58 protein-coding genes, 1 riboswitch and 2 other annotated features (1 of these 61 running past the window's edge) are annotated in these 57671 nt (G+C 45.9%); of the genes, 38 read left to right on the top strand and 20 right to left on the bottom strand.

Annotated features, from left to right (window positions below):
* A protein-coding gene (locus HMPREF0083_RS09500) for an NUDIX domain-containing protein (protein ID WP_051354600.1) crosses the window boundary here: on the top strand, positions 1-253 show its 3' portion. Its footprint begins 230 nt before the window's first position; the window shows 253 of its 483 coding nt (coding positions 231-483); the start codon falls outside the window, past its left edge; its stop codon occupies positions 251-253.
* Between the two features lie 70 nt (positions 254-323).
* On the opposite strand, the gene HMPREF0083_RS09495 is transcribed toward HMPREF0083_RS09500, so the two are convergent.
* On the bottom strand, positions 324-1568 hold the full coding sequence (locus HMPREF0083_RS09495; RefSeq protein WP_021621045.1) for an MFS transporter: 1245 nt from the start codon (positions 1566-1568) through the stop codon (positions 324-326).
* Between the two features lie 110 nt (positions 1569-1678).
* Here HMPREF0083_RS09495 and HMPREF0083_RS09490 point away from each other — a divergent pair, with 110 nt between their 5' ends.
* Entirely contained in the window at positions 1679-2554 is an 876-nt protein-coding gene (locus tag HMPREF0083_RS09490) for a LysR family transcriptional regulator (protein WP_021621044.1), read from the top strand.
* Positions 2555-2605: 51 nt separating this feature from the next.
* On the opposite strand, the gene HMPREF0083_RS09485 is transcribed toward HMPREF0083_RS09490, so the two are convergent.
* A complete protein-coding gene (locus HMPREF0083_RS09485) occupies positions 2606-2854 on the bottom strand; it encodes a NifU family protein (RefSeq protein ID WP_021621043.1) in 249 nt (82 codons plus the stop codon).
* A gap of 195 nt (positions 2855-3049) precedes the next feature.
* On the opposite strand from HMPREF0083_RS09485, the gene cysK reads away from it, so the two are divergent.
* The 4 genes from cysK to HMPREF0083_RS09465 are packed head-to-tail and all read left to right on the top strand — an operon-like array spanning position 3050 to position 5692.
* A complete protein-coding gene (gene cysK / locus HMPREF0083_RS09480; protein ID WP_040302245.1) occupies positions 3050-3973 on the top strand; it encodes a cysteine synthase A in 924 nt (307 codons plus the stop codon).
* Positions 3974-3976: 3 nt separating this feature from the next.
* Entirely contained in the window at positions 3977-5110 is a 1134-nt protein-coding gene (locus HMPREF0083_RS09475) for a bifunctional cystathionine gamma-lyase/homocysteine desulfhydrase (protein WP_021621041.1), read from the top strand.
* A gap of 12 nt (positions 5111-5122) precedes the next feature.
* Positions 5123-5422, top strand: a complete 300-nt coding sequence (locus HMPREF0083_RS09470) for a YuzD family protein (RefSeq protein ID WP_021621040.1) — start codon at positions 5123-5125, stop codon at positions 5420-5422.
* Between the two features lie 6 nt (positions 5423-5428).
* The gene (locus tag HMPREF0083_RS09465) at positions 5429-5692 is read left to right on the top strand and encodes a YuzB family protein (protein ID WP_040302243.1); all 264 of its coding nucleotides are present in this window, start codon (positions 5429-5431) and stop codon (positions 5690-5692) included.
* Between the two features lie 227 nt (positions 5693-5919).
* On the opposite strand, the gene mqnE is transcribed toward HMPREF0083_RS09465, so the two are convergent.
* Positions 5920-7026, bottom strand: coding sequence for an aminofutalosine synthase MqnE (gene mqnE, locus HMPREF0083_RS09460; RefSeq protein WP_021621038.1), 1107 nt, complete (start codon positions 7024-7026; stop codon positions 5920-5922).
* Positions 7027-7383: 357 nt separating this feature from the next.
* On the opposite strand from mqnE, the gene erpA reads away from it, so the two are divergent.
* The 3 genes from erpA (at position 7384) to HMPREF0083_RS09450 (ending at position 9051) form a co-directional block, all read left to right on the top strand.
* Positions 7384-7737: an iron-sulfur cluster insertion protein ErpA gene (gene erpA, locus HMPREF0083_RS09455; protein ID WP_021621037.1), complete on the top strand. Its 354-nt coding sequence runs from the start codon at positions 7384-7386 to the stop codon at positions 7735-7737.
* Positions 7738-7932: 195 nt separating this feature from the next.
* On the top strand, positions 7933-8082 hold the full coding sequence (locus HMPREF0083_RS27965) for a hypothetical protein (RefSeq protein ID WP_021621035.1): 150 nt from the start codon (positions 7933-7935) through the stop codon (positions 8080-8082).
* Between the two features lie 222 nt (positions 8083-8304).
* Positions 8305-9051: a superoxide dismutase gene (locus HMPREF0083_RS09450; RefSeq protein ID WP_370950780.1), complete on the top strand. Its 747-nt coding sequence runs from the start codon at positions 8305-8307 to the stop codon at positions 9049-9051.
* A gap of 187 nt (positions 9052-9238) precedes the next feature.
* On the opposite strand, the gene HMPREF0083_RS09445 is transcribed toward HMPREF0083_RS09450, so the two are convergent.
* The 3 genes from HMPREF0083_RS09445 to HMPREF0083_RS09435 form a co-directional block, all read right to left on the bottom strand.
* Positions 9239-9490: a hypothetical protein gene (locus HMPREF0083_RS09445; protein WP_040302242.1), complete on the bottom strand. Its 252-nt coding sequence runs from the start codon at positions 9488-9490 to the stop codon at positions 9239-9241.
* Positions 9491-9508: 18 nt separating this feature from the next.
* Positions 9509-9691 carry a hypothetical protein gene (locus tag HMPREF0083_RS09440; RefSeq protein WP_021621031.1) on the bottom strand — a complete coding sequence of 61 codons (183 nt, stop codon included), beginning with the start codon at positions 9689-9691 and terminating at the stop codon, positions 9509-9511.
* Positions 9692-9791: 100 nt separating this feature from the next.
* A complete protein-coding gene (locus HMPREF0083_RS09435; RefSeq protein WP_021621030.1) occupies positions 9792-10787 on the bottom strand; it encodes an NAD(P)/FAD-dependent oxidoreductase in 996 nt (331 codons plus the stop codon).
* A 347-nt stretch (positions 10788-11134) separates the two neighbouring features.
* Here HMPREF0083_RS09435 and HMPREF0083_RS09430 point away from each other — a divergent pair, with 347 nt between their 5' ends.
* The 5 genes from HMPREF0083_RS09430 to HMPREF0083_RS09415 all read left to right on the top strand — a co-directional run bounded on the left by HMPREF0083_RS09430 (position 11135) and on the right by HMPREF0083_RS09415 (position 14129).
* Positions 11135-12325 (top strand): NAD(P)/FAD-dependent oxidoreductase, encoded by a 1191-nt coding sequence (locus HMPREF0083_RS09430; RefSeq protein ID WP_040302239.1) that lies wholly within the window; start codon positions 11135-11137, stop codon positions 12323-12325.
* Positions 12326-12337: 12 nt separating this feature from the next.
* Positions 12338-12592, top strand: coding sequence for a hypothetical protein (locus HMPREF0083_RS09425; RefSeq protein WP_021621028.1), 255 nt, complete (start codon positions 12338-12340; stop codon positions 12590-12592).
* A 198-nt stretch (positions 12593-12790) separates the two neighbouring features.
* Entirely contained in the window at positions 12791-12943 is a 153-nt protein-coding gene (locus HMPREF0083_RS29730) for a YuiA family protein (RefSeq protein ID WP_167331557.1), read from the top strand.
* Positions 12944-13033: 90 nt separating this feature from the next.
* The gene (locus tag HMPREF0083_RS09420) at positions 13034-13303 is read left to right on the top strand and encodes a YuiB family protein (RefSeq protein WP_021621027.1); all 270 of its coding nucleotides are present in this window, start codon (positions 13034-13036) and stop codon (positions 13301-13303) included.
* 157 nt (positions 13304-13460) lie between these two features.
* Positions 13461-14129, top strand: a complete 669-nt coding sequence (locus HMPREF0083_RS09415; RefSeq protein ID WP_021621026.1) for a 3D domain-containing protein — start codon at positions 13461-13463, stop codon at positions 14127-14129.
* A gap of 94 nt (positions 14130-14223) precedes the next feature.
* Here the strand turns inward: HMPREF0083_RS09415 and HMPREF0083_RS09410 are convergent, their stop codons facing one another.
* Positions 14224-14706, bottom strand: a complete 483-nt coding sequence (locus HMPREF0083_RS09410; RefSeq protein ID WP_021621025.1) for a divergent PAP2 family protein — start codon at positions 14704-14706, stop codon at positions 14224-14226.
* 155 nt (positions 14707-14861) lie between these two features.
* Between HMPREF0083_RS09410 and HMPREF0083_RS09405 the strand changes: the two genes are divergently transcribed.
* The 8 genes from HMPREF0083_RS09405 (at position 14862) to leuB (ending at position 25224) form a co-directional block, all read left to right on the top strand.
* Positions 14862-16370: a leucyl aminopeptidase gene (locus HMPREF0083_RS09405; RefSeq protein WP_051354599.1), complete on the top strand. Its 1509-nt coding sequence runs from the start codon at positions 14862-14864 to the stop codon at positions 16368-16370.
* A 126-nt stretch (positions 16371-16496) separates the two neighbouring features.
* Positions 16497-16598: riboswitch (purine riboswitch) on the top strand.
* Positions 16599-16714: 116 nt separating this feature from the next.
* Entirely contained in the window at positions 16715-17302 is a 588-nt protein-coding gene (locus tag HMPREF0083_RS09400; protein ID WP_021621023.1) for a xanthine phosphoribosyltransferase, read from the top strand.
* A gap of 38 nt (positions 17303-17340) precedes the next feature.
* Positions 17341-18672, top strand: coding sequence for a nucleobase:cation symporter-2 family protein (locus tag HMPREF0083_RS09395; protein ID WP_021621022.1), 1332 nt, complete (start codon positions 17341-17343; stop codon positions 18670-18672).
* Between the two features lie 150 nt (positions 18673-18822).
* Positions 18823-19076, top strand: a binding site (T-box leader).
* Between the two features lie 154 nt (positions 19077-19230).
* On the top strand, positions 19231-20976 hold the full coding sequence (ilvB, locus tag HMPREF0083_RS09390) for a biosynthetic-type acetolactate synthase large subunit (protein WP_021621021.1): 1746 nt from the start codon (positions 19231-19233) through the stop codon (positions 20974-20976).
* A gap of 1 nt (position 20977) precedes the next feature.
* A complete protein-coding gene (gene ilvN / locus HMPREF0083_RS09385) occupies positions 20978-21478 on the top strand; it encodes an acetolactate synthase small subunit (RefSeq protein WP_040302237.1) in 501 nt (166 codons plus the stop codon).
* A gap of 68 nt (positions 21479-21546) precedes the next feature.
* Positions 21547-22536: a ketol-acid reductoisomerase gene (ilvC, locus tag HMPREF0083_RS09380; RefSeq protein WP_021621019.1), complete on the top strand. Its 990-nt coding sequence runs from the start codon at positions 21547-21549 to the stop codon at positions 22534-22536.
* 33 nt (positions 22537-22569) lie between these two features.
* The gene (locus HMPREF0083_RS09375; protein WP_021621018.1) at positions 22570-24111 is read left to right on the top strand and encodes a 2-isopropylmalate synthase; all 1542 of its coding nucleotides are present in this window, start codon (positions 22570-22572) and stop codon (positions 24109-24111) included.
* 18 nt (positions 24112-24129) lie between these two features.
* Positions 24130-25224 (top strand): 3-isopropylmalate dehydrogenase, encoded by a 1095-nt coding sequence (gene leuB / locus HMPREF0083_RS09370; RefSeq protein ID WP_021621017.1) that lies wholly within the window; start codon positions 24130-24132, stop codon positions 25222-25224.
* A 148-nt stretch (positions 25225-25372) separates the two neighbouring features.
* Here leuB and HMPREF0083_RS09365 read toward each other — a convergent pair whose 3' ends face one another.
* Positions 25373-25747 (bottom strand): sigma-w pathway protein ysdB, encoded by a 375-nt coding sequence (locus HMPREF0083_RS09365; RefSeq protein ID WP_240961416.1) that lies wholly within the window; start codon positions 25745-25747, stop codon positions 25373-25375.
* Positions 25748-25873: 126 nt separating this feature from the next.
* On the opposite strand from HMPREF0083_RS09365, the gene HMPREF0083_RS09360 reads away from it, so the two are divergent.
* On the top strand, positions 25874-27640 hold the full coding sequence (locus HMPREF0083_RS09360; protein WP_021621014.1) for a B12-binding domain-containing radical SAM protein: 1767 nt from the start codon (positions 25874-25876) through the stop codon (positions 27638-27640).
* 206 nt (positions 27641-27846) lie between these two features.
* Here the strand turns inward: HMPREF0083_RS09360 and HMPREF0083_RS28705 are convergent, their stop codons facing one another.
* The gene (locus HMPREF0083_RS28705; RefSeq protein ID WP_040302235.1) at positions 27847-28224 is read right to left on the bottom strand and encodes a DUF2512 family protein; all 378 of its coding nucleotides are present in this window, start codon (positions 28222-28224) and stop codon (positions 27847-27849) included.
* Between the two features lie 133 nt (positions 28225-28357).
* Between HMPREF0083_RS28705 and HMPREF0083_RS09350 the strand changes: the two genes are divergently transcribed.
* Positions 28358-29416 (top strand): M42 family metallopeptidase, encoded by a 1059-nt coding sequence (locus HMPREF0083_RS09350; RefSeq protein ID WP_370950875.1) that lies wholly within the window; start codon positions 28358-28360, stop codon positions 29414-29416.
* Between the two features lie 80 nt (positions 29417-29496).
* On the opposite strand, the gene sspI is transcribed toward HMPREF0083_RS09350, so the two are convergent.
* On the bottom strand, positions 29497-29712 hold the full coding sequence (gene sspI, locus HMPREF0083_RS09345) for a small acid-soluble spore protein SspI (RefSeq protein WP_040302233.1): 216 nt from the start codon (positions 29710-29712) through the stop codon (positions 29497-29499).
* 122 nt (positions 29713-29834) lie between these two features.
* On the opposite strand from sspI, the gene HMPREF0083_RS09340 reads away from it, so the two are divergent.
* Positions 29835-30491 (top strand): potassium channel family protein, encoded by a 657-nt coding sequence (locus tag HMPREF0083_RS09340; protein WP_021621010.1) that lies wholly within the window; start codon positions 29835-29837, stop codon positions 30489-30491.
* A 31-nt stretch (positions 30492-30522) separates the two neighbouring features.
* Positions 30523-31314, top strand: a complete 792-nt coding sequence (locus tag HMPREF0083_RS09335; protein ID WP_021621009.1) for a TrmH family RNA methyltransferase — start codon at positions 30523-30525, stop codon at positions 31312-31314.
* A 10-nt stretch (positions 31315-31324) separates the two neighbouring features.
* Here the strand turns inward: HMPREF0083_RS09335 and HMPREF0083_RS09330 are convergent, their stop codons facing one another.
* Entirely contained in the window at positions 31325-32053 is a 729-nt protein-coding gene (locus HMPREF0083_RS09330; RefSeq protein ID WP_021621008.1) for a DUF2225 domain-containing protein, read from the bottom strand.
* 191 nt (positions 32054-32244) lie between these two features.
* Positions 32245-32470 (top strand) — a binding site (T-box leader).
* Between the two features lie 50 nt (positions 32471-32520).
* Between HMPREF0083_RS09330 and pheS the strand changes: the two genes are divergently transcribed.
* From pheS to HMPREF0083_RS09310, 4 genes are all read left to right on the top strand, one after another.
* The gene (gene pheS / locus HMPREF0083_RS09325; RefSeq protein WP_040302231.1) at positions 32521-33555 is read left to right on the top strand and encodes a phenylalanine--tRNA ligase subunit alpha; all 1035 of its coding nucleotides are present in this window, start codon (positions 32521-32523) and stop codon (positions 33553-33555) included.
* Positions 33556-33571: 16 nt separating this feature from the next.
* Positions 33572-35998 (top strand): phenylalanine--tRNA ligase subunit beta, encoded by a 2427-nt coding sequence (gene pheT / locus HMPREF0083_RS09320; RefSeq protein ID WP_021621005.1) that lies wholly within the window; start codon positions 33572-33574, stop codon positions 35996-35998.
* A gap of 169 nt (positions 35999-36167) precedes the next feature.
* Positions 36168-36506 (top strand): cell division protein ZapA, encoded by a 339-nt coding sequence (gene zapA / locus HMPREF0083_RS09315; protein WP_021621004.1) that lies wholly within the window; start codon positions 36168-36170, stop codon positions 36504-36506.
* Between the two features lie 8 nt (positions 36507-36514).
* Positions 36515-37087 (top strand): CvpA family protein, encoded by a 573-nt coding sequence (locus HMPREF0083_RS09310; RefSeq protein ID WP_021621003.1) that lies wholly within the window; start codon positions 36515-36517, stop codon positions 37085-37087.
* Positions 37088-37175: 88 nt separating this feature from the next.
* Here HMPREF0083_RS09310 and HMPREF0083_RS09305 read toward each other — a convergent pair whose 3' ends face one another.
* The gene (locus tag HMPREF0083_RS09305) at positions 37176-38087 is read right to left on the bottom strand and encodes a LysR family transcriptional regulator (RefSeq protein ID WP_040302229.1); all 912 of its coding nucleotides are present in this window, start codon (positions 38085-38087) and stop codon (positions 37176-37178) included.
* 125 nt (positions 38088-38212) lie between these two features.
* Here HMPREF0083_RS09305 and HMPREF0083_RS09300 point away from each other — a divergent pair, with 125 nt between their 5' ends.
* The 5 genes from HMPREF0083_RS09300 (at position 38213) to HMPREF0083_RS09280 (ending at position 45619) form a co-directional block, all read left to right on the top strand.
* On the top strand, positions 38213-39496 hold the full coding sequence (locus HMPREF0083_RS09300) for an amino acid permease (protein ID WP_040302227.1): 1284 nt from the start codon (positions 38213-38215) through the stop codon (positions 39494-39496).
* Between the two features lie 145 nt (positions 39497-39641).
* Positions 39642-42002, top strand: a complete 2361-nt coding sequence (locus tag HMPREF0083_RS09295) for an endonuclease MutS2 (protein WP_021621000.1) — start codon at positions 39642-39644, stop codon at positions 42000-42002.
* A 95-nt stretch (positions 42003-42097) separates the two neighbouring features.
* Positions 42098-42502: a DUF350 domain-containing protein gene (locus HMPREF0083_RS09290; protein ID WP_040302226.1), complete on the top strand. Its 405-nt coding sequence runs from the start codon at positions 42098-42100 to the stop codon at positions 42500-42502.
* Positions 42503-42785: 283 nt separating this feature from the next.
* Entirely contained in the window at positions 42786-44081 is a 1296-nt protein-coding gene (locus HMPREF0083_RS09285) for a nucleotide sugar dehydrogenase (protein ID WP_021620998.1), read from the top strand.
* A 152-nt stretch (positions 44082-44233) separates the two neighbouring features.
* Complete coding sequence (locus HMPREF0083_RS09280) at positions 44234-45619, top strand: glycosyltransferase family 4 protein (protein WP_040302224.1); 1386 nt, start codon at positions 44234-44236, stop codon at positions 45617-45619.
* On the opposite strand, the gene HMPREF0083_RS09275 is transcribed toward HMPREF0083_RS09280, so the two are convergent.
* The gene (locus HMPREF0083_RS09275; RefSeq protein ID WP_021620996.1) at positions 45603-46223 is read right to left on the bottom strand and encodes a LysE/ArgO family amino acid transporter; all 621 of its coding nucleotides are present in this window, start codon (positions 46221-46223) and stop codon (positions 45603-45605) included. The genes HMPREF0083_RS09280 and HMPREF0083_RS09275 overlap by 17 nt on opposite strands.
* Before the next feature lie 123 nt (positions 46224-46346).
* On the opposite strand from HMPREF0083_RS09275, the gene HMPREF0083_RS09270 reads away from it, so the two are divergent.
* Entirely contained in the window at positions 46347-47798 is a 1452-nt protein-coding gene (locus tag HMPREF0083_RS09270; protein ID WP_021620995.1) for an aminotransferase-like domain-containing protein, read from the top strand.
* Between the two features lie 193 nt (positions 47799-47991).
* Here HMPREF0083_RS09270 and HMPREF0083_RS09265 read toward each other — a convergent pair whose 3' ends face one another.
* The 6 genes from HMPREF0083_RS09265 to HMPREF0083_RS09240 form a co-directional block, all read right to left on the bottom strand.
* Positions 47992-49050 (bottom strand): glycosyltransferase family 4 protein, encoded by a 1059-nt coding sequence (locus tag HMPREF0083_RS09265; protein ID WP_021620994.1) that lies wholly within the window; start codon positions 49048-49050, stop codon positions 47992-47994.
* A complete protein-coding gene (locus HMPREF0083_RS09260) occupies positions 49047-50387 on the bottom strand; it encodes an O-antigen ligase family protein (RefSeq protein ID WP_021620993.1) in 1341 nt (446 codons plus the stop codon). The genes HMPREF0083_RS09265 and HMPREF0083_RS09260 overlap by 4 nt, the downstream gene beginning before the upstream one ends.
* 18 nt (positions 50388-50405) lie before the next feature.
* Positions 50406-50750 carry a hypothetical protein gene (locus HMPREF0083_RS09255; protein WP_040302222.1) on the bottom strand — a complete coding sequence of 115 codons (345 nt, stop codon included), beginning with the start codon at positions 50748-50750 and terminating at the stop codon, positions 50406-50408.
* Between the two features lie 13 nt (positions 50751-50763).
* A complete protein-coding gene (locus HMPREF0083_RS09250; RefSeq protein WP_021620991.1) occupies positions 50764-51240 on the bottom strand; it encodes a DUF4330 family protein in 477 nt (158 codons plus the stop codon).
* Positions 51240-51743, bottom strand: a complete 504-nt coding sequence (locus HMPREF0083_RS09245; RefSeq protein WP_021620990.1) for a DUF4330 domain-containing protein — start codon at positions 51741-51743, stop codon at positions 51240-51242. Before HMPREF0083_RS09245 ends, HMPREF0083_RS09250 begins: the two co-directional genes overlap by 1 nt.
* 130 nt (positions 51744-51873) lie before the next feature.
* Complete coding sequence (locus HMPREF0083_RS09240) at positions 51874-52998, bottom strand: glycosyltransferase (protein ID WP_167331556.1); 1125 nt, start codon at positions 52996-52998, stop codon at positions 51874-51876.
* A 217-nt stretch (positions 52999-53215) separates the two neighbouring features.
* Between HMPREF0083_RS09240 and murJ the strand changes: the two genes are divergently transcribed.
* Positions 53216-54802, top strand: coding sequence for a murein biosynthesis integral membrane protein MurJ (gene murJ, locus HMPREF0083_RS09235; protein WP_021620988.1), 1587 nt, complete (start codon positions 53216-53218; stop codon positions 54800-54802).
* A gap of 6 nt (positions 54803-54808) precedes the next feature.
* Positions 54809-55726: an SDR family oxidoreductase gene (locus HMPREF0083_RS09230; RefSeq protein ID WP_021620987.1), complete on the top strand. Its 918-nt coding sequence runs from the start codon at positions 54809-54811 to the stop codon at positions 55724-55726.
* A 364-nt stretch (positions 55727-56090) separates the two neighbouring features.
* Here HMPREF0083_RS09230 and csaB read toward each other — a convergent pair whose 3' ends face one another.
* The gene (csaB, locus tag HMPREF0083_RS09225; RefSeq protein ID WP_021620986.1) at positions 56091-57206 is read right to left on the bottom strand and encodes a polysaccharide pyruvyl transferase CsaB; all 1116 of its coding nucleotides are present in this window, start codon (positions 57204-57206) and stop codon (positions 56091-56093) included.
* Positions 57207-57671 lie beyond the last annotated feature (465 nt).

Genomic DNA, 57671 nt, shown 5'->3' with positions numbered 1-57671 from the left:
GGGTGTGAGGGCAGGAGAGCTCGAATGGATCGGGCAATATATAATTGACAGCGGATCAGGAGAGGAACAAGCAGTGAAAAATATTTATGTCGGAAAAGCAGTGCAGTGGGAAAGTATTCCTGCTGGTTTCGAAACGCTGGAACGAGGAGTATTTCCTGTGTCGCTTTCACGCTTTGCCCCTGGAATGAGCCCATTTATTCAGGATAATGTTTTTCCGCTTTGTCAAGCCTACTTGGCAACGAGAAGAAAGTAAATATGTATTCTATTGAGAAAGCGGACGCCTAAATATGGACGTCCGCTTTTTATAGATTTGTTTGTAATGGCTAGACATGTAATACGTGTTGGCCTTTTCGCCGTGCGACTACCTGCTCGCGCAATTGTTCGCGATGTTCGATACAGTGCATTTTCCAGGCGTACCAGCCTGTTAGTGCAAGCACGAGCAGCGAGCCAAGAATGACGCCATTCCACCCTGCCCACTTATAGAAGAAGCCGAGAAAGAAGCTTCCCAGACTGCCGCCCATATAATATGACAACAGATATAAACTGGATGCGCTCGCTTTGGCGAATGTAGCATGGCGACTTACCCATGAGCTGGCTGCAGAGTGTGCAAAGAAAAAACCGAAGCTGGTCAGCAGCAAACCTGCACCAATCATCCATAAGCTATGCATTAGCGTGGCGAGCGAGCCGAGAACCATAAGCACAATCCCAATGCCGACGCACCATGCTTGTGGAATGAGACGTGCCGCGCGACCGGATAAGGTAGAACTTATTGTCCCGGCCAGGTATGTGAGAAACAGCATACTAACGATTGAGGTAGGAAGGTTATAGGGCTTTCCCTGAAGCAAATACGTAATGTAATTGTATTCCCCTATGAATACGAAGAACAGTAGTCCGCCGATTGCATATGCATAAAGTAGCGTGCGGTTTTTCAAATGGCGGTAAAAGTTGTTGGTGGCAGCTTTCCAGTCAAGCTGCTTCGGCTCAAAATGTTCCGAGCGTGGCAGCAACCAAGTAAAGGCAATAAGGCATATGAGACTGATGCCACCCATGATAATGAATGCACCGTGCCAACCGATCCAATCGGTAGCGAATCCGCCGATGAGACGTCCGGATAGGCCGCCTATCGTATTGCCACTAATATAGATACCGATCGCAACAGTGAGCGCTTTAGAGCTGAACTCTTCGCCGATGTAGGCTACGGCAATCGCTGGGAGTCCTGCCAGAAAGAAACCTTGCAATATACGCAGGACAAGAAGTGTCTTGAATCCGGGAACCCAGGCGATAAGTGCTGTCAAAATCGTTACGCATAGCATGGTGATAAACATAATATTTTTTCGACCGATTGCGTCAGATAACGGACCGTATAATAAAAGGGAGATCGCTAATGTGAAAATTGTTAAAGATACCGAAAGACTCGATATAATCGGAGAAAGATGAAACTCCTCTGTAAATACCGGCAGCAATGGTTGCGGAAAATAAATGTTGGCAAATACAAGAAATGATGCAATGCTGAGTGCTAATGACGCCCTCCAAAACGGTTTTGTGCCCGCTTCAATCACCTGAATCATCTTCTTTCTTCATAATAAAGTTTTCTTGCTTTTACTGTAGCATGCAGTTATAAATAAATAAAATATATTATTTTCATCATTATAATAACTATTAGTTATGGAGATGCGGTATGGATATTCGACAATTGGAGTTTTTTGCGGAGGTAGCCAGGCAAAAAAGTTTTACGAAGGCTGCAGAACAACTGCTGGTAGCACAACCGGCGATTAGCAAAAGCATTAAAAAGCTTGAGGAGGAAGTAGGACTTCTGTTGTTCAACCGCTCAGAGCGCAAAGTTTCGTTAACGGCGGAAGGAGAGGCCCTATTGAAGCATGCAGAATCAATCCTCGATCAACTGGCTCATGCAAAGGCAGAGATGGAGGAATTGAGCGGTTTGAAAAAAGGGGAGGTCCGCATCGGTTTGCCTTCCATGGTTGGCTCCTATTATTTTCCGGGCCTAATTATTGATTTTAAAAAGAAATACCCTGATTTGCAGATTACCGTATATGAACAAGGCACGGTGAAAATTCGGCAGATGCTTATAGATGGAGAAATCGATATGGGCGTCGTGTTGGAGGATGATGTGGAGGGTGAGATAGAGGTCTTACCGTTTCTTAAAGAGGAAATGATCGTGTGTGTGTCTGATTCTCATCGGTTTGCCACACGTGATACCGTATCGTATGAGGAGTTGACGCAAGAATCGCTTGTGTTGTTTAAGGAAGGCTACTTTCAGCGGGAGATTACCGCCCGAGCAAGCAGGATGTCCGGACTGCCATTGAACGTTACATTCGAGACGAACCAAATTTCGTTAATCAAGTCACTCGTTGCCAAGCAGCTTGGAATTACACTTTTTCTGCGTATGGTTATCGCAGATGACACACACCTTGTACCTGTTTCCCTTGATCCTCCGGTATATCTGAAGCTTGGTGTAGCATGGAATAAAAACGCTTATCTGTCTAAGGCAAATCAGGCATTTTTGTCTTTTATGATGGAGAGAATGGGATCATGAAAAGATGCATACAAAAACCGGAAGCTCTTGGGCTTCCGGTTTTATGATGAATTAAAATACTTGTTGTACTTCAGTAATACCTTCAACTTCTTCGATAAGGGCGCGCTCAATACCCGCTTTTAGCGTAATTGTTGAGCTTGGGCAGCTGCCGCATGCACCGTGCAGGCGAAGCTGAACCACGCCTTCATCTGTTACATCAACCAGTTCGCAATCTCCGCCGTCGCGTTGCAGGAACGGACGCAGTTTATCTAAAACCTCTTGGACTTCTTCCAGCTTTTTTGTGTCTTGCATAAGGTTCATTCACTCCTTTCGAACATACTAATATTATATTACCCTTTTGTTGAGAAATCTATGGTTTTTGCCAGTTTATATGCTTTGAAGTGTTTTATAACCTTTAAAAATAAGTGGTTTACTTGGTTATAATACTCGTATAAAATGTGTTATAATATGATGGCTCATAAGACATATTTATTCTGCGTCGAAAGGAAGAACATTATGCAGGTTTATAACAATATAAAAGAACTCATTGGTAATACACCTATTGTAGAAATTACCTCTTTTGATTTGCCAGAGGGCGTGCATTTATTTGCCAAGTTGGAATACTTAAATCCCGGAGGTAGTGTTAAAGACCGTCTGGGAATTGAACTTATCCGCGACGCGGAAGAGCGCGGCGTATTAAAGCCAGGCGGCACGATTATCGAACCGACAGCCGGCAATACGGGGATTGGCCTGGCGTTAGCCGCAGTAGGTACGGGGTACCGGGTTATTTTTGTCGTGCCCGAAAAATTCTCGCTCGAGAAGCAGGAGCTTATGCGGGCACTTGGCGCTGAAGTCGTAAATACACCGACCGAGATGGGAATTAAAGGCGCCATTGAAAAAGCAAAACAGCTTGAGCAGGAAATTGAAGGCTCTTTCTGCCCGCAGCAGTTTGGCAATCCCGCTAATCCGGCTGCGCATTACAAGACGACAGGTCCAGAAATCTGGAGCCAGATGGATGGCAAGGTAGATGTATTCGTGGCAGGTGCCGGTTCCGGTGGTACGTTTATGGGTGCGGCTCGTTATTTGAAAGAGCAGAACCCGAATATCAAGACCGTTATTGTTGAACCTGAAGGCTCGATTTTGAATGGAGGCGAACCGGGCCCGCATAAAACGGAAGGCATCGGTATGGAATTCCTGCCGGAGTTTATGGATAGGAGCTACTTCAATGCGATTCATACAGTAGATGATGTGGACTCGTTCCACTGGGTAAAAGAGCTGGCTGCAAAAGAAGGCATGCTGGTGGGCAGCTCCGCTGGTGCTGCGATGCATGCTGCAATGAAAGAGGCACAGCAGGCAAAACCGGGAACCAACATTGTTACGCTTTTTGCTGACGGTAGCGAACGTTATCTTAGCAAGAAAATTTATCAGGGAGGGATATAAGCAATGAGAATGAAAACAAAGCTAATCCATGGTGGAGTAGACGGCGATCCGCTAACAGGTGCCGTAAACGTTCCGATTTATCAGGTCAGCACGTATAAACAGGAGGGCGTAGGCAAACACAAAGGATACGAATATTCCCGGACAGGCAATCCGACCCGCCATGCAGTGGAGCAGTATATTGCTGACATTGAGGGCGGTGTGCGTGGTTTTGCATTCGCATCCGGAATGGCTGCGTTGTCCACTATCGTTATGATGTTCGACACAGGCGATCATTTCATAGTAGGCGATGATGTGTATGGCGGTACGTATCGAGTACTGAGCAAGGTGTTTAACCGTTTTGGCGTAGAAGTAACATTCGTGAACACTGGAGATGTTGAAGCGATTGCTGCCGCCATCCGACCAAATACGAAAGCAGTCATGCTGGAGTCGCCGAGTAATCCTTTGTTGAAAGTGACGGATATTGCTGCTGTAGCAAAAATAACGAAAGAAAAAGGGCTTCTGCTCGTTGTCGATAATACATTTATGACACCATACTGGCAAAATCCACTTGAGTTGGGCGCGGATATCGTGTTCCATAGCGCGACAAAATATTTGGGCGGGCACAGCGACGTAGTGGCAGGTCTTGTGGTTGTTAAAGATGAAGAACTAGGCGAGCGTATGCATTTTGTGCAGAATTCTGTAGGGGCAGTACTCGGACCGCAGGATTCTTACTATCTTCTGCGTGGAATGAAGACGTTGGGAGTCCGGATGGAGGAGCATGAAGCCAATACGCGGCGTATTGCAGAGTGGCTTTCCCGTCGTGAAGATATTGTAAAAGTATATTATCCGGGACTTGAAAATCATCCTGGACATGATATTGCAGTTAAGCAGGCCCGTGGTTTCGGTGGTATGATTTCATTTGATGTGGGAAGCCGGGAACGAGCCGAGCAGGTATTGTCAAGGGCGAAAATTTTTACGCTTGCTGAAAGCCTGGGTGCGGTAGAAAGCTTGATATCCGTTCCGGCACAGATGACACATGCGTCCATTCCTGCCGAGCGTCGGGCGGAACTTGGCATTACGGACGGTCTTATTCGCATCTCTGTAGGTATCGAAGACGTTGAGGACTTGATCGAAGAGTTAGAGCAGGCTCTCGCATAAGGAGATGTAAGCATGGAGATTTTGGTTTTCGGAGCGGAGCAGCTGTGCGCAAGCTGCGTAAATCTTCCGTCCGCCAAGGATACGGCGGAATGGCTTGAAGCAGCCCTCACAAGAAAATACGGAACTCATATCATTGTCCGCTATGTTGATATTAACCATCCGCTTAAAGGAATGGAGGCAGATTTTGCGGCCCGTATCCATGCCGAAGAATTCTGGTATCCGCTCGTTGTGCTAAACGGTGAAGTAATCGGAGAAGGAAACCCTAAGCTTAAGGACATTCAACAGGCGATTGAAAACATAAAGTTAGGATGATTCATCATGCGACCTATGGTTGAGTTTTGCGTCAGCAATCTGTCGCTCGGCTCTGAAACGGTGAAGAAAGTTCTTGAAGAAGAAAATGAAGTTGATGTACTGGAATACGGCTGTCTTGGCAACTGTGGACAATGCTTTGTTCAGCCGTATGCGTTGGTCAATGGCAAGCTAATCGCCGGAGAAGATGCACAGGATTTGCTTGCGGCGATCAGAACATATATCGAAAAAGTCAGAGCTGAAGACGAAGCTTGGCGTGAGCTTGGTTTTTAGGCACAATTGACCGGAATGGGTAAAAAGAGTGAATAGTAATACTTTTGTCACCTTCCGGTCATTTTTTCATGTCTTATGGTCTGGATGCTTATGTACTGCCCCTGTTGGATAAATGGTTCCATCGTGAACATCAAATAGCCGTTTATAACGGCAAGAATAAAGCTTTATAGACACAAAACGCATCCTCTCCTTGAAAATGAAGGAGGGATGCGTTTTGCTGTTGTGAATTAATACTCTTTTACAATATTATAGAACGTATCGCGTTCAATCGGCTGCTTGCCAGCACCTTTGACAAGCCAAATCAACTCATCGCGCGTCAGTGCGGATTGGGTCAGCGCGCCAGCTGCATGGCTAATGCGTTCTTCAACCAGTGTACCATGTACATCGGATGAACCAAATGATAGTGCCATCTGGGTTAATTGTGTACCGATATTGATGAAGTAGGCTTTAATATGCGGGAAGTTGTCCAGCATCAGGCGGCTAATCGCCATTGTTTTCATATCGTCGAATGCGGATGTGCGGCGTTTAATTGAAGCAGTCGCTTTCTTTGGCTGCACTGCAAGCGGGATAAATACCATAAATCCGTTCGTTTCGTCCTGGAGGTCGCGCAGACGAATCATATGGATAAGACGCTCTTCCAGTTTTTCGATTGAGCCATACAGCATCGTCGCATGTGTTTTCAAGCCGAGTTTATGCGCGGTGCGATGCACGTTCAGCCATTCGTCCGTGCTGGCTTTTTCTGGACTCATCTTCAGACGGTAATCTTCTGTTAGAATTTCCGCGCCACCGCCGGGAAGTGTACCAAGGCCAGCCTTGATTAATTCTTTTAGTACTTCTTCTTCAGTCATGCCTGTCATCTGAGCAAAAAATACGATTTCCGCACCTGTATACGCTTTGATTGTAACATCTGGATAGTGCTTTTTCAGTGTACGTACGGTGTCAAGGTAATAATCGAATGATACGGTATGATTATGACCGCCAACGATATGAAACTCGCGCATGGAAGGAGTATAGCCCTTTGCGACGTAGGCAAGCAGTTCCTCTTCATTCATTGTATAGGAGCCTTCTTCGCCTGGATCACGGCGGAAACCACAGAACTTGCAGTGGGCTTCACACACGTTGGTTGGATTAATGTACATGTTTTCAATAAAATATACATTGTTTCCGTTTTTGCGCAGATTGACCTGATTTGCCATTTGGCCAATGGTCATCAAATCATTGGAATTGTACAGCGTTAAGCCGTCTTCAAGTGTCAGGCGTTCGCCGGCTTCCACTTTTTCGATAATTGGCAGCAGTGCTTCATCCTGAACGAATGGTTTAGTAAATACACTCATGTTTTTTCCCCCTCAGGTAAGACTAATACAACACGCGCAATACGTTATACAAAGTGTCACGTTTGACTGGTGCACGGCCGGTATCGTTAAATCGCTAGAGTTGTGAATACTTGCACATAGATGCCCAGATTTACTCTGAATGTGCCTAACTTCTGGAGTTTCTGATTACAAAATCATTCTTTCATTATAGAATTAATTTATGAATCCAACAAGATGTGGATGCTGCCAACTCTTACTTTATATAAGTAAACATTTTTGTATAGTAATATGAGTAACCTTGAGTCAAACAAAAATTTCTAGTATACTTTAATAGTAGAGCGGATTGCACATTGCAATCCGATAAGGAGGGAACTCACAGTGATTAACCTTACGGAGAACGCAAGCAAGAAAATTAAAGAAATGATTGCAAGTGAGGATAACGATAAACTATTCCTGCGTCTTGGTGTAAGGCCGGGTGGCTGCAGTGGTTTTTCATACGGTATGGGTTTTGATGATGAAGAACAGGAAGGCGACGTATTGTTTGAAGCTCATGGTGTAAAACTCGTCGTTAACAAAGACGATATCCGTTTTCTCGATGGTGTGAATATTGATTTTAAAGAATCAATGATGGGTGGCGGGTTTACAATTGATAATCCGAATGCGATAGCATCCTGCGGCTGTGGCTCTTCATTCCGTACGAAGGAAGAAGCCGGGACACCGAGCGATTGCTAATTTGTACAAAGCGCCTTCTGACGTATTTTCGGATACGTTGGAAGGTGCTTTTTTTGTGCTACAGCAGGTTAATCTTGTTACGGTGCTGAATAAGAGTGTATTTGCCTTTTCACAAACATTTCAAGAAATATTATCAAAATGATCCTCTAATTGGGAATATTTCATTTATACTAAAAGATAAGGGGGGCGGTAGATATGAAGAATGTTATACATATTCATGCATTGAAAGTTGATGAAGCGGGACACATCATACTGCCCGCTGATGTAGAAGCGGAGCTGGAAGCTTACACGCTGGAAGTGGAAATAGAACAAGGGGAACTGGCCGTACGGCTCGTTCCACGTTGAAGCATTTTGTGGCGTCCTCCCGAACTTAGTATCGGGAGGACGTTTTTTCGATGGATAGGAAAACGATATATCTTTTCTGGTGAGTGTGTAGCAGGAGGCAATATTGTGCAGTGGAGTAGCTGAAAGGAGCAGCGTGGATAAATGGAATAGGGAAGGGACATGTTAGAAAATGGAGCTTATATACTTTACAGGCAAAACTTAGCCAGCACAGGAGGAAGAAAAATGAAGAAATTAGTATACGGTATCATATCCGGCATTATTCTTGCTGCCGGTATTGCATACGGAGCTTTCGAACGTATACCCGCTACCGCATCCCCCGTCTCTGAACCCATACAAATGCAGAAGCAAACGAAAGTTGATCCCGTACCGATTGGCGAGCATGTATTGCCCCCGCTTCCATACGCATATAATGCGCTGGAGCCGTACATTGATGAGAAGACGATGCGCTTGCACCACGATATTCATCATAAGTCATATGTAGACGGGCTGAATAAGGCAGAGAAGGAAATGAAGAAAGCTCGTGAAACAGGCAATTACGAGCTTATTAAGCATTGGGAAAGGGAAGCCGCGTTTAATGGTTCCGGTGATTACCTGCACACGATTTTCTGGAATAATATGAAACCAAAAGGAGGCGGTCAGGCGACAGGGGCCATTGCAGAAGAGATTACCAAATCGTTTGGTAGCTTTGGTGCATTCAAGGCGCATTTTTCTGCGGCTGCCGAAAAGGTGGAAGGCTCCGGATGGGCTATGCTTGTATGGAGTCCTCAGGCAGGACACCTAGAGATTCTTCAGGCAGAGAAGCATCAAAATCTAACCCAGCAGGGCGTAATTCCTCTCCTTGTACTGGATGTATGGGAACATGCTTATTATTTGAAATACAATAACAAACGAGGGGAATACGTGAAGGCATGGTGGAACGTCGTGAATTGGGATGATGTTAATAAACGATATGCAGAGGCCAGAAAATAACAAAGGAAAAACAGCACCCGAACAAACTTACTCGGGTGCTTTCATTTGTATATAAAATAACACGCCTGTTGATTATCTATAAGGTGGAAGAAAGAAGGTGCACGTGTCGACGTGCTCCCCCGTCTTTTTCTCATAAAGAAGAGACACGGCCACTTTGTGGCGCCAAGGGCGGACCGGGATGAGCAATTTAGGGTGAGCCGACTTCTTCTACACCTTGTACTGTTTGAAGGCCGCAATGCTGACAACTAAAAATATGCATGCATTCTCCAGCGGCCTGATCCATATACCCGTTTGTCATTTCTGTGTCTCCCCATTCTTCATAAGGGCTGTATGGACCGTAAAATGTCTCCAGTTTGCCCGCATCCTCCATTTGATGGTGACAGGAAGGGCAGGAATAATGCATATGCTCAAGTCCGTTACAAATTGGACAAATAGACATCGCTAATCCTCCCCTTGGCTAGTTTCTCCGATTCAGCAGGTTGGCATAGAAGGCGTAGCTGGCCAGAATGCCGAAGGAGAGGATGGCTCCTAGAAAACCGGCTGTTCGATCATTGCTTCCATAGTAGAGCGTAAGCGGAACCCCGATGGTTAGAACGATGATCACGAGCATATAAAGCGTATAAATTGTGCTTCGCGCCATAAATATCACACCCCTTTTGTTTAGGATCCGCACTGCTGATAGGAGGTATACATGGAAACACAAGAAAAAACCCGCAAATGCGGGCTTTTTCAGGAGTCGACTACATTTTCATACTAGAGCTGTGTGCAGGTTGGACTCTTGCATCAGGATCCATGTAAGACTTGGCATTGTTGACGGCGGTTGGCGCTTCGCCGAAGCCGACAGCAATGAGTTTAATTTTACCTGGATAGGTTGTTACATCGCCTGCAGCATAAATGCCTGGAATGTTTGTTTCCATTTTGGAATTTACAGCAATGGAGCCTTTTTCGAATTCTAATCCCCAATCTTTGATTGGGCCGAGAGATGATACGAATCCAAAGTTGACAATAACAGCATCTACTTCTTCTGTAACGAGTTCTTCTGTTTTGCTGTTGCGGAGAACCACTTTTTCGATCGTGCCTTCTCCTTCCAACGCATGAGGCTCAAACGGTGTCAGAACATTGACTTTTGATTTCATCAAATTCTCTACACTGTGTTCATGTGCGCGAAACTTATCACGACGATGAACAATCGTGACCTTTTTTGCAATTGGTTCTAACATAAGCGCCCAATCAACTGCGGAATCACCGCCGCCAAATACGACTACATTTTGGCCTGCAAATTTATTTAAATCATCGACAAAGTAATGAAGGTTTGTTTTTTCGTATTTTTCCGAGTCTGCAAGTTCCAGTCTGCGAGGCTCAAAAGCGCCTACACCAGCAGTAATAATGGCAGTGCGAGAGTAGTGAACCCCTTTGTCTGTTGTAATTTCGAAGATGTCTTCTTTCTTTTCTACATTGAGTACTTTTTCTTCAAGGCAAATTTCTGTTTCGAAGTGGGCTACCTGTTCTTTCAGTCGATCAATTAGTTCCTGTGCACGGATTTTTGGAAAGCCTGCCACATCATATATGAACTTTTCCGGGTATAATGCGGAAAGCTGTCCGCCGAGTTGTGGCATGCTTTCAATTATTTTGCAGCTGGATTGCCGCATTCCCGCGTAAAATGCGGTAAACAAGCCAGTCGGACCTCCGCCAATGACCGTAATTTCATACACTTTCTCATCCCTTGTCAGACTCATTTTTCTACACCTCCGGAAATTATAGATAACACAATAATTTCTTTATTTATTATAACGGGGGTTAAAAATATTGGGAAGAGAAATAATAAAAGGAATATTAAAAAAACGCGAATATTTTGTGGTTGACGAAACCTAAATATTCGTCTTACAATCGAAGACGTAAGTTGCCTTATATTGTGCATATTTTCACTTGAAAAAAGGTAAAAACCGTTTTATGATAAAAGTGTGAACAAATTTGTAATAGTTAGTGACGAAAAAACGCATGGAACACTTTTTAGAGGGGAACATAGTGAAAAAAAGTACAATGCGTTGTGAATGATAAATCAAAGGAAAATGGAAGTGAAAAAATGAGTACACCGAAAATTTTAATTTTGGGCGCCGGATACGGTGGTTTGATGACAGCTGTTCGCCTGCAAAAACAATTAAACTACAATGAGGCAGAAATTACGCTCGTAAATAAGCATGATTATCATTATTTTACGACGTGGCTGCATGAGCCAGCAGCCGGCACAAAAGACCCGGATCAATGCCGTGTAGAAATCGTGGATTTGCTGGATACAAGCAAAGTGAAATTCGTAAAAGGAACCGTAACGGAAATCAAGCGTGAAGAAAAGCAAGTATTGCTTCAATCCGGCGAGAGCCTTACTTATGATTATCTCGTTATCGGTCTTGGCAGCGAACCAGAAACATTCGGTATCCAAGGGCTGAAAGAACACGCATTCAGCATCCGCAGTATTAACAGTGTGCGCGAAATTCGCGAGCATATTGAATATTGCTTCGCAAAATATAAAATGGAAAAACGTCCAGAATTGCTTACATTCATCGTTGGAGGCGCAGGCTTTACAGGCATTGAATTCGTAGGCGAATTGTCTGATCGTGTACCTGAGCTGTGCAAAGAGTTCGACGTAGATCCGTCTGTAGTGAAAATCTACAATATTGAAGCTGCTCCAACAGTACTGCCTGGCTTTGATCCTGAATTGGTCAATTATGCTATGGAAGTTCTGTCCCGCAAAGGTGTTACGTTTAAAATCAGTACGCCGATTAAAGAGTGCACTCCAGAAGGCGTTGTACTTGCTGATGGTGAAGAGATTAATTCCACTACTGTTGTGTGGACGGGTGGTGTGCGCGGAAATGCCATTATCGAGAATGCTGGTTTTGAGACGATGCGCGGTCGTGTAAAAGTAGATCCGTATCTCCATGCACCAGGACACGAAGACGTGTTCATCGTTGGTGATGGCGCATTAATCATTAATGAAGAAACGGATCGCCCGTATCCGCCGACTGCACAAATTGCTATCCAACAAGGTGAAAACTTGGCGCAGAACCTGACTGCCCTGATTCGTGGTGGTGAGTTGAAGCCGTTTGTTCCTGCCCTTAAAGGTACGGTAGCTTCTCTAGGTAAAGGCGAAGCAATTGGACTTGTTGGCGATAAGAAAATCTTCGGCAGTACAGCTGCATTAATGAAGAAAGTAATCGACAACCGTTCTTTGTATATGCTGGGCGGGCTGTCACTTGTTCTGAAAAAAGTAAAACTGTAGGGATAGGAAATTGTGAGACACGCCAGCGTTCAGGTGCGCGCCCTATTAACGGAAGAGGAGCGTGCACGTTACGAGAAGTTATTTGAGGTTGGTAAATATCTGGAATCTCAAGAACGCCATGATTTGGCTTATACGATTCAACGTGAACTTGAATTCCTGATTGAGCCCGCGATTGAGCGGCTGCAAGAGAAGGGCCGGCAGCGTGGCAACCGTGATTATCTCGATCCGATTGTTATGCGAGCCAAAAATAATGAAGAACAAGTATAACTATCAAGGGAGGGCCTTTAATACGGAGGCTCTCCTTATTTAATGGATAAGAAAGCTACACATGCTATTTATAATCATATTATCTGAAAGCCGCGCGGCAGCGCCCGTAAGCTTTTCTTATCTTTACAACAGAAGCTTTATTCGTTTATAATATTTTGAAAATATAGATATTTATTAAAAGCCCAAGGAGGGATTAGCATGAACGAAAGAATAATGTGGGAGACATGTGTATATTGTGAGGGGAATGGTTACTTCCAAGTTATTACTGGAGGGTCGACCACATGTCTGGCCTGTGAGGGCGAAGGTCTTGTATCTAAACGGAGGTCTGAAGCAAGCATAGGAATAAAATAGAACAAAAAATGACGAAATAAGCTGAACAATTGACCCCCTTATCCGAATCTATTACACTAAATTGTATGAATATGGATGGGGGTGATATGATTGAATATCGCGCAATTTATTATTGGAATCCCACTTTTTATCGTCCTCCTTTTTGGAATTGGATTTATTTTGAATATGCTTGTAAAAACGACGTGGATGCCAACATTTTTGTATATGAGCATCGTGGCAGGCGTATTAATATATTTAGTAATGAATCATCGCACTCCGCATATGGCTGATTATGTGATGCTGATTTCCGGTCTGCTAGGTGCAGTTGCCAGTGGTTGGACTATTAAGATGTTACGAATGAAAGGCTACCGTATGTTTTAATTGGTGGAAGTTCACTTGTAAACCCCTTGTAAAGGGGTTTTTTTTATGGATAAGAAAGCTCCTTTTTTACTCACTTCTCTTATTTTTGCTTCAGACGGGAATGTATAAGCCTGAGATAGACGGGAGATGATGAGTAGAAGAGGAGGCTAATAATTACATGGACATTATTGTGAAAAACGTGAAAGGCTCTCTCCCCTATCTGCTCATCGCGATTATCTGCACGGCGTTTGGCGTCTATATACTGCTAGAGAAGCCACAGCAGTCAACAGCAAACGTACCGGACATGAAACAGGCCGAAATACAAGCACCGAAAGCTTCAGACAAAGTAGACGCACCTCCGGTTGCACATCCGAAGAAAGAGCAGAAAAAGGAGCGTTTTCCGCTTGCATCACGCGGGGAATCAGTAGAGACGCTGGCCACGCTGGCGCAATATCCTAAAGTAAACGTTGTGGCGACTGGTTATTCGCCCGGTCCTGAGTCAACAGGAAAGGATGTTGGACATCCAGCATACGGGATTACATACTCTGGTGTAAAAGTGAAGCGAGCTCCCCAGTCATTTTCTACAATTGCTGCTGATTTGAACACGTTTCCGCTTGGTACCATTCTATACATCCCAGGCTATGGCTATGGGGTGGTAGCAGATATCGGTTCTGCTATTAAAGGAAATAAAATCGATTTGTATTTTGACAAAAAAGAGGACGTATACGCACAATGGGGCAAAAAGCAGCTTGACGTATACGTAATCGAGCGAGGAAACGGCAAACTAAATGAAGGGCTGTTCGCCGAGCTAACTACTGCAATCGAAGCGGAAGCCAAAAAACAATAAAGCGAAACCTCACCTAGTGGAGGGATTACTGCCGGTTAGGGCAGGATAAAAGAGGACAGGTCAAGCGCCTGTCCTCTTACTTCATATGCGAGTGTTACAGCTCAAGCAAATAATATAGCAGAGTAGATTGAATAATACCAAGCCAACCGCCTACAAGTACTTCACTTGGCTGGTGACCCAGCAACTCCTTCAGCTTCTTTGCGCGTTCGCGACGCGGTTTTACGCGCATAGATTTCAATTCATCAATGAGCTGGTTGAAATCTTCCAACAGAATATTAAGAATGGCTGCATGTGTACCTGCGTGACGACGAACACCGGCTGCGTCAAACATAATGATGATGGAGAAAATAACGCATATCGCAAAATACGTAGAACCGAATCCTTCAACAAGTCCTACAGCGGTAGTAAGTGCAGTGACAGCCGCCGAATGGGAGCTGGGCATGCCTCCTGTGCTGAACATTAGCCTCCAATCCCATTTGCGAAGTGCAAAGAAAGTAATAGGAACTTTGATTCCCTGGGCAATGCCAATCGCGAGCAGCGCGGACCAGAGCGGAAAGTTGGACAACAAATCGGACATCGACTTCTTCCTTTCTTGAAAGGTCTCTATTCTATATTGTATAACGAATACGTTAAGAAATCATTTTCTTGCAGGAAAAAACTTTAGACAGCATATCGTGTACATTTTCTTTTCTCACATTTGCTGATAAAATTTTTGTTGGAGGTGCAGATGCGATGAAAATTGAAGTGAAAAGTGAAAAACTGCAGGATTGCACAGCACAATGCGTACTTGTTGGAGTTTTTGAAGGCGAACAGGACTTACCCGCATCGTTGAAGGACGTAGATGAGAAGATGAATGGGGCACTGACCGGACTATTTACGAATGGAGAAATCAGCGGTAAGAAGAAAAACACCCAGTTTGTACATACATTTGGCAAAACGATGGTACGGCGCATTATGATGGTAGGACTTGGAAAACAAGAAGAACTTTCTTTCGAAGATATGCGAGATATTAGCGCGCGTGCTACCAAAGAGGCATTGCGGGCGGAAGCAACGCAACTCGCGTTTGCGTTGGATAGAGAAGCAGACGCCCTCGGAGCATTTGATGCAGCACATGCTTTTGTAGAAGGAGCAATGCTTGCTAACTACCGGTTTCCCGGCTACCATAAAGAGACGGAAGAGAAGCCTGAGCTTGAAGAGCTAACAATATTGTGTGCGGGAGATACAGCAAACGAAGTAACTGAAGGGATACGTGTAGCTGAGGCGCTAGCACGCGGCACGAATCTGGCGCGTGATTTGGTCAATATGCCAAGCAACTATTTGACACCGACCGTTCTTTCCGAAAAGGCGAAAGAAATTGCTGAGCGTTACAATATGAAAGTGGAAATTCTTGATAAGGCGGACATGGAAGTATACGGTATGGGCGGACTGCTTGGTGTAAGTCAAGGATCGATTGAGCCACCTAAGCTTATCGCCATCAAATATCAAGGAACTGACAAATGGGAAAATGTTATCGGGTTTGTCGGCAAGGGCATCACATTCGACTCGGGTGGTATTTCCCTTAAGCCGGGTGCTGGTATGGATGAAATGAAAGGTGATATGGGTGGAGCCGCAGCCGTGCTAGGTGCATTGGAAGCGATTGGTACGTTAAAGCCAGCGGTTAATATTGCAGCAGTTATTCCGACCACTGAGAACATGCCAAGCGGTTCGGCATTGAAACCCGGTGATGTCATTACGACGATGAGCGGGAAAACAGTTGAAATCCTTAATACGGACGCTGAGGGCCGACTCATTCTGGCTGACGGTATGAGCTATGCACGTAAAATCGGAGCCAGTTATCTTATTGATTTAGCGACGCTTACAGGCGCTGCGATGGTTGCGCTTGGTACATGCACGACCGCGGCGTTGACAAATAATGAGGCATTAATGGAAGAAGTAATGGAAGCGGCTGTTGAGGCGGGTGAACTTGTATGGCGCTTGCCGGGATACAAGCCGTACATGGATCAGATTAAAAGTCAAATCGCCGATCTCAAAAATACAGGCGGGCGCAATGCGGGTGCGATTACAGCCGGTTTGTTCGTTGGAGAATTCGCAGAAGGGACGCCATGGGTGCATCTGGACATCGCTGGTACAGCATGGGCTGACAAAGCAGGCGATTTGTCTCCAACAGGAGGTACGGGTGCCATGGTACGAACATTAGCTAAACTGGTATTGCGTCGTGCAGAGAAGACTGAAACAGATTAAGTTCGGATTTTTGCGACAAATTAGCACCAAAAACGAATAATAGAATAAATTTCTGGAATAAAGTTCGGATTTTTTGTGAATCCGGACTTTATTTTTTAGAATGGATTCGGTATAATGACTCCATCAGCAAAAATGAAAGCAAAAACTCGTATAATAGCAGGGATAAGGCCTGCAAGTTTCTACCAGATTGCCGTAAACAATCTGACTACGAGTGAAAATGAGAATTTCTCGGAAAGTGTACCTGTAGCCTGATCAGGTAATCAGGCCGGGTTGATAATCCGGAAGTCCGTTTTCGCTCGCTGGAGCGACGGCTTCCGGATTTTTTATACGTAAGGAGGATACAAATGGAGCTGCTAAAACGAAGAATTCGTGAAGAGGGACATGTATTGGGTGACAAAGTATTAAAGGTGGACTCGTTTTTAAACCATCAAATCGATCCGGTGCTTATGATGGAAATCGGTGAAGAATTCGCACGTCGTTTTGCAGAGGCTGGCGTAACAAAAATCCTTACGATTGAGTCTTCGGGGATTGCTGCTGCGCTGACCGCAGCATTAAAGTTGAACGTTAAAGTTGTATTTGCACGCAAGAAAAAATCAGCGTTAATGAATGAAGAGGTATACATGACAAAAGTTCATTCATTTACAAAAAATGAAACGAATGAAGTTACTGTGCTGAAGAAATTTCTTGGAGCGAATGAAAAAGTATTAATTATTGATGACTTCCTCGCAAATGGGGAAGCAGCAATGGGATTGGCTCATCTGGTTGAGCAGGCCGGAAGTGAAGTCGTGGGTATTGGCATCGTTATTGAAAAAGCGTTCCAGAATGGCGGCAAACGTCTGCGGGAGCACGGGTTTAAAGTGGAATCTTTGGCACGTATTGCGGCATTTGCCGATGGTCAGGTGCAGTTTGTTGAAGAGTGTGTACAAGCATAGCGAATAAAAACGGAATCATTATTTAGGAGGAAATTCCGGTGCAGAAAAAAGTAGGTTTATGGAGAACAGGAACGCTGGGGATGCAGCATGTGCTTGCTATGTATGCAGGAGCTGTCGTCGTTCCTTTAATCGTTGGTCCGTCCATCGGAATGACGCCGGAACAAGTCGCATATTTGATTTCTATTGACTTGTTTACCTGTGGAATTGCGTCTTTACTACAGGTGATTGGCGGCAAGTATTTCGGTGTAAAATTGCCCATTTTGATGGGCTGTGCGTTTCAGGCAGTAGGGCCGATGATTGCCATCGGAAAAGCTGAGGGAATTACAGCTATATACGGAGCCATTATTGCTGCAGGTATTATCATAATGATTATGTCGCAATTTATGAATAAAATTTTACGATTCTTTCCACCTGTTGTAACAGGATCCGTAGTTGTAATTATTGGTACATCGCTTATCGGTGCAGCGATGGGGAATATCGTAGGTCAGCCGGATTCGCCTGGCTATGGAAGTGGTACAAGCTTGTTTTTAGCCACCATTACACTTTTATCCATCGTATTGATGAATCGCTTTTTTGAAGGGTTTATGAAGTCCATATCAGTACTTCTTTCACTTGTTATCGGTACAGCCGTTGCCTACTTTATGGGGCTTGTTGACTTTTCGACTGTAGGGAAAGCAAGCTGGTTTCATATGGTTGAACCATTCCGTTTTGGAATGCCTACTTTCCATTTGTCAGCCATTATTGCTATGGTCCTTGTTGGGATTGTAAGTATGGTTGAAACAACGGGTGTGTTCTTTGCATTGGCGGATGTGTGTGATAAGAAAATCGATGGGGAAGATATTAAGCGAGGTTTGCGTGCAGAAGGAATGGCGCAGGTCATTGGGGGAATATTCCAAGCGTTCCCTTATACGACATATTCACAAAACGTAGGTCTAGTAGCCCTTACTGGTGTAAAAACGAGAAATGTTGTTGTGGCTGCCTGTATTATTATTATGACGCTGGGACTTCTTCCAAAGGTTGCAGCGCTCACGACAGTGATCCCGAATCCTGTGCTTGGCGGTGCGATGATTCCGCTGTTCGGCATGGTTATTTCTTCCGGTGTGCGTCAGCTGGTAACGGTAGATTTTCGTCGCATGGAGAATATGCTGATTGTAGCTGTTTCTGTAGGTTTGGGACTTGGCGTGTCCATTGCCCCGGAAGTATTCTCGCAACTTCCTAACGGCTTGCGTCTTATCATGGAGAGCGGAATTGTTACCGGAAGTTTTGCGGCTATTTTCCTGAATATAATTTTGAACGGTCTTCGAAGCCAAAGTGTAGAGGATACGATTGCGGTACTTAAATCTGAACACTCGGCAGAATCTGTTATGTAAGCTATATAAAATTAGACAGATAGAAAGTATAATTTTGAAAATTTTATTTGTTTTTCCGCTTGACACCTGTTTCATCCATGTCTATAATTGCATGTAATATCACAAACGATTTACACAGTTTTATGAATTGAAAATTGATAGAATAAATAAGTAATAACGTTGACGGGGATACGTGTATAGCCTCTTCTTTAACCAGAGAGTCCGGAAAAGGTGGAAGCCGGATAAGAATGCTGTATATATCTCACCCCAGAGTTGCTATTCCGAAAGAAGCGATTCTAGTAGGAATAAGCCGTGCGGCACGCGTTATGTGCCAGGGTTAGCATAGGAGAGGCTAACTCGTTGAGGTTGCTGACCGTGAGGCGGCAACGAATTTGGGTGATACCGCGAACTCTTTCGCCCCAGACTGACATGTTGGAAGTCAGGGGATGAAAGGGTTTTCTTTATTTTCACCCGTTTTTCTGATTTCCGAACAGAACAGTCATATAGCCCTGTTCTGTTCAGTATAAATTTTTAGACTATTTTAACAATGGGGAGATTTTTTAAGAAGGAGGAAGTATCATGAGTACAGATACGGCGATGGTTGATAATCGAGAAGCTTCTCTGCCGCCTATCGAAATGGGAGAAGAAATGTCGGGTTCGGATATGTTGCTGCGCTGTTTGTTGCTTGAAGGCGTTGAGTACGTTTTCGGATATCCGGGAGGAGCGGTTCTGCCGATTTACGACTCGCTTTATTCCAGTCGCCTAAAGCACATCCTGACACGGCACGAGCAGGGAGCGATTCATGCAGCTGATGGTTATGCACGTGCAACGGGTAAGCCGGGTGTCGTCATTGCCACTTCCGGTCCGGGAGCGACCAATCTTGTAACAGGTATTGCGACAGCACATATGGACTCTGTACCACTTGTTTGTATTACGGGGAACGTAGCGCAGAGCCTAATCGGTACAGATGCTTTCCAGGAAGCGAATATTACAGGGATTACGCTTCCGATTACAAAACATAACTATTTCGTTCGCAATGTCGAGGATTTGCCACGCATTGTCAAGGAAGCATTCCATATCGCGACGACCGGGCGTCCGGGTCCTGTTCTCATCGATATTCCAAAAGATGTCAATAACGCGACAGCACCGTTCTATTATCCAGAAACAGTAAAGCTTCGCAGCTATAATCCGAATGTTAAGCCGAACAATCTTCAAATTGAAAGGTTGGCAAAGGCGATTAAAGAGGCGAAGAAGCCTGTTATCCTTGCTGGCGGCGGGATTGTTGCAGCCGGCGCAGAAAAAGAATTATTAGAATTCGCCGAAAGAACAAACATTCCGGTTATTCCGACTTTCATGGGTCTGGCAGGCTTCCCGGGAACGCATCCGCTTTGTCCGGGTATGCCGGGTATGCATGGTTCTTATGCGTCTAATCAGGCACTGCTAAATACGGACCTATTGATTAATATGGGAGCACGCTTTGATGACCGGATTACAATGGGACGGACGAAAGAGTTTGCACCGAATGCGAAGATTGTCCACATTGACATCGACCCTGCGGAAATCGGTAAAAACATTGATGCATACATTCCGATTGTTGGCGATGTGAAGAACGTGCTCCTCGCCGTATTGGCTAAGGCAGAACGCGCTGACTCCGACGCCTGGGTAGAGCAAATCCAAGCATGGAGTAAACAGCATCCATACAGCTATAAACCGAGTCCAGAAGGTCGGCTGAAGCCGCAACGCGCAGTTGAGATTATGTATGAATCAACCGGTGGAGATGCGATTGTTACCACTGACGTTGGCCAGCATCAGATGTGGGTGGCTCAATATTTCAAATTTAGCAACCAGCGCTCCTTCATTTCTTCCGGGGGACTTGGCACGATGGGCTTTGGTTTCCCGGCGGCGATCGGTGCACAGATGGCTCATCCAGACCAGACAGTTATTTCGGTAAGTGGTGACGGCGGCTTTCAGATGAACCTCCAGGAGCTGGCAGTTGTCGCCAACCATAACCTGCCGATCAAGATTGTCGTTATCAACAATAATTGTCTCGGGATGGTACGCCAATGGCAGGAGTTATTCTATGACCATCGTTACAGCCAGATTGATTTGAGCGTAAGCGTCGATTTTGTCAAACTTGTTGAAGCTTATGGCATCAAGGGGCTGCGTGCTTCGACGGAAGAAGAAGCGGAGCGTGTATGGCAGGAAGCGATGAACACGAATGGACCGGTATTTGTTGAATTCGTGGTGGAATCGGAAGAAAATGTTTATCCGATGGTAGCGGCTGGCAACACGCTTGATCAAATGGTTTTGGGAGATGAGGAGTAACATGGAACAAAAACATACCATTTCGATTCTGGTTAACGATCAGCCGGGGGTTCTGACCCGGGTTGCGAACCTGATGGGTCAACGGGGTTTCAATATTGATAGCATTACAGTCGGTCAGTCAGAGGAGCCAGGATTGTCAAGAATGATCATCGTAACGAGTGGAGACGACAGAACGATTGAGCAGATTATGAAGCAATTCCATAAGTTAATCGATGTGATTAAGGTGCAGCACCTAAGTAGTGGTCCGATGGTGTCGAGAGAGCTGGCACTTATTAAAGTAGAAGCAACACCTGTGACACGTGCTGAAATCAGCGGCGTTATTGAGCCGTTCCGTGCCAGTGTCGTCGATGTAGGCCCGGCTTCTCTGGTTATTCAGGTTACTGGTGATTCTCATAAAATTGATGCATTAATCGAACTGTTGATGCCATATGGTATTAAGGAGCTTTCACGTACAGGCGTAACTGCGATTAGCCGTGGCGTCGCAACGCTTGCCAAAGTTTAGTATTCATCATTATGTTTTCAATTCATTAAATAATATAAATTGCACACACAATAGGGGAGGAACATTCCATGATTACAATGTACTATGAAAAAGACGCAAACCAAGAGTTATTACAAGGCAAGACAGTTGCTATTGTTGGATATGGTAGCCAGGGACACGCACAGGCACAAAACTTGCGCGATAGCGGCGTGAAAGTTGTAATCGGCTTGCGCAAAGGACGTTCTTGGGAACAGGCAGAAAATGACGGTTTCGAGGTGCTTACTGTAGATGAGGCGTCTGCGCGTGCTGACGTCATCATGATTCTGCTTCCAGATGAAATGCAGGCAAAAGTGTACAAAGAACAAATCGAGCCGAACTTAAAAGATGGTGCCGCATTGTTCTTCTCACACGGCTTTAACATTCATTTTGAACAAATCGTGGCTCCAGCCGGTGTAGACGTTGTAATGGTAGCGCCGAAAAGCCCTGGTCACATGGTTCGCCGCGTATATACAGAAGGTTTCGGTGTACCGGGATTGCTGGCTGTATATCAAGACGGAACTGGAAAAGCGAAAGAGCTTGGCCTCGCATACGCAAGCGGTATCGGCTGCACACGTGCGGGCGTTATCGAAACAACATTCCGTGAAGAAACAGAGACGGATCTGTTTGGTGAGCAGGCAGTATTGTGTGGTGGTGCATCCGAGCTGGTAAAAGCAGGATTCGAGACGCTAGTAGAAGCCGGATATGCACCGGAAATCGCTTATTTCGAATGCTTGCATGAATTAAAATTGATTGTTGACCTGATGTATGAGGGTGGACTGGAATACATGCGCTATTCCATCAGCGACACGGCTGAATTCGGTGATTACAGCATCGGTCAGCGTATCGTAACGGAAGAAACGAAGCAAGAAATGAAAAAAGTATTGAAAGAAATCCAGACAGGTCAATTCGCAAAGAACTGGATTCTTGAGAACCAATCCGGCCGTGCGGCATTTGGGGCGCGCCGCCGTTTAGAAAAAGAGCACCAAATCGAGCAAGTTGGTAAACAACTGCGTGAAATGATGGCTTGGATTAAGAAATAAGGAGAGAAACCAAAACTGTGGAGGTGCCAGGGAATGCGTACGATTGAGATTTTTGATACCACCCTGCGGGACGGTGAACAGTCTCCGGGTGTCAATTTAAGCACAAATGAGAAAATGGAAATTGCTCTGCAACTAGAGCGCCTGGGGGTGAATCGGATTGAAGCTGGCTTTGCCGCCGCCTCCCCCGGGGATTTACAGTCCATCCGCAATATTGCAAAGCGGGTAAAAAATTCGACTATCGTAAGCTTATCCCGCGCACGTCTGCAGGATATTGACAAAGCATGGGAAGCTCTGCGTGATGCCGAGTCGGCTTGCCTGCATACATTTCTTGCGACTTCCCCTATCCATCGGAAGTATAAGCTGAACATGACAAAGGAACAGGTCATTGAAAATGCAGTAGCTGCAGTAAAGCATGCGAGAAAATACTTTGATTTGGTAGAGTTCTCGTGCGAGGATGGTTCACGTACCGAACTCCCCTACCTAATTGAAGTAGTGCAGGCGGTTGTGGATGCAGGTGCCCGTATCGTCAATATTCCGGATACGGTAGGATATACGACACCAGCGGAGTATGGAAATATTTTCACCCAGTTGCAGAACAATGTCCGGGGCATTGAGAATGTGCGATTGAGTTGCCACTGTCATAATGACCTGGGCATGGCGGTTGCGAATACGCTGGCCGCCATTGAAGCAGGGGCAACCCAGGTAGAAGGAACGATTAACGGCATCGGTGAACGGGCTGGTAACGCTGCGCTGGAAGAGGTGGCGCTTGCTATTGATACGCGCAAAGATTTCTATCAGGCCACGACTAATCTAAAACTGGAAGAGATTGCACGCACCAGTAAGCTTGTTAGTCGCTTAACAGGTATGTTTGTACCGGGGAATAAGGCCGTCGTAGGGGCCAATGCGTTTGCGCATCAGTCTGGTATTCATCAGGATGGTATGCTGAAAGAATCAAGCACGTATGAGATTATTCGTCCGGAACGTGTAGGCGTTAAGGCAACGCGTCTTGTACTTGGCAAGCTTTCTGGCCGTGCCGCTTTTAAAGATAGGTTGGTAGAACTTGGATATGAATTAGGCCAGGAAGAGTTAAATGAAGCATTTACTCGCTTCAAGGATTTGTGTGACCGCAAGAAAGATGTGAGCGATGAGGACATTGTTGCGCTTATTGATTCTAAGCTGGTTGACGTTCCTGAAGCATATATTCTGGAAAATATTCAGCTATCATACGGCAATAATTCCGTGCCGACGGCAAGCATACGCGTACGTACTGCTGCGGGTGAAGTGCTTGAAGAAGCTGCATGCGGAAATGGTTCCGTCGATTCCATTTATAAAGCGATTGATCGGGTAACGAACGAGGATGTTGTGCTGGAAGACTATAAGATTGTATCGATCACTCACGGCAAAGATGCACTTGGTGAAGTATATGTGCGTCTCTCGCAAGAGAACGGGGAGCGTACAGTCCAGGGCCGTGGAGTTAGCACGGATATACTGGAAGCGAGTGCCAAAGCTTATTTGGGCGCACTGAATAAGCTTATCGCGCGCCGGAGCGATGCCGTAGAAGAAGTTGTGATGTAGAGAGGAAGGAAACGTGGCATGAGTCAAAACTTTACCATCACCGTTCTGCCAGGAGACGGCATCGGGCCGGAGGTCATCGAGCAGGCGGTCAATGTAATGAAAGTAGTCGAAGAGCTTGAAGGAGTTAGTTTTTCGTTTGAATATGCGCGTTTGGGCGGATGTGCCATCGATGAGGATGGCACGCCGCTGCCGCAGGATACGTTAGAGAAAGCGCGGCGTTCTGATGCTGTGCTGCTAGGTGCGGTTGGAGGACCGAAGTGGGATAATAATCCGGCTCACCTTCGTCCGGAAACAGGATTGCTTGGTATTCGTAAGGAGCTTGGCCTATATGCTAACCTTCGCCCAGCCTTTATGTTGGATTGTATGGTTGGTGTATCGGCATTGCGAGAAGAAGTCGTACAAGGTGTCGACCTTATGGTTATCCGTGAGTTGACCGGGGGTCTATATTTCGGCGAAAAGAAACGCTATGAGACGGAAAAAGGCGAAGTTGCTTCCGATGAACTAATCTATTATGAATATGAGATTGAGCGGATTGTGCGACGCGCATTCGAAGTAGCGCGTTTGCGCAGCAAGAAGCTGACTTCCGTAGATAAAGCGAATGTACTGGAGTCGTCACGCTTATGGCGCAAAGTGGTCGATCGGATTGCCCCTGAGTATCCGGATGTAGAATTGCGCCATCAGTTAGTTGACTCTTGCGCGATGGAACTCATTCGTTGGCCGAAGCAGTTCGATACGATTGTAACGGAAAACATGTTCGGTGATATTCTAAGTGATGAAGCCTCAATGCTGACAGGCTCGATCGGTATGCTTCCATCCGCATCGCTGGCAGACGGTAATTTTGGTTTATATGAACCTGTACATGGTTCAGCGCCGGATATTGCAGGTAAAGGTATCGCCAATCCGACTGCAACCATTTTGTCGGCTGCCATGATGCTCAGATATTCATTTGGACTTGAAAAAGCAGCGAATGCGATTGAACAAGCCGTGCATAACGTTCTGAATTCCGGCGTGCGTACAGGAGATATCGCTTCTAACAAAGAGGAAGCGGTCGGAACTGAAGAAATGACAAACAAAATCATTGCTGCTATGCGTGAAGCCTACGTTCAGGCATAGTATGATGGTTGATCAATAAAAATGCCCGCCAAGTTTCCGAGTGTATAAACAAGGAAGCTTTGGCGGGTATTTTTTGATAAAAGCGACATCAGGCGGACGTCGGGCCTTCCAGCGAAAAAAAGGATGGAAGGCAACGACCGCGTTTTTTTCATTCATGTTGCAAAAATTCCTTTACCGGTGTTCCCCATTCGATTTCTGCATCCGGATAGCTTCTTTGAATAATTTCCGTAATTTCGAAGAAGTCGTCACGGGTAAGACCTTTCAGCCGATTCGGTTGACGTGGCCAGACTGAAATTTTGGTCACAGTAAACCGCTCTTCCGTATTTCCTAGATATTTCTCACCTTCGAACAAGACCCCCTTGTATGTAAGCAGAAGGTTGCGGCGTACGTTGTCGCTGTCATCGAGAAAAAATGTTTGCTTCTTCTCATGTGCCGTCAGGAGCTGTCGTTTCGGATTGAAGATATATTGAAACCACCATACAATAAAGACAATAATGGCTAAGAGCATCAGAAAACGCAGCATAATGTTCCCTCTTTTCATGCAAAAGTATCCATCTACTCTTTGTATACGGATTCATTAGAAAAAGGATGCAAAAAAATGCTATACTATCACACAGAAGTTTATAATTAGAATGAGGGATTGTATTCCATGAATGTACTTGTAACGACATTAAATGCTAAATATATCCATACATCATTGGCATTGCGCTATTTGAAAGCATTCTGTCAAGATGATTTCAAGGTGGAGCTTACAGAATACACCATCAAAGATCCAGCGATGAATGTAGTGTCTGATTTATTTCAGCGCAAACCGGATGTCATCGGTTTCTCCTGCTATATCTGGAATATCGAAGAAACGATTCAGATTATTTCTATGTTAAAAAAGGTAATGCCCGAGGTCAAAATCATACTCGGCGGGCCTGAAGTTTCGTATGATGTAGAATATTGGATGAATCGTCTATCCGATATTGACTTTATTGTAGTTGGTGAAGGAGAAGAGACGTTTCATCATCTTCTCAAAGAAATTGAGGGTGAACAAAAATATCATTTTGTCTATGGGGTCGCATATCGGAAGAATGGAGAGGCGATTATCAATCCACCGCGTCCTAAACTGGATTTAAACCAAATCCCTTCTCCTTTCTATTTTGAAGAAGATATGCAAAGTCTCGGCAATCGGGTGACATATTTCGAAACAAGTCGGGGCTGTCCTTTCTCCTGTCAGTTCTGTCTCTCAAGCATCGAAGTAGGTGTACGGTACTTCGACATTGAACGTACAAAACGAGATTTGCTTCATTTGATTGAAAGTGGGGCGAAGCTCATCAAATTTGTTGACCGTACATTCAACATTAAACGTGACTATGCGCTAGAGATTTTTCAGTTTCTAATCGACAACCATCAGGGTTGTGTGTTTCAATTTGAGATTACCGCCGATATTATGCGTCCAGAGGTGCTTGATTATCTAGCTGAACATGCACCACCAGGTATCTTCCGTTTTGAGATTGGCGTACAGTCCACCAATGATGCGACGAATGATATTGTGAAGAGAAGACAGAATTTTACCAAGCTGGCTCGGACGGTTACAAAAGTTAAGGAGAGCGGGAAAATTGATCAGCATCTTGACTTGATTGCAGGCTTGCCGGAAGAGGACTACATGTCGTTTCGCAAGACGTTCAACGATGTGTTTGCGCTGCGTCCTGAAGAGCTGCAGCTAGGTTTTCTGAAGATGCTGCGTGGTACAGGCATGCGTATTAGTGCAGAGAAATACGAGTATAAATATATGGATCATGCACCATATGAAATACTGGAGAATCGTGTGCTTCCATTCAGTGATATCGTTCGGATTAAGCGAGTAGAAGATGTTCTGGAAAAATATTGGAACGCTCATCGTATGGATCATACATTGTTATATCTAATGAAACATGAATTCGCATCGGCTTTTGACTTTTTCCAGGAGTTTGGAGATTTCTGGGAAGCCAGGGGATGGTCTCGTATCGGACATCAGCTTGAAGATTTATTTACACGGCTGCATTTGTTCCTAAGACGGAGGGATACAGAGCGCTTACCGATTATTGAGGCACTGATGAAATACGATTACTTCATGAACTACAAATATAAACCGCGCAAAGTATGGTGGTCGTATGACATTGAGAAAACAGAGCAATCCCGCCTGTTGAAAGCACTGGCACAACAGCCGGGAATCGCCGGGGAAAAATTTGCTGCGCTTGGATTGGACGAGAAACAACTGCACAAGCATACAATGCTGGAAATTCTCCCGGTTGACCTGGCGTCATATATGATGTCAGGAGATATGAAGCAGGAAGGCACATTGCTGCTCGTCTATTATAATCCGGAGGAGAGCGATAGACCGAACGCTTATTTCATCCCATTGTCAGCATTGCAGCGGGTTTTCGTATAAGAGGCATTTCAAAAAGTGCGGGAAACATAGCTGCGAATTTCTGCGTTAACTTCCGCTGCGCAGGTCTGTCGTCCCTTTTTACACACGCCCTATAAAAATTAAGAAGAAAAAGGACCTGTCCATCTTATCTTATCAAGGAGGTGCGACGGGTCTTTTTCTGTTATATGGGTGATTCTGCATGGTTTGTTTGATTGCATGTGTGAATGTTAGACAGGGCGAAACTTTCGCTTTTTTTGTTCAGTTCGAAGATAGCGGTGCATAATAAATTCTATAGAGCCAAGTACAATTCCGGATAGTATACTGCCTAGAACTGTAATGTGGCTGTTTGTAAATAGCCATCCTGATAAATAGACGATGGCTGCGATAGCTATTGCTCCTTGCAGGGTTGCCAGATAAATGCCGAACATGCCGAGTACGATTTCATCGGCAATCAGACCAATAATAAGCAGAAGAAAACTGACATCAAGCCAGTGCTGAACACTGCTAAACGTTATCTGCCGCGGAAACACGAGCGATAGCAGATACAATGTGCCGGGAAACAGGACAATTTTGTATAGGAAATTGAGAAAGATACGCTTTGCCACTTTATCTGCTCCTTTTCCTTTTAGTATGTGCATAAAGTATGCGATAATATGGAATAGGAAAGGTAAAGCTTGGCATTCTATATCTTGTAAAGAACAAACGGGAGGTATGATTGTGGAAGATAAAACGCTGCAAATGTACAAAGAACTCACAGAAACGCCCGGTGTACCTGGACATGAACGCCAGGTGCGTGAAGTTATGCGCAAGTACATAGAACCTTATGCGGACGAGGTAACAACAGACAACCTGGGAAGTCTGTTGGCACGCAAGGGAGATAAAGGACCGAAAATTATGGTGGCAGGCCACCTTGACGAAGTAGGTTTCATGGTAACGATGATTACCGATAAAGGGTTCCTTAAATTTCAGCCGCTTGGTGGTTGGTGGGAGCAGGTCATGCTGGCACAGCGCGTCGCTATTCAAACCCGGAACGGAGTCATCGAAGGGGTTATCGGCTCTGTTCCACCGCATATTCTGTCACCGGAGGCACGTAAGAAGCCGGTCGAGATGAAGGATATGTTTATTGACATTGGTGCCTCGAGCAAAGAGCAGGCGGAAGAGTATGGTATACGTCCAGGTGATACGGTCGTTCCGATTTGTCCGTTTACAGTCATGACGAATCCGAAAATCATGATGGCAAAAGCATGGGATAATCGTGTTGGTATTGCTTTAGCCATTCAAACTTTGGAGCAGCTACAGAATGTAAATCATCCAAACACAGTGTATGGAGTAGGAACGGTCCAGGAGGAAGTAGGACTCCGCGGAGCGCAGACATCCGTATTTGCAGTTAATCCTGATATCGCATTTGCAGTGGATGTCGGCATCGCCGGAGATACTCCGGGAGTTAAAGAAGGAGATGCCATGTCCAAAATCGGGGAAGGACCGCAGGTGTTATTGTATGATGCATCTATGGTCGGTCATCCGGGTTTGCGTAAGCTGGTGGTGGAGACAGCGGAAGAGAACGGAATCCCATTTCAGTATGATGTGATGGCACGCGGAGGTACGGATGCGGGGCGCATGCATCTGAACGGCAACGGTGTACCATCCATCGTTATTGGTATTGCTACCCGTTATATCCATAGCCATGCAGCTATTCTGCATCGTGATGATATTGATAATGCCGCTAGACTTATTACTGAAACCATCAAGAAGCTTGATGAAGATACTGTGGCTAAAATTAAACGTGGTGAATACTAAGCGACTACATGAAAGAAACTCCCGAAAATTTATTTTCAGGAGTTTTTTTCTGTTTGGCTTTGTATTTTTCGCTAATGGGATTACTGCACATGCTGATGGATACAGTCTACCATTTTGTTTTTTTCCTGCTCATCCGCTTCCTGCCAGACCATTTCGAATAATACGCCCAGACCGGGAAGGGTTTTCTCCTCACCACTCGTAATCGCATCCACAATCGTATGGCGGACATCATCTTTAGATGAACCCTGCATATTGTGCATAATTGCTGCACGTAAATCCAGGTTGGAAATGTTCACTGTGTTCACGCTCCTTCGCAGTAATAACAAAATCGCTTCGTACCATAGTTTCACCGGAATGATTTATTTTCATCCCTCTCGAATGGTATAATAAAAAGCGAATTTATAAAGGGGTGGGGAGCATGGGCAGTCAGTCATACGCGATTATCGGCATGGGCCGATTCGGCGCCAGCGTAGCGCAGGCGCTCTATAGCATGGGCTATGATGTTATGGTTATGGACGAGGATGAAGAACGAATCCAGGATCATATCAACATTGCTACGCATGCCGTACAGGCCGATTCGACGGATGAGCAGGCGTTGAGAGAAGTAGGGATCCGTAACTTCGATGTTGTTGTCGTAGCGATAGGAGCCGATATTCAAGCCAGTATTCTAACAACGCTTATTTTGAAGGAACTGGGCGTAAAAATGATTGTTGCTAAAGCACAAAATGAGAGGCATGGACAGGTGCTGTACAAGGTGGGTGCGGATCGCGTCGTATTTCCGGAACGTGATATGGGATTGCGTGTCGCCCATAATCTCATCTCGCCTAATGTACTGGACTTCGTTGAATTGGCTGAAGAGTATAGCATTGCTGAGGTTGCGGCTTCAGAGGCGATGGATGGCAAGAGTTTGACCGAGCTGGATGTACGTGCCCGTTTCGGAGTGAACGTTATGGCTATTAAGAGCGGCAATTCATTCAATATTGCGCCAAGCGCCACAGACACGATTCAAGAGGGCGATATTCTTGTCGTAATTGGGCATAATGATGATTTGAAAAAATTCGAGGAAGAGTCGTAAATGACAGAACATACAGGGCAGGAGCATCGTAATGGAAAGGATTACATCAGTACAAAATACACGCATAAAACAGTGGGCCAAGCTGCACGCCCGAAAAGACCGGGAAGGCACGGGCCGCTTTTTGTTAGAAGGTATGCATCTTGTAGAGGAGGCGTGCCGCTCTGACATTCCGCTAGAAGCAATTTTGGTGGAAGAAGAGACAAGATTGCCTGAATGGCTGAACGCTTATCAGCAGACATATCCAAATGTGGAGTTGTTTTGGGTAACACGCCCTGTGCTGGAAAAAGTGGCAGAGACAAAGACACCTCAGGGTATGTTAGCTATAGCGAAGATGCGTGTTACCTTGCCAGATGTACTCGCGGATGACTGCCTGCTGCTTGTATTAGATAAGCTTCAGGATCCCGGCAATGTCGGCACGCTCATTCGTACCGCGGATGCGGCTGGCTTCGATGGCGTAGTTATCGGTGAAGGCAGCGCGGACCTGTATAATAGCAAAACCATCCGTTCGACAATGGGCTCGCTTTTTCACCTGCCGGTGTGGCGTGAGAATGTTATTGATTTTATTCATCGTATGAAAAGCGAGCATCCTGATTTGCGTGTGATTGGAACCAATCTTAAGGAGTCAAAGGCATACACAGACGTTATGTACACAGGGCCAGTTGCGCTCGTTATTGGAAACGAAGGCAGTGGAATTTCAGAGGATGTGCTGGAACTTACTGATCAGAATGTCATCATTCCGATTCATGGTCGTGCTGAATCGCTGAATGCCGCGATTGCGGGGTCGATCTTAATGTATGAAGCAATAAGGCAGCGGGCAAAATAAATCCGCTGCCTTATGTAATGTCTGTATGATTTTTATCCGCTTTCTTTTGTCGATTCTTCATATCTTCACGCATGTTCTGCCATTGGTCGCGTGCTGCACGAACCATCTGCGGTTCATTTACTTTTAGCGGATGTTCGATAACTTTGGAGAAGAAACGAAGCGCTTGATTGTGGTCACCAAGCTGCCGATGTAGTTCGCCGATAAGATAAATCAATTTGATTTCGGACATGCCGGCACGCATATAGTCGCCCTCCTGATAAGAGGCTTCATATTCACCTAGTGCAAGTGTAAGAAATCTACGTTCTTCCGGCTTTTTGTTCTGATAACGATACAGCCAGGCGAGACGCAGGCATAAACCAGCCATAACACAATGAGGTTCATGGTGGATACCTGCTGCGAAAATAGCTAGTTTATAGGTGGCAACCGCTTCTGGAATTGTACGAATGCCTGTATAGTCCTTTTGTGTCCAGTTGGCCGTGATTTTCTCTTCTGTAAGTTGCTGAAGCTGTGTCGGTACTTCCTTCCGGAATTGATCGTTAAAAGAGTAACCGCAGCGGGGACAGACTACAATATGATAGAGGATAGGATTTTCGGAATGGTCGTCATAATGTTCGCAGAAATCGGGATCACGCTTAATTGGATGGCTTCGGCGCAATCGTGTTTTTTTGCTCGTAAAGTGATGTTCACAATGAGGACAAGTGAACTTCTTGTCATAGAGGATAGTATCTAATCGACTCATGCGCTTCTCCTTTTATAGTGTGTATGAATTAAGTAAAATGGACCTATTGTTAGTATAGGTTATATTTTATTGTAAAGATAGGAAAAAGTACATAAGTGCAAATTTTTATCCACTTGCACATTTTTTGCAGATACTATATAATCTATTTTTAAATAACATGACTTAAATAAAAGGATATCATACACTATAGTAAAAAGGCATGGATGGAGACAAGTACGTGGAGTGAACGCTCCCAGGGAGAGAATGCCGTGACTGGAAGCATTCTTGAGACCGTTTTTCCGCCGAATTCACTCCTGAGCCGACCTCTGAACGTTAAAGTAAGAGGTTCCGGAATTATTTCCGTTATCAATGAGCAAGATGAGAGTGGATTTTGTCCGTTCTCGAACAAGGGTGGTACCGCGACCTCTCGCCCCTTACCGGGTGGGAGGTTTTTTTATTTTTTAATGAGGTTAAAGGAGGTTTATACAGTGCGCGAAAGATTGGAAGCATTGAAAGCGGAAGCGCTTGAAGAATTGGAGCAAATCGGGCAGACCGCACAAGTACAGGAACTGCGCGTAAAATATCTCGGCAAAAAAGGTCTTCTGACCGAAATCCTGCGTGGCATGGGCAAGCTGTCCGCGGAAGAGCGTCCGGTTATCGGACAGTTGGGCAATGAAGTGCGTTCAGCAATTGAAAGCAAGCTTGAAGAGAAGAAAGAAGCGGCTGAACGTGCGGAAATCGAAGCTAAGCTAGCGAGTGAGTCGATTGATGTAACGCTGCCAGGTCGAATGGTGCATGTAGGGAACCGCCATCCACTTACGCTGGTGACGGAACAAATTGAAGATATTTTCTTAGGTATGGGCTTTACTGTGGCAGAAGGACCGGAAATTGAAACAGATTATTATAATTTCGAAACGTTGAATCTGCCAAAGAACCATCCGGCTCGTGATATGCAGGACTCATTCTATATTACGGAAGAAATTTTGCTTCGTACCCATACGTCTCCTGTACAAGTACGTACCATGGAGAAAATGAAGGGGAAAGTGCCGGTAAAAGTGATTTGCCCGGGGCGTGTGTATCGCCGTGATAATGATGATGCCACACACTCCCATGTTTTCAATCAGGTAGAGGGCTTGATGGTAGGCGAGAATGTGCGCATGAGCGATTTGAAAGGTGTGCTCTTGAACTTTGCCCGTCAAATGTTCGGGGAAGGGACCGAAATCCGTCTGCGCCCAAGCTTCTTCCCATTCACTGAGCCAAGTGCGGAAGTTGACGTGTCATGCAGTATGTGCGGGGGCAAGGGCTGTCGGGTGTGCAAGCATACAGGCTGGCTCGAGATTTTGGGCTCAGGTATGGTGCATCCACGAGTGCTGGAGATGGCCGGCTATGATCCGGAGAAATATACAGGATTTGCGTTTGGGATGGGGATCGACCGAATCGCCATGCTGAAGTACGGTATTGATGATATCCGCCACTTCTACACGAATGATGTGCGTTTTCTGAAGCAGTTTAACCGGGTATAAAGGAGGATGGAAGACAATGAAAGTTTCATATAATTGGTTGGCGCAATATGTGGACGTATCCGGCATTACTCCGGAAGATCTTGCCGAGAAGCTGACGCGCAGCGGCGTGGAGGTCGACGCGGTAGAACATTTGAATAAAGGTGTTACGGACGTTGTCGTCGGGTATGTAACGAAGAAAGAGAAGCATCCAGATGCCGACAAGCTGAACGTATGTCAGGTGGATGTTGGCGGCGAAGAGTTGCTACAGATTGTCTGTGGAGCAAAAAATGTCGAAGCTGGGCAAAAAGTACCGGTAGCAGTCGTCGGAGCCAAGCTTCCAGGTGATTTTAAAATTAAAAAGGCAAAGCTTCGCGGCGTAGCATCGAATGGGATGATTTGCTCAGCGAAAGAACTGGGTATGAATGACAAGCTAATGCCGAAGGAAATTCAGGAAGGCATTCTTGTTCTGCCAGAAGATCTGGAAGTAGGCCAGCCGATTCATCCTGTGCTTGGTCTTGATGATGTTGTACTCGAACTGGGATTGACACCAAACCGCTCAGATTGCCTAAGCATGACAGGTGTAGCATATGAAGTGGCAGCGATTCTGGGCCGTGATGTGAAGCTGCCGGAAGGAAACGTGCCGGAGAACGGATCATCTATCGAGGGAAAAGTGGAAATAAACATTGAAGCGCCAGACCATTGTCACCGCTATATGGCACGCATGATTTCAGGAATAAAGCTTGCACCTTCACCGCTTTGGATGCAGAATCGTCTGATGGCAGCGGGCGTACGTCCTATAAATAATGTAGTCGATATTACGAATTATGTCATGCTTGAAACCGGACAGCCGCTGCATGCGTTTGATTATGCCAAAGTAGATAATGGCCGCATTGTTGTGCGTCTTGCTAAATCTGGCGAGAAGATGGTAACGCTTGATGATACGGAACGTGCGCTGGATGAGGAGATGCTGCTGATTACGGATGGCACCAAAGCAATTGGTGTTGCTGGTGTAATGGGCGGTGCTAACTCTGAAGTAACAGAGGCCACTGATACCATTCTTCTGGAATCAGCGCACTTTGCCGGTTCATCTATCCGCAAAACTGCACGCAAGCTGGGATTGCGTTCCGAAGCGAGCCTGCGGTTTGAAAAAGAAGTAGACCCGCAAGCGGTAGAACGGGCACTTGACCGTGCAGCGTCATTAATAGCAGAGCTGGCGAACGGGCAAATATCGCAAGGCAAAGCTGATAAGACGATTTCCATTCCGGAAGAAAAGCAGGTCGATCTCCATTTGTCCCGTTTGAATGGCTTGCTCGGTACTAACTTACAGCTTGAAGACGCGACGTCTATTCTGGAACGGTTAAAGTTTACTTATGTAACAGAGGGTGAAACAGTAAAGGTGACTGTGCCGACGCGACGTCAGGATATTACCCGTGAGGTGGATATAATCGAGGAAGTAGCGCGTCTTTATGGCTACGACCATATCCCAACAACTCTGCCGTACGGCGATAATACGCAAGGAATGCTTACCCGTAAGCAAGCGCTGCGCCGGACGATTCGTCAGGTGCTGAACGGAGCGGGATTGGATGAAGTGAGCGCCTACTCGTTCACACACCCTGATATTGCTCATGATTTTGCTACGATATACTGGGAGACAAAGCCGATTCCGCTGTCGATGCCGATGAGCGAAGAGCGCAGCGTGCTTAGGGTGAATTTGTTGCCGCATCTGCTTGAAATCGCAGCGTATAACAATAACCGTAAAGAGCGTGATTTGGCTCTGTTTGAGATAGGCAAGGTATTTTTAACCGATGAGGAGACGTTAAGCCGATTGCCGGAAGAGAGACTGGCGCTTGGTGGTCTTTTGGCCGGTAACTGGGTGGGACCGCATTGGCAGCAAAAAGCTGAGCCGGTGGACTTCTACTTGGTGAAAGGCATGCTCGACGTATTATTGAATCGTCTGGGCATTATCGGTATAGAATATCGTCCTGCTAAGGGTATTAAAGGAATGCATCCCGGAAGGACAGCAGAGGTCGTACTTCAGGGGAAAGTGGCTGGTTATGTGGGGCAGGTTCATCCGGCTACCCAGCAGAAATACGATGTAGCTGAGACGTATGTATTCCAATTGGATGCTGATTTGCTGATTGAACTGGCTACGATTCATCAAGGCATGGTTCCGTTACCGAAATATCCGGCTATCAGCCGTGACGTTGCTGTCGTAGTCGATCGGGGAGTAAGTGCCGGAGAACTGCAGAAGGTTATTGAGGCTTCTGCGGGAGAATGGTTGGAATCAGTACGGATTTTCGATGTGTATGTGGATGATAGGCTGGGCGAGAATAAGAAAAGTGTGGCCCTGTCTTGCACGTATCGTGATCCGGAACGAACGCTAACCGATGAAGAAATACAAGCGGCCCACAGTAAAGTCGTGGAAGCGCTGGCCGTTGAATGCGGAGCCGAATTGCGCGGCTAACCGCGCCCGGAAAGGAGGAGATGCTTAAATGGATCTCCTCCCTTTTCTATGTATAAGCGAATTTTTCCTACACCTATGGATTTGCACGGCCTTTTCATTTCCACTGCTTTCTTTATTTGTGGTATTGTGTAGAATATAGTTATGTACAAGGACGTGAGGAGGACGTAGTGTGTCAGGACAGAACAAAGAACGGGTTGTTGTTGAAATATATGGACAGTACTATACCATGAAAGGGGATAGCAGTTCTTCTCATATGCGCATGATCGCGGGATATGTGGATGATAAGATGCGGCAGATTGCTGCGGCGAATCCCCGTTTGGATACGAATAAATTGGCGGTGCTTGCCGCATTGAATATGGCTGACGAATACTTTCGTTTGCGTATGGAATATGAAGAGTTGATTAAGCTGTTAGAGAAAACGGCGCAAGAAGCAGAAGAAGACGGAGAAGAACAGGAAGAAGAACAAGAAGAAGAACAAGAAGAAGGAAGCGGAACAGACAAGGAGTAAGATACAACATGAATATTCTCGATATTATTGTTCTTGTATTGTTAGTAGTAAGTGTGTGGCGTGGATACAGAACGGGATTAGTCGCACAATTAGTACGTGTTACCAGCTTTATCGTTTCGTTTGTGGTAGCGTTTATGTATTACCGTCCGGTAGCAGCTACGCTTGCGGAATGGATTCCGATATCTAGTGCGGAGGCGGGAGGATCATTTGGAACTGTCGCCGGATTTCCGTTTATGCAACAGGCGCTGTATAATATTGGTGCATTTGTCTTACTAGCCTTTGCCGCAGGTTTGGCGGTTCGCCTGGTGGGCGGGTTTCTGGAGGGTGTTACAAAGCTGCCCGGATTGTCGATTGTGAACCGGATTACAGGCGCAGTGATCGGTGGAGTGAAGAACGGACTGATTTTATTCTTAATTCTGGCTGTTGCATCGTTGCTACCGATAACAGCGATGCATAAAACACTTGATGAATCGCTCTTTGCTTCATATGCTACTACGTATTCCTCTGAGCTACTTCAATGGGTAAAAGAAATGATAGAGAATCCGCTACCGCCTACGAATGGAAATTCGAATGTGCTATAGTGGACAATGCGTCGTTATCACAAAAGCTAGGTGAGCTAAAACCTTGTGTTACACCCGAAACTTTTCTATTCTGGGAAGCCGACAAGCTCTAAGCTTGGCGGCTTCTTTCGTTCCATGTTTGTGCATGTTGCTCCACTAGTTTAAGAAACTCCTGCAACGCAGGCGAGAGCCACTTTTTTTTGTGATACGCTATCTGAGTAGCAACGCGGCACGGCTCGTCATTCCACCGCAGCGCCTGCAGTTTGCCTTCCGCAATTTCTTTTTCCACCGTAATGAGCGGGAGAAAGGAAAGCCCCAGACCGGACATGACGCAGTTTTTGATTGCTTCAATGCTCCAGAATTCTAAATCTGTACCAGGGAAGACCCCGAAGCTGTTCAAATATTTTTCGAACAAAGTACGATAGCTGCACCCAGGTTCAGTATGAAGCATTGTCTCTTCTTTTAAATCATCCGCCGTGATAGCAGGAAGCAAGGCAAGCGGATGGTCCGGGGGAGCGATAATTGCCATTTTCTCCATAACAAGCGTTTCGATATGCAAGTCATGTTCTTTAGCTTCCGGTTCCAGAAGAAATACTACATCCAGCTCACCGCTGCGTGCCAAGCCGCGCAGCTCCCAGCACACGCCGGGACGGAGAATGATTTTGACATGTGGATATCGCTGAGTATATTCGCGGATAATTGCTGGCAGGCGGAAAGCCGCAAGCGATTCGGGTGCACCGATAGTGATTGTACCGGCCGGAACATTGTTCAGGGTCAGTTCCTGGATGGCGGCATCGTGCAATTCAAGCATTCGCAAGGCATACGGCAATAACTTTTCGCCAGTTGCGGTCAGAACTACTTTTTTGCCCAGACGATCAAACAGTTTCGTTCCCAGCTCTTCTTCTAATGCTTGAATCTGTGCCGTTACACTGGATTGAGCATAGGAAAGAACTTCTGCTGCTTTTGTAAAACCTTTAACTTCGGCCACAATTTTAAATGTATAAAGGTGTCGTAGCTCCATTTCCTCCACCTTCTATCGGATTTTATGATAAGTTCTATCGTTTCTATCTGTTTTACTGATGAAAACATTATCTGCTACGATTAAGTTAAATGCAAGAAGAATATTGTAAAAGGGGATTCGAAGAGATGGAAGGAAAGGGAAACATAAAGAAATCAATCGGCCTGCCGCAGGCAGTCGCACTTTATATAGGAGCTGTGCTCGGTTCTGGTGTACTGCTTGTTCCAGGACTGGCAGCAGAAATTGCAGGTCCGGCTTCATTGCTGGCCTGGGGGCTAATGACGTTGCTTGTCCTTCCAATGGCGCTTGTAATGGGACTTTTATCCGCCCGGTTTCCAAACGCAGGTGGAGTGGCATATTTCGTATCACGGGCGTTCAATACGGGAGCCGGAGGATTGATTGGTTGGTTTTTTCTTATGTCTGTACCGATTGGAGCGCCGGTAGCCGCATTAACAGGTGCTGGCTATATGACAGTAGCGCTCGGACTCGGAGAAGGGGCAAAAGTAGGTATTGCTGCATTTATGCTCGCTGTAAGTCTATTCATTAATTATTTCGGTATGAAAGTGGCAGGGAAAATTCAGGTCGCGGTCGTACTGGCGATTGTTTTCATACTTGTCATTGCGGGAATAGGGACGGTACCTGATATTCAGGCGGTGAATTTTACGCCGTTTATGCCGCATGGCTGGCTAAGTGTAGGGCAGGCAACGGCGATTCTTTTCTGGTGCTTTATTGGATGGGAGGCCGTTTCCCATCTGTCGGAAGAGTTTGTTGATCCACAGCGGGAAGCAGTCAAAGGTGTAGTAATCGCGGCAGCTGTGGTAGGGGTGTTATATTTTTTGACAGCGTTGGCTACGGTCGGTACACACAGCTATGGAGCGTCTAATTCGACGGCTTCGCTTGTGCTGGTAGTAGAGCACCTGCTCGGTGCAGGAGGAGCAGTAGCTATTGGAGTTACGGGTCTGTTTATTTGTACGGCGACCATTATTGCGTATGTAGGTGCTGCTTCCCGGCTGGCTTGTTCTCTCGCCAAGGAAGGAAAGGCACCGCAAGTATTAAGTAGAACATCCGAGCGATATGGAACACCGATAGGGGGACTGACGTTTCTTATCGTATGTTTTACGTGTATTCTTGCGTTGTACGGCACAGGGGTTGTTTCGCTTACCACCTTGATTCAATTGCCGAATGCAACGTTTATTTTAACGTATTTAGGCGGCTGTGCCGCAGGCATTCGGCTTTTACAGGGAAACAAATTTGGCGTGGTGATTAGCTGGGTGTCCTTTTTTCTTACTCTGTTGATTTTTCCGTTTGTTGGATGGTCTGTGCTATATCCGTTAGTGATTGCTTTTATTTATCTTGCTGTAAGACGATACAGCAAGACGGCAGAGACGGAAAGTATGTTGATAAAATCGTAGCATGAGTGTGTATGATGAGAATTCTCTTCTTTTTGCTGGAGATGGTATAATAGCAAAGGGCCATATATATTATGTCTGACATTGAGCCACTGAAAAAATATTTATTCATCAAGTCAATGTTATACGTATAGAGAGGAGATTTTTCTTGGAAGCACGCACATTTATAACGCTTGAATTTAATAAAGTAATCGAACAGCTTTCAGCATATGCCTCTTCCTCGCTAGGAAGAGAAAAAATAGAAGCACTTACTCCTTCCACGGAATATGAGGAGGTACAGCGCCGTCAACAAGCTACGCATGAAGGAAGCACTGTACTTAGACTGCGCGGCAGCGCACCGCTTGGCGGCATTCGGGATATTCGCCCGGCATGTAAACGGGCGAGCATGGGAGGCATGCTGAATCCAACAGAACTGCTGGATATCGCCTCCACGCTATATGGCGGGGGCCGGCTGAAAACCTTTATCGCTTCCCTTGTTGAACAGACTTCCCTTCCTCTGCTCGAAGAGCTGCTGGAGCAGGTTGAACGGCTGCAAGGTCTGGAGAACGAGGTGAACCGTGCAATTGACGAGAATGGAGTAGTAGTCGATTCGGCGAGTTCTACGCTTTCACAGGTGCGGGGCCAGATTCGCGGAGCAGAGAAACGTATCCGTGAACGGCTTGAGCAGATGATTCGCAATAGCAATACACAGAAAATGCTACAGGATCCTATTGTTACCATCCGTAATGACAGGTTTGTCATTCCTGTTAAGCAAGAATATCGTCATGTGTTCGGAGGTATTGTTCATGATCAGTCAGCATCCGGTGCTACACTGTTCATCGAGCCGCAGGTTGTAGTGAATATTAGTAATGACTTGCGTGAATTGAAGCTGAAAGAAGAACGGGAAGTAGAGAAAATCCTACATGCGCTTACAGCACAGGTGGCAGAATCTGTAGATATATTGCTGCATAATGTGGCGTGTCTGGCGGAGGCCGATTTTATTTTTGCCAAAGCGTCTTATGCACAGGCACTAAAAGCTACGCAACCGGCTATCAATAATGACGGCTATCTGCGTATTAAAAAAGGTCGTCATCCGTTGATCTCGGCCTCCCAGGTTGTACCGATCGATGTAGAGCTTGGCAAGGAATATACGGCGATTGTTGTGACCGGACCGAACACCGGGGGAAAAACCGTATCGTTGAAAACGGTTGGCCTTTTCTCGCTTATGGCGATGGCAGGCCTGCATATTCCGGCCGAGGATGGATCAGAGATGACTATTTTTGAAAGCATCTACGCCGATATTGGAGATGAGCAGAGCATTGAGCAGAGCCTGAGTACATTCTCCAGTCATATGACGAATATTTCCAACATTCTTCAGCATGTGAACCATCGTAGTCTCATCTTATTTGACGAATTGGGAGCGGGAACCGATCCGACTGAGGGGGCAGCGCTTGCGATGTCGATTATTGATTATGTACATCAGCGCGGTGCCCGGCTCATTGCAACGACTCACTATAGTGAATTGAAGGCGTATGCCTATGAACGTTCGAGTATGATTAATGCAAGTGTAGAGTTCGATGAGGTTACTTTGCGTCCGACATACCGATTACTGGTCGGTATTCCGGGGCGCTCAAATGCACTTGCCATCGCCGCGAGGTTAGGACTGCCGGAAAAAGTTCTAAAGCAGGCGCGTGACTTTGTTAAAACCGAGGAATCAGAAATTGACACAATGATTGCGTCGCTTGAGGAAAATCAGCGCAAGGCGGAGACGGAACGTCGTGAAGTCGAGCGCTTACGTAGAGAGCTAGAAGAGGCACGCCGGGAATTGGAGAATGAACTGTCCGGTCTGGATGAGAGGAAGGACAGGTTATACCAGCAGGCAGAAGAAGAAGCTCGTATAGCTGTAGAGAAAGCACGCAAGGAAGCGGAAACGATTATCGCTGATCTTCGGCAAATTGCTAAAGAGGAGCGTGCTGGTATTAAGGATCATAAGCTGATCGAAGCACGTAAGCGTCTGGAAGAGGCGACACCTTCCTTGCGTAAAAAGAAAAAGCCGAAGCAAAGCAATATACCGCTGAACCAGCAGCCGCTTGAAGTAGGAGACGAAGTACGGGTAGTATCCTTTAACCAAAAAGGCGAGATTGTTGGGAAAGTGAGCGATAAGGAATTCCAAGTCCAAATCGGGATTGTTAAGATGAATGTGAAAGCGGATAATCTGGAGAAACTGAAGGCAGCCAAACCGCAGGTAACACAAAATATTACTAAAATCCGTTCAACACGCGAACCGGTGCGCATAGAACTGGATGTGCGCGGCAATACAGTAGAGGATGCGATTATCCAGATTGATAAATATCTTGATGAAGCGCTTCTCGATGGATTGAATCAGGTCTCGGTCATTCACGGGAAAGGAACCGGCGCGCTTGGCCTTGGTATCCAGAAATATTTGCGCAGCCATCGCCTGGTGAAATCATTCCGTTGGGGTGGTCAGGGCGAAGGCGGATTGGGTGCCACCATCGTGGAATTAAAATAAGCATATAATAAATAATGAAACCGGGCCGATGTTTTTACGTATACAACATAAACATCGGCTGCTTATACCTGATTGACGATGGAGGAGGGAGCGGGTTGGTTTTTCTGAAAAATCCGTATGTGTTAACGGCGGCCCATTTTGCGGCTGCTTCGCTTGCAGTTATCATTTTCCTGGCTATATTTGAGATGGTTACGCAGTACAAAGATTGGGAAGAGATTAAGCGCGGGAATGTTTCTGTCGCCATGGCAACAGGTGGGAAGATATTCGGTATTTGTAATATTATCCGTTATTCTATTCAACATAATGATGGTATTGGCCATACGCTTTTATGGAGCTCGTACGGTTTTTTATTGCTGCTTATCGCTTATTTTGTTTTTGAATTTTTAACGCCGATGTTTAAAGTAGATGAAGAAATTGCCGCAGATAACCGCGCTGTTGGTCTGCTTTCTATGATTATTTCCATCGCCATGTCTTATGTCATTGGTGCAAGCATTATCTAGCGTCCTGCCGGATTGCTACATAAAAAACGGTAGTGTATAATGACGGAAGTGCCCGAGGCGTGCCAAGGGCAGTAGGGGGGAGTCGGGGTGCTGGATAGATTGGCGAAAATCTTGGGAACGCTGGCTGTGCTTTTTATTCTTGGCGGCATTTTATATTTTGCCTTCCGATAATGAATAGGAAAAACGAAGAGCGAGGGATAAAAATCGCTCTTTTCTTATGTTTGTGCTAAAATAGTTACGTTTATATATGAGGATTTGAACCGAGAGGTCGGAGGAGATTGTCATGGAAAATTCGTTGAATATTGCCGTCATTGGTCTGGGCTTTATCGGCCTGCCTTTGTCGTTAAGCTATGCACGTAAAGGGGCAAACGTAGTTGGAATTGATGTAAGCGAAATGCTTGTGAAAGAAATCAACGAGGGGAAATCCCACCACCTGGAATATTTCGAAGGAAAGTCGCTTGCACAAATACTTCAAGAACAAATCGCGGCCGGACGCTTTACGGCAACGACCAGTTATGAAGAAGCGGCCACTAGCGTCGATAATTATATCATCACTGTAGGTATTCCGGTAAAAGACGGTGATCCGGAGATGCATTACCTTATCAGCGCCTGTGAGACCTTGGCAGGTGTACTAAAAAAAGGGGATACAATTATCCTGCGAAGCACAGTAATCCCAGGTACGACGGAAGAACTCGTAAAACCGCTGCTTGAGAAGAGTGGACTTGTGGCAGGGGTGGATTTCCATCTTGCCTACGCTTCTGAGAGAATTGCGGAGGGCCGGGCTTTTGAAGAGTTTATTCATATGCCGCTCGCGCTTGGCGGGATTAATGAAGCAAGCGCCAGACGGGCAAAAGATGTGCTTACATTCGTTACAGAAGCGGAGGTGACCATCTCCGATATTAAGGTTGTAGAGACATCTAAGATTATTGAAAACGTACAGCGTGACGTCAATATCGCTATGGTGCAGCAGTTCGCTCGCTTTGCCGAAAAAGCAGGCATCGATACGTTTGAACTCATCCGTGTTGCCAATACGCATACACGCGTTAATCTGCTGACTCCAGGGCCTGGCGTTGGCGGGTATTGCTTGCCGAACGCATTATATTATTTATTGCCGAAAGCGAAGGAGCTGGGGGTAGATCTTCATTTATTGGAGACGGCGCGACAAATTAATGACAGCGTACCGCAGGTGCTTGTGCACATGGCGGAAGCGGAGCTGAACAAACAAGGCAAGGCACTCGGTAGAAGCAAGGTTGCCGTACTTGGACTTGCAATGAAAGATTTCTCGAACGATGATCGGATTAGTCCGCCTCATCATCTTGTACAGCTTCTTCAGGAAACTGGAGCTACAGTAGTCGCATATGATCCGGCCGTACCGAGCACATACGAGTATAAGGCTGCTAGTCTGCAGGAGGCTGTAGAAGAAGCGGACGCGCTTATCTATGTTACGGTACAGGAGGAATTCCTGGAGATTGACTGGAATAAGACAATTGCGCAAATGAAACACAATCCGGTCATTCTGGATGGCAAAAACCGTGTGCCGCGCAGCGTAGAGGAAAAAGCGGTACTTGTCCGCATCTAAAAGGGCAAACATAATAGAAAGAAGTAAGAAAAACTCGCGGGCATTGCCGCCGAGAAAACGAGACGGCGCAGTCCGCGTGTTTCTTTTCCTTTGGGGAAGAGGTGCGGGCTCGTGTCTCGTTTTGCTTATAAGACGAAAGGATGTCGTGGAAGATGAAGGCAAATAAAAAAGTGTTGCTGGTGGCGTATTTGTTTCCGCCGATTGGTGGCGGCGGCGTGCCACGTGCGCTGAAGATGGCCCGGTACCTGGCGGAAGGCGGCTGGGAAGTGCACGTATTAACAGTAGACCATACATATCATGCCACGAAAGATGACTCGCTTCTACGCCAGCTCCCTGCCAATGTGATGATACACCGCGCCAAGGAATTTAACTTAGTGCAGGCGATGCGTCCGACGCAAAAAGAGCCGCCAAAGCAACAAGAAGGTTCACAGCAAGGCAAAGCAGCACAGCCGCAGGGCGGACTAAAGCAGGTGGTCAAACAACGGATTGTACCAATGTTGAAAAAAGTGAAAAATACCTTAATGATTCCAGATGATATGATCGGATGGTTGCCTGCTGCGTCCAAGCTTGGAGAGGAAATTGTCAAAAAGCATGAGATTCCGATCCTATTTTCTACATCGGGACCGTATACTAACCATCTGGTAGCTCGTCGTATTAAGCGAAAAACAGGCATTTCGTGGATTGCTGACTTTCGTGATCCGTGGACGCAAAATATGCACCGCTCCGGTGTGGCTTGGCGGGAGGCTTGGGAAGAGAGGATGGAGCGTAGCGTGATGGCAGAGTCGGATGCGATAACGACGGTTACGCATGGATTCGCTGAGAATTTTATACAGAAGTTTAGACAGGAAATTAAGCGAATTGAAGTGATTCATAACGGTTTCGATCCCGAAGATTATAAGAATATTGCAGAACCAGCCGAAGACGGAAAGTTTACGCTCGCATACCCCGGGATTTTCTATAAAGAGCGCAATCCCCGACTCCTCCTGCAGTCAGTAGCTGAACTAATTGAAGAAGGCAAGGTAGAGCGCGAACGTGTCCTGCTGCGTTTCGCCGGTGTGTTCGACTATCCGGGCTATAGTGACAATATCGATTGTGTGCGGCGTCTCGGATTAGAAGATGTGGTCGATATTATGGGAAATCTTCCTCATAAGGATGCGCTGGTCATGATGAAAGGGGCAGACGTACTGATGCTTATTGGGGATACGGCACCTGGTTCCGGTGTTTATATTCCAGGTAAGCTGTATGAATATATGGCGATCGGTCATCCGATTCTGGCACTGTCCGTGGAAGGGGAGTCCACCAAGATTATTCGTACATTTAACCTCGGTGAAGTAGTGGATCCACTAAACAAGGAAGAGATTAAGCGGGCCTTCCTCAATATGTATGAACAGTGGAAAGATAATTCCACAGGTCACGCGGATCGTGCGGGAGAGATTCTGCAACGTGCAGCAGACGGCGATTTGGCTATCTATAATCGTCAGAAGCAGGCCCATATGCTGGGGCAATTGATGGAAGAGCTGCTTACGACAACTCGGTAATTAACTGGACTGCCATATAGCAGGCAACACCCCAGATGAGCAGTGCGGATATGCGGTTAATGGTTTTCATCCAGCGTCCCGATCGATCCAGCGTTCCGAGTGCGCGGCCTGCAATAGCAAGCCCAAAGAACCACAGATAGGATATAAGAATGCAGGAGAGGGCAAACGTCCATTTTTCGCTTCCATTGTAGGTGAGCGAACTTGTGCCTATAACACCGATCGTATCGAGAATAGCATGGGGATTCAATAGGGATACTGATGCAGCGAAGATAATTTGCCTTTTTGGCGGCAGGCTCTGATGCCCGCCGTTTTTAATTTGGCTTTCGCTGCGCCATGTTACCCAGCCCATATACAGTAAGAAGAAAAAGCCGATGGTAAACAGCGTTGCTTTTAGCCAGGTGAATGTAAGTACAATAAGCGAGACGCCAAGCACTGCTAATGCAATGAGAAGGGTGTCGCACAATGAAGCGGTAATCACGACCGGGAGTGCCCGCATAAATGTTGGTTGTGTTGCTCCCTGAGAGAAGACGAATACATTCTGCACACCTAATGGCAGAATTAAACCAAATGCCAGTATGATTCCATGTAAAAACGCTTGTAGCATAGTTGATCCTCCAAAATATTATGGTACGTTGATTATAGAGTTCCGTGATAAGAATGTCTCCAGCCAATTGGTTGAGCAGGAAACCAGCCAATTGCAGGCTGGGGCGATGAAGGAGAAGAAGACATGAGGAGCGAAGAATGGAGACCGAACCCGCATAGTAATGTTCCGATTTATAAACAAATTGGCGCATACATAAAGGAAAAAATTTCATATGGGGAATGGCCTGTCGGCTATAGGCTTCCGCCAGAGCGTACGTTTGCAAAGCAGCTTGGAGTAAACCGGAGTACAATTGCCACTGCATTTGCCGAATTGGCTGCGGAAGGATTAATTGAAGGACGAAGAGGGAGCGGCACGCGGGTAATTAACAACACGTGGACGCTATTGGCTGCTGCAAAGCCGCCAGATTGGAGTGCCTACGTAGAAGCAGGGATTCACAGGCCCAACCTATCCATGATTCAGCGTATTAACCGTGAAGAATTCACTCCAGGAATTATCCGGCTAGGTACAGGAGAAATAGCACCGGATATGTTCCCGACACAGATGATGCAGCGTGTGTTGACGCAGACGGCGACAGAGCTGCCAGCGTTTGGGTATGAGGAGCCACAGGGGCTATATGGGCTGCGGGAAGCGATAGGTCAGTATGTTGCCTCTTTCGGCATCCAGGCTACACCGTCTTCCATTCTCGTCGTGTCTGGTGCGCTCCAGGCGCTGCACCTTATTTCGGTAGGGTTATTGCCGCAGGAAGCGGCGGTTCTGCTCGAAAAGCCATCCTATCTTTATTCGGTACGCGTATTTCAATCCGCAGGCATGCGATTGGCTGGTATTCCCGAAATGGATAATGTTGCAGATGTATCCTCCCTACTTTCTTATAGCAGGCGGAAATATGGAGCTTCATTGTTGTATACGATACCAACTTTTCATAATCCGACGGGGCGGTTGATGAGCGAAGAAACGAGAAGGAATGTGCTAGGGGTGTGTGAACAGGAGCGGTTGCCTGTAATCGAAGACGACGTATACGGAGAACTATGGCTTGATGAGCCTCCTCCTGTTCCGCTGAAGGCGCGGGACAAAAGTGGACTTGTCCTGTATATAGGCAGCCTATCCAAGACGTTAAGCCCGGGTCTTCGAATTGGCTGGATTATCGGGCCTGCACCGGTCATTCAGCGGCTGGCGGATATCAAAATGCAGACGGATTACGGTTCAAGTTCGCTGTCCCAATGGACGGCAAGGGAATGGCTTGTAAGCGGGTTGTATGAAGAGCATCTGATACAAACCCGACAAACGCTGCGGATTCGAAGAGAAAGAACCATTGAGGCGTTGAATAGGCATATGAGGGGGATAGCGGAATGGAAAACGCCGGAGGGAGGTTTTTACATCTGGCTGCGTCTACTTCCCGAGGTTTCTCTTTCTAGGTTATTTGATGAAGCGCTGCGGTACGGTATTCTTCTCAACCCTGGAACGATTTATCATCCTGAGGAACGGGATCATCTTCGCCTTTCGTATGCTTATGCTTCTTTGTCGGAAATCGAAGAAGGTATTCAGCGCTTATCCTTATTAATTAAGGAGCTTGCATAGGTTTGGTTCGGAGCTTTCCAGGATCTAGCTTACAGCGCCAACCTGCCATCCACCTTGCATATCTTTCTTGCAAACTTATAGGCAGGAGGCGGGATGTATGTGAGTATACAAAAAAGCGCAGGATAATCCATGCGCTTTTTTGTTACCTTTTAAGGGGCTTGGCTTTGTTATGGAAAAGTATAAGCCAAGTTTTTTATAGCAAGATTGCTAACAGTTGCTCTATATACTGTTCCTGTTCCTTCTTATACTGCTGTAAATCCTCTGGCGCCGAATAAAGCACTTCCCGACATGCTTTCGTGAAATCTTCCGCATCCCGGTTTGTGAACGTTACAACCCCGTTAGGGCGCTTCACTACATCGCTGGATACGGTTGGTGTTCCAAAATAAATTGCCTCCCGAATCGAGACGGCATCTCCGTCGCTTACCGTTGGTCGGACGAACAACGCGGCTTTCTGAATGAGTGGATAGAATGGAATTTTCTCATATACAAGCAAGAACCTCTCTTCCAGCCCGTGCGCCGTGATCCGCTCCTTGTAGCGTTCCAGCAAATCCTGATCGACTACATGAGTGATACAGTATATGAATCCCAGCTGTTTATTTTCCCGGGCCAGCTTGCTGAACATATCAATACATAAATCCAGACCGTATAGTTCATCCCCATTGTACAGATTGCCTACACCACCATTTGCTACAATTACCTGGGAATTCCGGTCGAACACATCGAGAATGTAAGCAGGAATTCGTTTTGTATCGGTTTCCATATCGACCGTCGGCGGAATAAAGGCAGGAATAACAGAGATTTTACGTTCAGGAATGCGCAGTTCCAGCAGTTTTTCTTTTATTTCGTCGCTTACAGCTATGAAGTGATCTGAAAGCAGACCGGTGAGATAGACCATTATTCGCTGTGCGAACCCCAGCTGTTCGCTGTCGTTGCGTAGGCTGTGTACTGTGTGGACAACTTTCTTCCCCTTCAATTTAAGCAAGGACAATGTAAAGCGCATCTGCCAGCGAAGGAAGTGATTATGAATAATATCTTCGTTTTTTTGCCATATATATCTCCATGACCACTTTTCGATCTCTGGAATCGGTACAACAGCCCGGTTCTTCTCCCCGCCCTCTCCGTTGCCATCATAGATAATAAAGGGGACTTGTTCCTGCTCTAAACGGTCGCACAAACGTTCCACATGAACAGAAATCCCCCCGGCCGGGGGGGGATAGACGCCGATTTCAGCTACGGACTTTGTTTTTCTCATCCCTGTACTTGCTCCTTCCTTGCACGGGCCAGGTTATAGACGACAGACAGAATAGCAAGCAGAATCCAGAACATAAAGTCTACTCGATATTGATGCCATACATCTTCAAACATTCCGGCGCTGGCGATTGCAATCAAAGATCCGATGCCAGCCTTTGCAACATAGGAGAGTAACCTGTCTTTGCTATCATTCATGAATAAGCTGACGATGGCCGTGCGCAGGCTTTGATAAAACATGTACAGTAGCAGCAGAATAGCCAGAATTCCGCCTGTTACGAAGTTCATCAGATAAATGTTATGAAAATGATTAATGCGTACACCGGGCATCATATAATCAGTGTACACTTTTTTGAATGTCGTCAAATCGGAACCGATTCCCGTCGGCCAGAAATCGCGGATCATGGCAAACGCTGACGGCCACATCTCCAAACGGTATGCACTGGAGGAGTCGGTTTGCGGACTGAAGATAGATAGAATCCGGGTCATAATCGTATCCGGCAGGAAATTTACGCTGACGGCTGCCGCGATAAGTCCAACGACAAGCAAGCGGCGGCTAATCATTGTTGCTAATACGAGTAATCCCAAGAATAGGGCTACCCAACCGCTGCGGGAGAATGTGAGTACAACCGCAAGGGAAATTAAAGCGAATTGCAACATGAACAGCGCACGATTGCCAAGTGATTTTGAATAGAAAATCAAGGCAAAATTCAATGGCAGAATCATAATTAAATATTGAACGAACAGGTTTGGATTCTCAAATGTGGCGAAAATCCGCTTCTTAAGCTCTGGGTTCTGGCTTGCATCTACCCAGGCTGCCGATGTATATTGCAGCGTAAAATACTGATATACACCATACAGTGATACGAGGCTGGCGGATAAAACAAGACAGACAATAAAACGATAGAGCGTTTCACGTGTATCCAGTTTCATTACCAGCAGAAGATAAAGAAGAAAGCTAATAAAGTAGTAAAGCATGAATTGTTTTAAGCTTTCTATTACATTGACTGAAGTAAGGGCTGTAACTAGCAGAATCGCTAAAAATAAAAATACAGCCAGATTCAAATGATTTTTCAGGTTGGCCTTTAGCTTCTCATAATTTTGTGCCGTAACAAATAATACAAGCACAAACAAAAGAATTAAAGCCAGCAGCGGGCGGTACGTAAGGATGGGAAGGGACAAAGCGATTAAGTATAATCCGTACTCTGTCCGGTATAGTGTAATGGCAAGAAACGCTCCCATCAATACGAATTCCCCGGCCATTCCTACTTTGTATTGTACGATGCCTATCGCCAGCAGCGCTACGGCTACCAGCAGCATCATCGGACGTGTTTTCGTCATAGTATCGAACTCCCGGTCCTACTTATTTGCGTCGAACAATTGTGCGAGCAGCCTGCCGGGAATGCTTGTCCGAATGGCAAGCCAGAGACGTTCCGGCCCCAAAAACAGAAGCAATCCCCCGGCGACGAGGTCGATGGCGATGATAAGTACGAGCTTATGCATGAATAATAGAACATACGCATGTACAAAAACCATAATGAATAATATCCAGAACACATACTGCCACTGGATGGACTGCCATCGGCTATGCAGGCGTGACAGCAAGGAGTGCTGCCCAACCCTCTCCGATAACAGTTGCATCAGCGCCACAGCTCCGTCCACCGTTTTGTGGGCAAGCCAATCATAAAATGATGCTTTCTTCAATGTTTTCACCTTCTTATTCCACGCTGATTACCCTGGACGCAAATATAGCTCCGTCCGTTCTCGCGGGCAAGTACAGGTTCGGGTAGAAGAATGTATTATCGATAATCGGGCTACCGTCTAAGGAAACGAAGCCGGTAGCTTTTATTGTCAGATAGACATCTTCTTCCCCTTTAAAATGCTGCAGTTTATACGATCCGGTTGTAGCATCTGGAAGATATTTTTTTGCCGGGACCGCTTTGACGTCTATTACCTCGCCGAAGGGCGGAGTGACTCCCATCGTTCCTTTTTGGAAGATTTTATCTCCTGGATGGATCGATTTATGGAAGGATGGCAACTGTCCTTCAATGGCGATCGTTACGGTCATTTCTTTGTGCGGCATTACCAGCTTGCCTGTCATGGAAGCTTTAAGCGCGATAATAATCACCGCGCCGATAAGCAGCAGGGTAATCAGCGCGTCTTTTAATGTGAAAGAAAAAGAGCGCTGACTCATTACTTCTCACCCGCGTTAACTTCAGATATCAAGGTTTCAATCATATATTTTGGCCCCTTAACAGACACTTTGGTGCCTGCCAAAAGTGCGCTTCCGTCTTCTCCGACGGCAGTTTCCCCGATGGTGCTACCCTTTGTTTTTACAGTAATAAAAACGGAGAACTTCTCGGGTACGGTAGACATAACCATGCGGCCGTCAGCCGTTGTTACAGCAACTTTGCCCGGCTGCTTATCTATGGAGACAACTTCGCCGATTTTTTGGTTGTTATCTTTGTTCCGTAATACGTCGCCTTTCTTGATTTGATTCACGACAAATGGGTGCTCGGCACTGTTATACAGTACGTACGTTAATTCCTTTTGCGTTTTTGGACCTGTACCTACGTCCTGACCCTGGGTGAATTTAATTCCAGCAAATACTAATGCGCCGATTAACAACAGAATCAAGAATAAGTCGAGAATATTAATTGCGCCAAAAACTCTTCCTTTTTGATCAATAGCTTTCATGAAATCCTTTTCCTCCTATTTCATCTAGCAAAAAATCATTCTTGCATAGCCTTTCCTAGAATATCATACATGTATTCTTTCGTACAACAGACCATGCCCATATGGAAAAACCCGCTTATGTTAAGCGGGTTTACTTTACATGTGTACGGATGAGCTGACGGTACAGTTCTTTCGTTTTCATCGCCATATGTGTCAGCGTATATTCTTCCTTGACGGTGCGATACCCGGCTTCAGCAAGCTTCATGCGCAAGTCCTCGTTTTCCATCAGAATAAGAATGTTCTGTTTGATTTCTTCCGGATTTTTTGTTGGAATGACAATACCGTTTAAATAATCGACGAGAAAATCCGATATACCTCCCACCATCGTTGAGACAACAGGCTTCTTCGCTGCCATCGCTTCAAGAAGGGAGAGCCCCAGCCCTTCTGAGTAAGATGGACTCACAAACAAATCCATCGCCTGCAAGCAACGTGGCACATCCTGGCGAAAACCGGCAAAATGTATACGTCCGTTCACACCAGCGCTGTTAGCCATGTTTTGCAGAGCTTCTTTCTCTGGCCCATCTCCGATAACCAGCCAATGAATATGAGGGTTATCTGCTGCAAGCAGAATAAATGCCTGCATCAAGTCCGTCAATCCTTTAACGGCGACCAGTCGGGAGACGGTGCCGATAACGAACGCATCCTCTGGAAGTTCGAGAGAGCGCCGGATATCCCTCATATCTTCATTCGTCTTAAATTCCTCGATTGGAATCCCATGATGGATGAGGGTAATATTCTCCGCCGTCACCCCATCCGATTCTAGTGATTGCCTGATAGAATTCGAGATGGCGATATAGTGGTCATTCCACCTGCGTGTCCATAGCTCCATGCGGGAAGCGAGGAAGTAGGCCAGCGGATTCGGGTAATCGTATCGTAGTACGCTGTGTATCGTTGTTACGATAGGGATACGGGGAAGAGAGCGCACAGCAAGACGGCAGAAAAAATTCGCCTTTACGCCATGTGAATGAATAAGATCGGGCTTCTCTTCCTGAAATACGCGGGTAAGTCCCTTCACAAGGCGAAAATCGAATCGTCCGTATGTATCGAGTACGATGACGCGAATGTTCCGTTTTCGTAATTCCTTGGCAAAAGTGGAGTTATAGAAACATACGACGACAGGATCAACCGCATGTCTGGACAGAATTTCGAGCAATTCGAGAATATGTTGCTCTGCACCGCCAAACTCGCCTCCGCCGATTGTATGTAATATTTTCATTTTGGACATCCTCTGTTCACTTCCTGACCCTAGAGCAGCTAAAAAACAAATCGTACTAAATAATTAAATCGTAACAATTATATCGCATCTGGGCCGATATGTTCAATGCGAGAGGGTTGATTTTTCTTATTTCAGGTATAGTATGAAAGAAGCCGTGTTTTTACATGGGCCTAAATTTCATATAGAGCTTGCTGGGTAGTAAGGAGATTATGTACATATGGCACAAACTGTACTTCGTTCAGCGGTAGTAATTATGATTGTAACGCTCGTCGGACGGGTTGTGGGTCTGCTGCGCGAGATGCTGCTTGCGCATAACTTTGCAATCGGGTTTGAAGCAGATGTTTACCGCTACGCATTTGCAATTCCGAATACGATTTTTTTATTTGTACCCGGAGCGTTGAATGCGATTTTTGTTCCGTCTATTAAAAGCATGCTGGTTGAAAACCGGCAGGAAGAGGCACGTACGCTATTCCGCAAAATGCTAACTGTAGTTACAATTATTTATTTTATTATTATGGTAATCGGGATGATGTTCTCGAGAGAAATCATGCAGGCGATGACATTTATGCAGCACGGTTCTGAAGCGATCACGCCTCAGCAGCACGCCGAACAGCTGGAGATGGGAACTCGCATGCTGCAAATCATGTGGCCGTCCGCGGTATTTATCGGGCTTATCGGCGTATTTCAGGCGACCTTGAATGCGCACCAGCAATTTTTTATACCGCAAATAAGCACAGTAATTAATGCGATTGTCGTATGCGTAGCATATCCGCTCTTTGTTCCTTTCTATGGCATTTATGGTGTCGCGCTCGGAACGACGCTTGGTTTTTTATTTGCGGCAGCATCTATGGTATATTCCATAAGAAAAGAGCAGTATTCATTGAAGCTCGATTTTGTCTGGAATACGGTTGAGATGAGAAAAATAGGGGAGCGTTTCATCCCGATTATGCTCGGCTCGTTGATCACCCAGGTGTATAGCTTTATTCATCCGGTACTCGCCTCCGGTCTGGGTGAAGGAAGAGTAGCGGCGCTCGGATATGCCAATATTATTTACCAGCTTCCGATGGCAATTTTTGTTGCGGCGTTTACGTTGCCGATTTACCCTTATCTTGTCGAGTATTTTACGAAAAACGAGATACATAAGATGAAGCAGGCTATCACCGAAGGCATGCAATATTTATTCATCTTGATGGTACCGGTAATCGTGGCGCTGGCTGTAATTCCAGAACAGTTGGTTTCGCTGCTTTTTTACACGAGTAAAAAGGGAGAGTTTGGGCTTGAAGCCGTTACATTGACAGCGACCGCGCTCATGTTCCTGGGTCTGGGTTTATTCTTTCTTGCAGCGCGTGATTTATTGACCCGTGCATTTTATGCAATGGAAAACACGAAAATTACCGTTATCGCTGCCGTCATAGGCATTGTTGCCAATATCGCCTCCAGTCTCGCATTTATGCCGTATTTGAGTCATGGTGGTGTAGCACTCGGCACAACGGTCGGCTCACTTGTAAATATGCTTGTGCTAAGCTTCTTCCTGCGCAGGTATATCGGTCCGTTCATACAGCGCTCCTTTTGGGTTACCGCCGGAAAGACGATGATCGGAGCAACTGTGATGGGGGCTGTTTTATATGCAGCGACCGCACTTGTTTCTTTCCAGGGCATTTGGACACAGAAGGTGTATATCGTCTTTTTGATTGGGGCAGGTGCGAGTCTTTTTTTCGCTGTGCTTGTTCTGCTACGTGAGCCGCTTGCTTTACAGATTATTGAACGCTTTGCTGGAAAACTGCTAAAAAGAAAAAGGGGATGATTGGTCATGAAAGTATTGGTAACAGGCGGAGCCGGCTTCATCGGTTCCCATATTGTGGATCAAGCGCTTGAAGCCGGATATGAGGTATGTATTGTTGATAATTTATCGACAGGTAAGCGGGAGCAGGTAAATCCACAAGCTTCATTCTATGAGATGGATATCGAATCGCCGGATATTGAGCGGGTATTTCAGGAAGAAAACCCGGACTTCGTTATCCATCAGGCGGCCCAAAGCTCTGTACCAGTGTCCGTGCATAATCCTGTGCGCGATGCCGAAATTAATATTGTAGGAACGATCAATTTGTTGGAGGCAGCACGTAAACACGACGTACGTAAAGTCATATATGCTTCTTCGGCAGCCGTATATGGCGAGCCGCAGTATATGGGTATTGATGAGATTCATCCGAAGCAGCCGCTGTCGCCATACGGAATCTCGAAATATGTGCCGGAATTTTATTTGAATGCATACTATCATCTTTATGGATTAAAATATACGGCTTTTCGTTATGCGAATGTATACGGGGAAAGACAGGATCCGAAAGGAGAAGGCGGTGTGGTATCCATCTTTGTGGATCGGGCGCTGGCTGGAGAAGGGTTGACCGTTTTCGGCGACGGGAGGCAGACGCGTGACTTTGTCTATGTAAAAGATGTAGCCAGAGCCAATATTATGGCCCTGACTAGCGGAGATAATGAAATCTTTAATATTAGTACTAATGAGGAGACAAGTATTAATCAGCTTATCGCTCTTATGAACAACGCACTTGGCACGGAGTTGAAGGTGAAATATGATGCTCCACGTGAAGGTGATATTCTTCATAGTTATCTTGAGAATACGAACGCTACAGAAAAGCTTGGCTGGACACCTCGGTATTCCCTGCAACAGGGGCTGGAAAAGACGCTGCATTTCTATCGTATGTCAGAGTGAAATCGGTCAAAAGAGCAAGCGCCCAGCTGTGTAGTTCATCATGACTGTCACCGATGAAGCTGGCAAATAAATGCTCATGCGACGAGGACATGCTGTACGAGATAAAGGAGATAACCCAGTAACGGTTGCGTTCGGTGATTTCAAAACGAATGATTTCGCCAGCCCGTTTTTTCCACGAAAACAAGTCGAACAGGATCTGCAGGTTAGCCTGGTCATACTTCTTCAAAAAAATTCCCCCTTCACAGGTAGAAAAATCCGTGTGAAGGGGGAATTCTTTATTTTTTTACCATCTCCTGCCCATCTTACAAAACTAGTGTTAAACAGGCAAAAGAAGCGCGATTTCGAGTTCGTATTCGACAAAGTTTTACCTTATGTTTTGTTGACTGCGTTTAAGCAGCTCGACCGCCAGCAGGCTGCTTTTCTCCGCCTCCTGTACAAGCGTGCCGATATTGCGGCGAATTTTTTCCTGTGCTGCGGGAAGATCGGCGAGCAAAGGCTCTACATTGGCAAGCAGTGAGTCGTACTTTAAATCCTTAATATGTCCCGCAGACGTCATGCCCAGTCGTTGAACGAAACGATCCATTTTGGGGTCATAAGAAATACCCGCAAATGGAATATTCATCACCGCTGCCAGGATAACCGAGTGCAGGCGCATCCCAAGAATGAAATCGGAGGCACCGATGAAGCTGAAAATCTGTTTGAAATTCATTTTCTCCTCGATGACGACTGCTCCCGGTTCGCTCATCTGTTTGACAATATCGAGTGAAGGAGCGAGATCGGCCGGATTCTGCATCGGCAAGAAGAATACTTCCCAACCTCTACGCAGTGCTTCATCTGCAAATTGAGCAATCATTTTCTTATATTGTTGTTCATTTTTCCACGCACGCACTGAAATAGCCATAATCGGTTTTTTAGTGTTCGGCTTGTATTTTTGAATTACACTTTGTCCGAAGGAAATATCCACCTGATTGGAATTAATCGTGACCGCCGGATCCGCTGTTACGTAGATCGGCGCATTTGTGACCCCTAATGACTTCAAATCTTCCCCTGATTGTTCATCGCGTACTGTAATTACATCGACACGGTTGACAATCATACGAATGAGCCGTTTGCTAATCGTCTTGGTAATCGGGCCGATTCCCTGAGCATAGAAAATAACCGGTTTACCCAGCATTTTCGCCATCATGACGATACCGAGATAATAAATCACGCTGCGCGGGCTTGTCGCATCCTGAAGCAGGCTGCCGCCTCCCATGACAAGAAGGTCGGATTTTTGAAGTTGACTAATAATAGCGCCCATTCGCCAGCGATTAAACGCAGGAATGCCGAATAGGGCTTGCGTTTCGGTGGGTGTATTCGATAAGACCGCGAGTTCCGCGTCTGGCATATGTTTAGTGAGCGAAGAGATGATTCCGTACAGCACCGTGTCGTCCCCGGCGTTGTCGAATCCATAGTATCCAGAAATCAGTATTCTTGCCATGAAAGCGACCTTCTTTCGAACCGAACTAAAACGTGTACACTTTAGTATAGCAGGTTGCCATTCAGAAAGAAAGTTGTTGCCTTTGGAGGAAGGTTTTACGAAATATCGCACCTATTAATGAATAGTATGCAAATCAAATATGCATAGAATTTACATAAGTGTATAGAATGAAAAAGTAATTTTACAAATGTGTATATATCTTTACACAAATTCAAGAATGATTTGTCGAAAAAGTGAATAAGAAAGCGATTGCAAGTTTGGCATAGCCTTTGCAATAAAATAAAAAGCGTACAGCATTTATTTATCGTTTTATTCTGGTCCAATGAATTTAGGAAACGTTCTCTTTATGTGCGCTATGTTGAGAAATTGCTGCCTTTAAGACCTTAATAATGACGAATTCAAAACTAAAAAATACGAGGAGGTTTTCAAATATGATTCCATACCGTCCCGAACCGTTTACAAACT

The sequence above is a fragment of the Aneurinibacillus aneurinilyticus ATCC 12856 genome, from assembly GCF_000466385.1.
Taxonomy (GTDB): Bacteria; Bacillota; Bacilli; order Aneurinibacillales; family Aneurinibacillaceae; genus Aneurinibacillus; species Aneurinibacillus aneurinilyticus.
Note: the sequence above shows the minus strand (reverse complement) of the source record. Positions and strands in the feature narration are given on the sequence as shown.

Coding starts and splice junctions, on each gene's coding strand:
- ilvN (WP_040302237.1), top strand. CDS start 20,978: ATGGAACAAAAACATACCATTTCGATTCTGGTTAACGATCAGCCGGGG.
- HMPREF0083_RS09475 (WP_021621041.1), top strand. CDS start 3,977: ATGAGAATGAAAACAAAGCTAATCCATGGTGGAGTAGACGGCGATCCG.
- HMPREF0083_RS09250 (WP_021620991.1), bottom strand. CDS start 51,240: ATGAGTCAGCGCTCTTTTTCTTTCACATTAAAAGACGCGCTGATTACC.
- ilvB (WP_021621021.1), top strand. CDS start 19,231: ATGAGTACAGATACGGCGATGGTTGATAATCGAGAAGCTTCTCTGCCG.
- csaB (WP_021620986.1), bottom strand. CDS start 57,206: ATGGCAAGAATACTGATTTCTGGATACTATGGATTCGACAACGCCGGG.
- HMPREF0083_RS09305 (WP_040302229.1), bottom strand. CDS start 38,087: ATGGAGCTACGACACCTTTATACATTTAAAATTGTGGCCGAAGTTAAA.
- cysK (WP_040302245.1), top strand. CDS start 3,050: ATGCAGGTTTATAACAATATAAAAGAACTCATTGGTAATACACCTATT.
- murJ (WP_021620988.1), top strand. CDS start 53,216: ATGGCACAAACTGTACTTCGTTCAGCGGTAGTAATTATGATTGTAACG.
- HMPREF0083_RS09465 (WP_040302243.1), top strand. CDS start 5,429: ATGCGACCTATGGTTGAGTTTTGCGTCAGCAATCTGTCGCTCGGCTCT.
- HMPREF0083_RS09450 (WP_370950780.1), top strand. CDS start 8,305: ATGAAGAAATTAGTATACGGTATCATATCCGGCATTATTCTTGCTGCC.
- HMPREF0083_RS09230 (WP_021620987.1), top strand. CDS start 54,809: ATGAAAGTATTGGTAACAGGCGGAGCCGGCTTCATCGGTTCCCATATT.
- HMPREF0083_RS09440 (WP_021621031.1), bottom strand. CDS start 9,691: ATGGCGCGAAGCACAATTTATACGCTTTATATGCTCGTGATCATCGTT.
- HMPREF0083_RS09350 (WP_370950875.1), top strand. CDS start 28,358: ATGTACAAAGAACTCACAGAAACGCCCGGTGTACCTGGACATGAACGC.
- HMPREF0083_RS27965 (WP_021621035.1), top strand. CDS start 7,933: ATGAAGAATGTTATACATATTCATGCATTGAAAGTTGATGAAGCGGGA.
- HMPREF0083_RS09400 (WP_021621023.1), top strand. CDS start 16,715: ATGGAGCTGCTAAAACGAAGAATTCGTGAAGAGGGACATGTATTGGGT.
- HMPREF0083_RS09485 (WP_021621043.1), bottom strand. CDS start 2,854: ATGAACCTTATGCAAGACACAAAAAAGCTGGAAGAAGTCCAAGAGGTT.
- HMPREF0083_RS09375 (WP_021621018.1), top strand. CDS start 22,570: ATGCGTACGATTGAGATTTTTGATACCACCCTGCGGGACGGTGAACAG.
- HMPREF0083_RS09245 (WP_021620990.1), bottom strand. CDS start 51,743: ATGAAAGCTATTGATCAAAAAGGAAGAGTTTTTGGCGCAATTAATATT.
- HMPREF0083_RS09270 (WP_021620995.1), top strand. CDS start 46,347: ATGAGGAGCGAAGAATGGAGACCGAACCCGCATAGTAATGTTCCGATT.
- HMPREF0083_RS09435 (WP_021621030.1), bottom strand. CDS start 10,787: ATGAGTCTGACAAGGGATGAGAAAGTGTATGAAATTACGGTCATTGGC.
- HMPREF0083_RS09275 (WP_021620996.1), bottom strand. CDS start 46,223: ATGCTACAAGCGTTTTTACATGGAATCATACTGGCATTTGGTTTAATT.
- HMPREF0083_RS09280 (WP_040302224.1), top strand. CDS start 44,234: ATGAAGGCAAATAAAAAAGTGTTGCTGGTGGCGTATTTGTTTCCGCCG.
- HMPREF0083_RS09240 (WP_167331556.1), bottom strand. CDS start 52,998: ATGAAAATATTACATACAATCGGCGGAGGCGAGTTTGGCGGTGCAGAG.
- HMPREF0083_RS09405 (WP_051354599.1), top strand. CDS start 14,862: ATGAAAATTGAAGTGAAAAGTGAAAAACTGCAGGATTGCACAGCACAA.
- mqnE (WP_021621038.1), bottom strand. CDS start 7,026: ATGAGTGTATTTACTAAACCATTCGTTCAGGATGAAGCACTGCTGCCA.
- HMPREF0083_RS09490 (WP_021621044.1), top strand. CDS start 1,679: ATGGATATTCGACAATTGGAGTTTTTTGCGGAGGTAGCCAGGCAAAAA.
- HMPREF0083_RS09285 (WP_021620998.1), top strand. CDS start 42,786: ATGGAAAATTCGTTGAATATTGCCGTCATTGGTCTGGGCTTTATCGGC.
- HMPREF0083_RS09260 (WP_021620993.1), bottom strand. CDS start 50,387: ATGACGAAAACACGTCCGATGATGCTGCTGGTAGCCGTAGCGCTGCTG.
- pheT (WP_021621005.1), top strand. CDS start 33,572: ATGAAAGTTTCATATAATTGGTTGGCGCAATATGTGGACGTATCCGGC.
- HMPREF0083_RS09445 (WP_040302242.1), bottom strand. CDS start 9,490: ATGTCTATTTGTCCAATTTGTAACGGACTTGAGCATATGCATTATTCC.
- HMPREF0083_RS09340 (WP_021621010.1), top strand. CDS start 29,835: ATGGGCAGTCAGTCATACGCGATTATCGGCATGGGCCGATTCGGCGCC.
- HMPREF0083_RS09470 (WP_021621040.1), top strand. CDS start 5,123: ATGGAGATTTTGGTTTTCGGAGCGGAGCAGCTGTGCGCAAGCTGCGTA.
- HMPREF0083_RS09310 (WP_021621003.1), top strand. CDS start 36,515: ATGAATATTCTCGATATTATTGTTCTTGTATTGTTAGTAGTAAGTGTG.
- HMPREF0083_RS09335 (WP_021621009.1), top strand. CDS start 30,523: ATGGAAAGGATTACATCAGTACAAAATACACGCATAAAACAGTGGGCC.
- HMPREF0083_RS09360 (WP_021621014.1), top strand. CDS start 25,874: ATGAATGTACTTGTAACGACATTAAATGCTAAATATATCCATACATCA.
- ilvC (WP_021621019.1), top strand. CDS start 21,547: ATGATTACAATGTACTATGAAAAAGACGCAAACCAAGAGTTATTACAA.
- HMPREF0083_RS29730 (WP_167331557.1), top strand. CDS start 12,791: ATGAACGAAAGAATAATGTGGGAGACATGTGTATATTGTGAGGGGAAT.
- HMPREF0083_RS09300 (WP_040302227.1), top strand. CDS start 38,213: ATGGAAGGAAAGGGAAACATAAAGAAATCAATCGGCCTGCCGCAGGCA.
- HMPREF0083_RS09415 (WP_021621026.1), top strand. CDS start 13,461: ATGGACATTATTGTGAAAAACGTGAAAGGCTCTCTCCCCTATCTGCTC.
- HMPREF0083_RS09495 (WP_021621045.1), bottom strand. CDS start 1,568: ATGATTCAGGTGATTGAAGCGGGCACAAAACCGTTTTGGAGGGCGTCA.
- HMPREF0083_RS09330 (WP_021621008.1), bottom strand. CDS start 32,053: ATGAGTCGATTAGATACTATCCTCTATGACAAGAAGTTCACTTGTCCT.
- leuB (WP_021621017.1), top strand. CDS start 24,130: ATGAGTCAAAACTTTACCATCACCGTTCTGCCAGGAGACGGCATCGGG.
- HMPREF0083_RS09265 (WP_021620994.1), bottom strand. CDS start 49,050: ATGAGAAAAACAAAGTCCGTAGCTGAAATCGGCGTCTATCCCCCCCCG.
- HMPREF0083_RS09365 (WP_240961416.1), bottom strand. CDS start 25,747: ATGCTGCGTTTTCTGATGCTCTTAGCCATTATTGTCTTTATTGTATGG.
- HMPREF0083_RS09410 (WP_021621025.1), bottom strand. CDS start 14,706: ATGTCCGATTTGTTGTCCAACTTTCCGCTCTGGTCCGCGCTGCTCGCG.
- HMPREF0083_RS09430 (WP_040302239.1), top strand. CDS start 11,135: ATGAGTACACCGAAAATTTTAATTTTGGGCGCCGGATACGGTGGTTTG.